The 57,671-nt window shown below is 35.1% G+C and carries 46 protein-coding genes and 1 tRNA gene (1 of these 47 only partly in view); 22 read left to right on the top strand and 25 right to left on the bottom strand.

Annotated elements, in window-relative coordinates:
• Positions 1 to 33: 33 nt before the first annotated feature.
• From RM520_RS06230 to RM520_RS06195, 8 genes are all read left to right on the top strand, one after another.
• Positions 34 to 897: a sigma-70 family RNA polymerase sigma factor gene (locus RM520_RS06230; RefSeq protein WP_311384842.1), complete on the top strand. Its 864-nt coding sequence runs from the start codon at positions 34 to 36 to the stop codon at positions 895 to 897.
• Positions 898 to 1,111: 214 nt separating this feature from the next.
• Positions 1,112 to 1,327 (top strand): VF530 family protein, encoded by a 216-nt coding sequence (locus tag RM520_RS06225; protein ID WP_311384841.1) that lies wholly within the window; start codon positions 1,112 to 1,114, stop codon positions 1,325 to 1,327.
• Between the two features lies 1 nt (position 1,328).
• Entirely contained in the window at positions 1,329 to 1,784 is a 456-nt protein-coding gene (locus tag RM520_RS06220) for a tRNA (cytidine(34)-2'-O)-methyltransferase (RefSeq protein ID WP_311387354.1), read from the top strand.
• Positions 1,785 to 1,839: 55 nt separating this feature from the next.
• Complete coding sequence (locus RM520_RS06215; RefSeq protein ID WP_311387353.1) at positions 1,840 to 4,029, top strand: DUF7133 domain-containing protein; 2,190 nt, start codon at positions 1,840 to 1,842, stop codon at positions 4,027 to 4,029.
• On the top strand, positions 3,998 to 4,717 hold the full coding sequence (locus RM520_RS06210) for a 3-keto-disaccharide hydrolase (protein WP_311387352.1): 720 nt from the start codon (positions 3,998 to 4,000) through the stop codon (positions 4,715 to 4,717). The genes RM520_RS06215 and RM520_RS06210 overlap by 32 nt, the downstream gene beginning before the upstream one ends.
• An 81-nt stretch (positions 4,718 to 4,798) precedes the next feature.
• The gene (gene rpe, locus RM520_RS06205; protein WP_311387351.1) at positions 4,799 to 5,458 is read left to right on the top strand and encodes a ribulose-phosphate 3-epimerase; all 660 of its coding nucleotides are present in this window, start codon (positions 4,799 to 4,801) and stop codon (positions 5,456 to 5,458) included.
• The gene (locus RM520_RS06200) at positions 5,458 to 6,429 is read left to right on the top strand and encodes a YpdA family putative bacillithiol disulfide reductase (protein ID WP_311387350.1); all 972 of its coding nucleotides are present in this window, start codon (positions 5,458 to 5,460) and stop codon (positions 6,427 to 6,429) included. Before rpe ends, RM520_RS06200 begins: the two co-directional genes overlap by 1 nt.
• A gap of 57 nt (positions 6,430 to 6,486) precedes the next feature.
• Positions 6,487 to 7,245 (top strand): hypothetical protein, encoded by a 759-nt coding sequence (locus RM520_RS06195; protein WP_311387349.1) that lies wholly within the window; start codon positions 6,487 to 6,489, stop codon positions 7,243 to 7,245.
• Here RM520_RS06195 and RM520_RS06190 read toward each other — a convergent pair.
• The 4 genes from RM520_RS06190 to RM520_RS06175 all read right to left on the bottom strand — a co-directional run bounded on the left by RM520_RS06190 (position 7,238) and on the right by RM520_RS06175 (position 10,425).
• A complete protein-coding gene (locus RM520_RS06190) occupies positions 7,238 to 8,851 on the bottom strand; it encodes a glutamate synthase-related protein (protein WP_311387348.1) in 1,614 nt (537 codons plus the stop codon). The genes RM520_RS06195 and RM520_RS06190 overlap by 8 nt on opposite strands.
• Positions 8,852 to 8,991: 140 nt before the next feature.
• Complete coding sequence (locus tag RM520_RS06185; protein WP_311384833.1) at positions 8,992 to 9,465, bottom strand: hypothetical protein; 474 nt, start codon at positions 9,463 to 9,465, stop codon at positions 8,992 to 8,994.
• Positions 9,466 to 9,471: 6 nt separating this feature from the next.
• Positions 9,472 to 9,789, bottom strand: coding sequence for a hypothetical protein (locus tag RM520_RS06180; RefSeq protein ID WP_311384832.1), 318 nt, complete (start codon positions 9,787 to 9,789; stop codon positions 9,472 to 9,474).
• A gap of 54 nt (positions 9,790 to 9,843) precedes the next feature.
• Positions 9,844 to 10,425, bottom strand: a complete 582-nt coding sequence (locus tag RM520_RS06175; protein WP_311387347.1) for an RNA polymerase sigma factor — start codon at positions 10,423 to 10,425, stop codon at positions 9,844 to 9,846.
• A 166-nt stretch (positions 10,426 to 10,591) separates the two neighbouring features.
• Here RM520_RS06175 and RM520_RS06170 point away from each other — a divergent pair, with 166 nt between their 5' ends.
• From RM520_RS06170 to RM520_RS06160, 3 genes are read left to right on the top strand one after another with little or no spacing between them, the layout of a single operon-like run.
• Entirely contained in the window at positions 10,592 to 11,350 is a 759-nt protein-coding gene (locus RM520_RS06170) for a YHYH protein (protein WP_311384830.1), read from the top strand.
• Positions 11,351 to 11,962 (top strand): toxin-antitoxin system YwqK family antitoxin, encoded by a 612-nt coding sequence (locus RM520_RS06165; protein WP_311387346.1) that lies wholly within the window; start codon positions 11,351 to 11,353, stop codon positions 11,960 to 11,962.
• The gene (locus tag RM520_RS06160; protein ID WP_311387345.1) at positions 11,934 to 12,638 is read left to right on the top strand and encodes an SCO family protein; all 705 of its coding nucleotides are present in this window, start codon (positions 11,934 to 11,936) and stop codon (positions 12,636 to 12,638) included. The genes RM520_RS06165 and RM520_RS06160 overlap by 29 nt, the downstream gene beginning before the upstream one ends.
• On the opposite strand, the gene RM520_RS06155 is transcribed toward RM520_RS06160, so the two are convergent.
• The 5 genes from RM520_RS06155 to RM520_RS06135 form a co-directional block, all read right to left on the bottom strand.
• Positions 12,635 to 13,777 carry a glycerate kinase gene (locus RM520_RS06155; RefSeq protein WP_311387344.1) on the bottom strand — a complete coding sequence of 381 codons (1,143 nt, stop codon included), beginning with the start codon at positions 13,775 to 13,777 and terminating at the stop codon, positions 12,635 to 12,637. The genes RM520_RS06160 and RM520_RS06155 overlap by 4 nt on opposite strands.
• Positions 13,778 to 13,788: 11 nt before the next feature.
• A complete protein-coding gene (locus RM520_RS06150; protein ID WP_311387343.1) occupies positions 13,789 to 15,393 on the bottom strand; it encodes a sodium:solute symporter family protein in 1,605 nt (534 codons plus the stop codon).
• The gene (locus RM520_RS06145; RefSeq protein WP_311384825.1) at positions 15,390 to 15,983 is read right to left on the bottom strand and encodes a GNAT family N-acetyltransferase; all 594 of its coding nucleotides are present in this window, start codon (positions 15,981 to 15,983) and stop codon (positions 15,390 to 15,392) included. The genes RM520_RS06150 and RM520_RS06145 overlap by 4 nt, the downstream gene beginning before the upstream one ends.
• Before the next feature lie 10 nt (positions 15,984 to 15,993).
• Positions 15,994 to 17,310: an MGH1-like glycoside hydrolase domain-containing protein gene (locus RM520_RS06140; RefSeq protein ID WP_311387342.1), complete on the bottom strand. Its 1,317-nt coding sequence runs from the start codon at positions 17,308 to 17,310 to the stop codon at positions 15,994 to 15,996.
• A 93-nt stretch (positions 17,311 to 17,403) separates the two neighbouring features.
• Positions 17,404 to 20,076 carry a TonB-dependent receptor gene (locus RM520_RS06135; protein WP_311387341.1) on the bottom strand — a complete coding sequence of 891 codons (2,673 nt, stop codon included), beginning with the start codon at positions 20,074 to 20,076 and terminating at the stop codon, positions 17,404 to 17,406.
• Positions 20,077 to 20,261: 185 nt separating this feature from the next.
• On the opposite strand from RM520_RS06135, the gene RM520_RS06130 reads away from it, so the two are divergent.
• The 8 genes from RM520_RS06130 to RM520_RS06095 all read left to right on the top strand — a co-directional run bounded on the left by RM520_RS06130 (position 20,262) and on the right by RM520_RS06095 (position 38,811).
• Positions 20,262 to 21,287: a LacI family DNA-binding transcriptional regulator gene (locus RM520_RS06130; RefSeq protein WP_311384822.1), complete on the top strand. Its 1,026-nt coding sequence runs from the start codon at positions 20,262 to 20,264 to the stop codon at positions 21,285 to 21,287.
• Between the two features lie 170 nt (positions 21,288 to 21,457).
• Entirely contained in the window at positions 21,458 to 21,823 is a 366-nt protein-coding gene (locus tag RM520_RS06125) for a fructose 1,6-bisphosphatase (protein ID WP_311387340.1), read from the top strand.
• A gap of 12 nt (positions 21,824 to 21,835) precedes the next feature.
• On the top strand, positions 21,836 to 22,624 hold the full coding sequence (locus RM520_RS06120) for a cell envelope biogenesis protein OmpA (RefSeq protein WP_311387339.1): 789 nt from the start codon (positions 21,836 to 21,838) through the stop codon (positions 22,622 to 22,624).
• Positions 22,611 to 23,111: a Rab family GTPase gene (locus RM520_RS06115; RefSeq protein ID WP_311387338.1), complete on the top strand. Its 501-nt coding sequence runs from the start codon at positions 22,611 to 22,613 to the stop codon at positions 23,109 to 23,111. Before RM520_RS06120 ends, RM520_RS06115 begins: the two co-directional genes overlap by 14 nt.
• A 5-nt stretch (positions 23,112 to 23,116) precedes the next feature.
• Positions 23,117 to 24,613 (top strand): hybrid sensor histidine kinase/response regulator, encoded by a 1,497-nt coding sequence (locus RM520_RS06110; protein WP_311387337.1) that lies wholly within the window; start codon positions 23,117 to 23,119, stop codon positions 24,611 to 24,613.
• 440 nt (positions 24,614 to 25,053) lie between these two features.
• On the top strand, positions 25,054 to 35,910 hold the full coding sequence (locus RM520_RS06105; protein ID WP_311387336.1) for a PKD domain-containing protein: 10,857 nt from the start codon (positions 25,054 to 25,056) through the stop codon (positions 35,908 to 35,910).
• A 33-nt stretch (positions 35,911 to 35,943) separates the two neighbouring features.
• Positions 35,944 to 36,867 carry a PorP/SprF family type IX secretion system membrane protein gene (locus RM520_RS06100; protein WP_311384816.1) on the top strand — a complete coding sequence of 308 codons (924 nt, stop codon included), beginning with the start codon at positions 35,944 to 35,946 and terminating at the stop codon, positions 36,865 to 36,867.
• A gap of 9 nt (positions 36,868 to 36,876) precedes the next feature.
• Entirely contained in the window at positions 36,877 to 38,811 is a 1,935-nt protein-coding gene (locus tag RM520_RS06095; protein WP_311387335.1) for an OmpA family protein, read from the top strand.
• 65 nt (positions 38,812 to 38,876) lie between these two features.
• Here the strand turns inward: RM520_RS06095 and RM520_RS06090 are convergent, their stop codons facing one another.
• Complete coding sequence (locus tag RM520_RS06090; RefSeq protein ID WP_311384814.1) at positions 38,877 to 39,014, bottom strand: hypothetical protein; 138 nt, start codon at positions 39,012 to 39,014, stop codon at positions 38,877 to 38,879.
• A gap of 85 nt (positions 39,015 to 39,099) precedes the next feature.
• On the opposite strand from RM520_RS06090, the gene RM520_RS06085 reads away from it, so the two are divergent.
• Complete coding sequence (locus tag RM520_RS06085; RefSeq protein ID WP_311387334.1) at positions 39,100 to 39,804, top strand: RluA family pseudouridine synthase; 705 nt, start codon at positions 39,100 to 39,102, stop codon at positions 39,802 to 39,804.
• 110 nt (positions 39,805 to 39,914) lie between these two features.
• Here RM520_RS06085 and RM520_RS06080 read toward each other — a convergent pair.
• The 15 genes from RM520_RS06080 to RM520_RS06010 all read right to left on the bottom strand — a co-directional run bounded on the left by RM520_RS06080 (position 39,915) and on the right by RM520_RS06010 (position 56,018).
• A tRNA-Arg gene (locus RM520_RS06080) sits at positions 39,915 to 39,988 on the bottom strand.
• A 6-nt stretch (positions 39,989 to 39,994) separates the two neighbouring features.
• A complete protein-coding gene (locus RM520_RS06075) occupies positions 39,995 to 40,447 on the bottom strand; it encodes a GatB/YqeY domain-containing protein (protein ID WP_311387333.1) in 453 nt (150 codons plus the stop codon).
• Between the two features lie 101 nt (positions 40,448 to 40,548).
• Positions 40,549 to 42,516, bottom strand: a complete 1,968-nt coding sequence (gene ftsZ / locus RM520_RS06070; protein WP_311387332.1) for a cell division protein FtsZ — start codon at positions 42,514 to 42,516, stop codon at positions 40,549 to 40,551.
• 26 nt (positions 42,517 to 42,542) lie between these two features.
• Positions 42,543 to 43,883: a cell division protein FtsA gene (ftsA, locus tag RM520_RS06065; protein WP_311384810.1), complete on the bottom strand. Its 1,341-nt coding sequence runs from the start codon at positions 43,881 to 43,883 to the stop codon at positions 42,543 to 42,545.
• Between the two features lie 3 nt (positions 43,884 to 43,886).
• Complete coding sequence (locus RM520_RS06060; RefSeq protein WP_311387331.1) at positions 43,887 to 44,618, bottom strand: cell division protein FtsQ/DivIB; 732 nt, start codon at positions 44,616 to 44,618, stop codon at positions 43,887 to 43,889.
• On the bottom strand, positions 44,596 to 45,948 hold the full coding sequence (gene murC, locus RM520_RS06055; RefSeq protein ID WP_311387330.1) for a UDP-N-acetylmuramate--L-alanine ligase: 1,353 nt from the start codon (positions 45,946 to 45,948) through the stop codon (positions 44,596 to 44,598). The genes RM520_RS06060 and murC overlap by 23 nt, the downstream gene beginning before the upstream one ends.
• A gap of 8 nt (positions 45,949 to 45,956) precedes the next feature.
• Positions 45,957 to 47,075, bottom strand: a complete 1,119-nt coding sequence (gene murG / locus RM520_RS06050; protein ID WP_311387329.1) for an undecaprenyldiphospho-muramoylpentapeptide beta-N-acetylglucosaminyltransferase — start codon at positions 47,073 to 47,075, stop codon at positions 45,957 to 45,959.
• Positions 47,062 to 48,264, bottom strand: coding sequence for an FtsW/RodA/SpoVE family cell cycle protein (locus tag RM520_RS06045; protein WP_311384806.1), 1,203 nt, complete (start codon positions 48,262 to 48,264; stop codon positions 47,062 to 47,064). The genes murG and RM520_RS06045 overlap by 14 nt, the downstream gene beginning before the upstream one ends.
• A gap of 4 nt (positions 48,265 to 48,268) precedes the next feature.
• Entirely contained in the window at positions 48,269 to 49,606 is a 1,338-nt protein-coding gene (gene murD, locus RM520_RS06040; protein ID WP_311387328.1) for a UDP-N-acetylmuramoyl-L-alanine--D-glutamate ligase, read from the bottom strand.
• Between the two features lies 1 nt (position 49,607).
• Positions 49,608 to 50,828: a phospho-N-acetylmuramoyl-pentapeptide-transferase gene (gene mraY / locus RM520_RS06035; RefSeq protein WP_311384804.1), complete on the bottom strand. Its 1,221-nt coding sequence runs from the start codon at positions 50,826 to 50,828 to the stop codon at positions 49,608 to 49,610.
• A 3-nt stretch (positions 50,829 to 50,831) separates the two neighbouring features.
• Positions 50,832 to 52,295, bottom strand: coding sequence for a UDP-N-acetylmuramoyl-L-alanyl-D-glutamate--2,6-diaminopimelate ligase (locus tag RM520_RS06030; protein WP_311387327.1), 1,464 nt, complete (start codon positions 52,293 to 52,295; stop codon positions 50,832 to 50,834).
• Complete coding sequence (locus RM520_RS06025; RefSeq protein WP_311387326.1) at positions 52,292 to 54,301, bottom strand: penicillin-binding protein; 2,010 nt, start codon at positions 54,299 to 54,301, stop codon at positions 52,292 to 52,294. The genes RM520_RS06030 and RM520_RS06025 overlap by 4 nt, the downstream gene beginning before the upstream one ends.
• Positions 54,301 to 54,618 (bottom strand): FtsL-like putative cell division protein, encoded by a 318-nt coding sequence (locus RM520_RS06020; protein ID WP_311384801.1) that lies wholly within the window; start codon positions 54,616 to 54,618, stop codon positions 54,301 to 54,303. Before RM520_RS06020 ends, RM520_RS06025 begins: the two co-directional genes overlap by 1 nt.
• Positions 54,619 to 54,658: 40 nt before the next feature.
• On the bottom strand, positions 54,659 to 55,561 hold the full coding sequence (rsmH, locus tag RM520_RS06015; protein WP_311387325.1) for a 16S rRNA (cytosine(1402)-N(4))-methyltransferase RsmH: 903 nt from the start codon (positions 55,559 to 55,561) through the stop codon (positions 54,659 to 54,661).
• Positions 55,554 to 56,018 (bottom strand): division/cell wall cluster transcriptional repressor MraZ, encoded by a 465-nt coding sequence (locus tag RM520_RS06010; protein WP_311387324.1) that lies wholly within the window; start codon positions 56,016 to 56,018, stop codon positions 55,554 to 55,556. The genes rsmH and RM520_RS06010 overlap by 8 nt, the downstream gene beginning before the upstream one ends.
• 273 nt (positions 56,019 to 56,291) lie before the next feature.
• On the opposite strand from RM520_RS06010, the gene RM520_RS06005 reads away from it, so the two are divergent.
• Together RM520_RS06005 and yihA are read left to right on the top strand one after the other, a co-directional pair.
• Positions 56,292 to 57,056 (top strand): alpha/beta fold hydrolase, encoded by a 765-nt coding sequence (locus RM520_RS06005; protein WP_311384798.1) that lies wholly within the window; start codon positions 56,292 to 56,294, stop codon positions 57,054 to 57,056.
• Between the two features lie 10 nt (positions 57,057 to 57,066).
• Positions 57,067 to 57,671 carry the 5' portion of a ribosome biogenesis GTP-binding protein YihA/YsxC gene (gene yihA / locus RM520_RS06000; RefSeq protein ID WP_311387323.1) on the top strand. Its footprint extends 7 nt past the window's final position, so only the first 605 of its 612 coding nucleotides appear in the window; it begins with the start codon at positions 57,067 to 57,069; its stop codon lies beyond the right edge, outside the window.

Genomic DNA, 57,671 nt, shown 5'->3' with positions numbered 1-57,671 from the left:
GCAGTCTATGCGAATTAAACTTAAATTCTTTTAATGAGACAGCTTAAGATTACAAAACAGGTCACTAATAGAGAGACCGCATCTTTGGACAAGTACTTACAAGAAATTGGAAAAGTTGACTTGATTACCGCTGATGAAGAAGTAGAATTGGCACAACGCATCAAGGCAGGCGACCAGATCGCTCTTGAAAAACTTACAAAGGCCAATCTTCGATTCGTGGTATCTGTAGCCAAACAGTACCAAAACCAAGGACTTACCTTACCGGATTTAATTAACGAGGGCAACCTTGGTTTGATTAAAGCTGCACAACGTTTTGACGAAACAAGAGGATTCAAATTTATATCATACGCAGTATGGTGGATTCGTCAGTCTATTTTACAGGCCTTGGCCGAACAATCAAGAATCGTTCGTTTGCCATTGAATAAAATTGGATCTATAAATAAAATCAATAAGACTTTTGCGTTTTTAGAGCAAGCACACGAACGTATGCCTTCCCCTGAAGAAATTGCGAAAGAATTAGATATGACGGTAGAAGATGTCAAACAATCTTTGAAAAATTCTGGTCGTCACGTATCCATGGATGCACCGCTTATTGACGGGGAAGATTCAAATCTTTACGATGTACTTCGAAGTGGAGAATCTCCAAATCCTGATAAAGAATTACTTCATGATTCCTTACGCACAGAAATTGAGAGAGCTTTAGAGACTTTAACGCCTCGTGAAGCTGATGTAATAAGATTATATTTTGGCCTTGCTGGTCAACATTCTATGACTTTAGAAGAAATTGGTGAAACTTTTGATTTAACCCGCGAACGTGTGCGTCAAATTAAAGAAAAAGCCATTAGAAGATTAAAACATACTTCTAGAAGTAAGATTTTAAAAACATACTTAGGGTAAAACCCTCACAAATTACAGTTAAATAAACCTTAAATTGTTTTTTTGGCAAGAATATTGTAATTTAGTTAACTACAACAGTTTATCATGACTGTTCGTTTTTTGATTGATGAATAAACTCCGGCTGATTACCGGAGTTTTTCATTTTATAAACTTTGTATTTTTCTTTGTTAAACTCTTGAAATACAAACTATTTGTTCAATATAATTTAGAAAAGATGGAACAAGCTAATAATCCTCTTCACGGTGTTAAACTTGCAGATATAATGGAAGAATTGACAAAAGAACATTCCTGGGATTACCTTGCAAATCAAATTAATATTAATTGCTTTAAAAGCAACCCTTCAATAAAATCAAGTTTAAAATTTCTGCGCAGAACGCCATGGGCAAGAGAAAAAGTGGAACAATTATATTTGAGAACTATTAAAAAATAAGATGCCATTAAACATAGTTTTAGTTGAACCTGAAATCCCTAATAATACTGGTAATATCGGCAGACTAAGCCTTGCCACTGGATCTACTTTACACTTAATTAAACCTTTTGGTTTCGAATTAAATGACACTCGACTAAAACGAGCAGGTTTAGATTATTGGCAACATCTTTCAGTCATTATTTATGAAGATGTCAATCAACTTATGAATAAACATCGTGACAAAAAGTTCGCTTACCTTTCAAGTCATGGTGCTAAAAATCACTGGAATATTCCTTTTGAGGATGATATGTTTTTGGTTTTTGGTAAAGAATCAGTTGGCTTGCCAAATTCAATTATTTCAAACCATCAAGAAGAACTTTTTAAAATCCCAATGTATAGCAAACATATTCGGAGCTTAAACTTAGCTAATGCTGTCAGTATTGTTGTATACGAAGGATTAAGGCAAATGAGTATTTAAATTCAAAAGCTATAATAATCATCAGAGTTTCTTAAATTGATAAAGATAAAATCGTATGATGAAATTTTTATTAAGGTTAATACCTGCAATCCTTTTCTGTTCTTGTGCAGATAACTATCATGAAACCATAGTTGACCTTTCTAGTTATCAAATTGAAAAAGGCTTTTATTTAGACGCCCTAGCTGCTGAACCACTAATTGACGCTCCTATTGCTCTTAGTTTTGATGATTCAGGCAGCATGTGGGTTTTAGAAATGACAGGTTATATGCAGTCATTAGAAGGTATTAACGAAGAAGCCCCAATTGGTCGAATTGTCATTTTAGAAGATAAGGATAATGATGGTGCAATAGACCATTCTAAGGTATTCTTAGATAACCTAAAATTGGCACGCGCCTTAGCTCATATTAATGGTGGATTATTATATGCCGAGCCGCCCTTTTTATATTTTACCCAGATTAATAAAGACATGACCCCTGGAAAGACAACTATAGTAGACTCCACATATGCAGTTGGCGGCAATGTGGAACATCAACCTAATGGTCTTTTAGTCAATATTGATAATTGGATTTATAGTGCAAAAGCCTCAAAGAGATATCGCCTTAAAGATGATAATTGGATTATTGAAAATACCTCTTTTCGAGGTCAATGGGGTATTTCTAGTGATGACATAGGACGTTTACTTTATAATGATAACTCAAATCAAATAAGAGGAGATTGGGTAACACCAAACCTACTAAATCAAAATCCTGCTTTTCAACCTAAGCTTGCTATTGGAAATAATTTGGTTAGCAATCAAAATGTTTACCCCCTAACCGCCACTGCCGTCAATAGAGGTTACCTGCCAAATATGCTACATGAAGATGGTAAATTAAAACGATTCACAAGTGCTTGTGGACCAGTGTATTTAGAAGGAACATCATTCCCCGACGACTATCAAAGTAACGTAATGGTCTGTGCACCAGAAGCAAATCTTATTAAACGTAATATTTTAGATTTCAATAAATTAAAGATTACTGGAAGACAAGCCTGGACGGGTAAAGAGTTTATTAGTTCAAGTGATGAAGCATTCAGACCTGTAAATCTTTATAATGGGCCAGATGGGGCCATGTATATTGTTGATATGCACAAGGGCATTATTCAACATAAAACATATATGACCAGTTACCTTAGAGAAAACTACATCAAAAAAGGTCTTGATACCATTGTTGGCATGGGAAGAATATTAAAGGTTTCTAACAAAAAGCAGTTACATAAAAATATAGACCTTTCGGTTTTAAAACCCTTAAATCTGATAGATTCCCTTTCATCAAAAAATATTTGGATAAGAAATAGAGCACAACAGTTACTTATTTCAAGAAAAGATATTTCAATCGCCAATCAACTCTTTCAGGTTATAGAAAATGGAGATAGTGAAGTTAGTAAATTACATGCTCTTTATGTCTTGGAGGGGCTTCAAAAATTATCGTTGTCTAATATCAAATTAACAAAGTTACTTCATCAACCAAAATTGGTTTCTCATATTATTAAGCTATGTGTTGAAATGGATACGCAACTAAAAGATGAACAAGTAAAAGCTTTAATGGCTAAGAAAAATGAAATGATAGATTATCACCTGGCATATTATCTTTCTGCAAGGTTAAATAAAAAAAATGAAGCACATCTAGGTCAACTTATAGGACGCTATAAAAATGAAGATTGGTTTAAAGAACCTATACTTTCAGGAATTGAATTAAGTGAAAATACATTCAGTATTTCTAGCGATAAAAACCTGACAAATATTGGAGCTGAAATTGAGCTATTGAAGCAATTAGCTAAAAATCAAAAAACTGCAACAAATGAAAGTGATGGGTTAACAAAAGGAAGAATTCTTTATATGAAGCAATGTGCCACTTGCCATGGTCCTGATGGAAAAGGAAATAAGGGCCTAGCCCCGCCTTTATTAAATTCTGAATATGTATCAGAAGAGCCTGGAAAATTAGCTTCCATTATACTTTATGGATTACAAGGACCGATTTCAGTAAACGGGGAAAAATTCAATATGTCAAATGCAATGCCAGGCATTGGTATTGATAAAAATATATCTGATGAAAATATTAAAGACATTGGAAATTACATTAGAAATGCTTTTACTACCTCACCACAATCTTTAACTAGTCAGGTTGTTGATAGTTTAAGAAATTTACCACGACCTTTAGATAAAATGTACACAGAAAATGAGCTTAAAGAAACTTATACAGAAAATTAATTTTATTGTTATTTCTTGCCTAATTCTATTGAGCTGTAATCAAAGACCTATTGAAGAATGGGTTCAGCTCATTCAGAACAATTCATTAGAAGGCTGGGAAGTTAAAAACGGGCTAGCTGCATATACTGTTGAAAACAACGAAATTACGGGAACAACAATACTAAATTCACCGAATACATTTCTTTGTTCTAAGACTATCTACGATAATTTTATTTTAGAGTTTGAAGTCATGGTTGACACTTCAATTAATTCGGGAGTGCAATTTAGAAGTAATAATTATCCTGAATTCAATAATAACCAAGTTCATGGCTACCAAGCCGAAATAGACCCTAGCACCAGAGCATGGAGCGGTGGAATCTACGAGGAAGGAAAAAGAGGGTGGTTATATGATTTAAAAAACAACGAGAAAGGTCAAAAAGCTTTTAAGAATAATGAATGGAACCACTATCGCATTGAGGCTGTTGAGGATAACCTTTCTATTTGGGTAAATGATATTAATACATCTAACCTAAAAGATAATGCAACCTCTACAGGTTTTATTGGTCTTCAAGTTCATAGTATTGGCATGGATTCTATTAATAATGGCAAAAAAATAAAGTGGAGAAATATTAGAATAATGACCTCAAACCTATCCACTTTTAAAAGGAATCCAACAGCTCGCCTTATCGATACCTCAGAAAAAAAATAATGGTTAAATCTTAAATTCCAGTAACGGTTCCGATGGTCATCCGAGTTTCAATTTTGTACTTTTGTAGTATAGCTTTATTATATGAATCAAAAGTTAATTGCTCCATCTTTATTAGCGGCAGATTTTGGTAATCTACAAAGAGATGTTGAAATGGTCAACAACAGTGAGGCCGACTGGCATCATATTGATGTTATGGATGGTGTTTTTGTACCGAATATTTCATATGGCATGCCTGTCATCAAGGCTATCACAAAACATGCTACCAAACCATTAGATGTACATTTAATGATTGTAGAGCCTGATAGATATATTGATACCTTTGCGGAACTAGGCGCCAATATTCTAACAGTACATTATGAGGCATGCACACATCTACATCGGACCTTACAAGCTATAAAAGCTGCTAAAATGAAAGCTGGTGTGGCCCTGAACCCGCATACACCCATTCATTTATTAGAAGATATTATTCAAGATATTGATTTAGTATGCCTAATGAGTGTTAACCCTGGTTTTGGCGGACAATCTTTTATTAAGAATACATATCCAAAGGTTTCTGACTTAAAAGACCTTATCATAAAAAAGAATTCCAATGCACTTATTGAGATTGATGGCGGAGTCAATTCTGACAACGCAAAAAGTTTAGTTGATTCCGGAGCAGATGTGCTTGTTGCAGGGAGTTTTGTTTTTAAAAGTGAGCATCCTAACAGAACTATTCAAGGCCTAAAACAAATCATTGCCTAATGCAAGATTATGATGTGATTATAGTCGGTGGTGGACCAATTGGTATTGCCTGTGGTTTAGAAGCTAAGAAAAAAGGACTTTCTTATCTTATTATTGAAAAAGGGCCAATTGTAAATTCATTATTCCACTATCCTATTAATATGCAATTTTTCTCTTCTTCAGAAAAGTTAGAGATTGATGATATACCCTTTATAAGCATTGAATCCAAGCCAAAACGTAATGAAGCCCTTGAGTACTATCGCAGAATAGTTGATTCAAATAAACTACATATAAAGTTGTTTGAAAAAGTTCAAGATGTACATAAAAAAACAGATTTATTTTCGGTCACAACCTCAAAATCAACATACACCTCATCTAACTTAATTCTAGCAACAGGTTTTTATGATTTACCTAATAAGCTTGAAGTACTAGGTGAAGATTTGCCCAAAGTGTCTCATTATTACAAAGATCCTCATTTTTATGCTAGTCAAAAATTAACAGTAATTGGAGCAAGTAATTCTGCTATTGATGCAGCTTTAGAATGTTATCGCAAAGGAGCTGAAGTTACCCTAGTAATTCGCGGTTCTGAAGTTGGAAAACGAGTTAAATATTGGGTAAGACCTGATATCATTAATCGTATTGATGAGGGCAGTATTAAAGTTTATTACAATGCTACGGTCAATGAAATTCGAGAATCAGAAATTGATATTAAAACCAATAAAGGAATTATTACTTTAGAAAATGATTTTGTTTTAGCCTTAACGGGCTATAAGCCAAATTTTGAATTTCTTAAAAAATTAGGTGTCCAACTTTCTGATGACGAAAAGCTTTTACCGAATTATAACCCTGATTCGATGGAATCAAATATTAAGGGCCTCTATTTAGCTGGTGTCATTTGCGGTGGAATGGAGACGCATAAATGGTTCATTGAAAACTCAAGAATTCATGCTCCTTTAATTTTTGATTCAATTTTAGAAAACATAAGCAAATAATTTCCACCCATTTTTGCATTTTATTTATCTCGTCATTTAAATTGCATAAATTAGTGTATGGACGTGTTAGCAGAATTTCATTTGGCTTCGCAATATCTTGCCATGGCAGGCGAAAGTTTTTTAGAAGCGAAGGATGACGACAGTCATACAAATTTAGGCTTCTTTAAAGAGGACAATACCATAAGAACATGGTCGTTGGACAATTCAGGCACATATTTAGCATTTAGTTTTGACTCATTCGCTTTGCATTGGGGCACTGATGAGGCTAAAGTTTCATTTGCACTTAAAGGAAAATCTCACGCAGATATTATAAGTTGGATTTCTAAAATGGCCGTTGCTTCAAAAATCTACAAGCCCTACAATTACGATCTACACTATGACCTGCCTTTTAATCAAAATGACAACTATGTTTTTGAATTATCCGATAAAGAGATTTTGAATAATTTATTACAGCTACGCATCTTAGCTCAAAATGTTTTAAAAATCTTTTTAAATAAGCAAAAATTAGAATCAGATATTCGAATTTGGCCACATCATTTAGATACAGGAGCTTTTGTTGTATTAAAGGACGACTCAGGAAAATCTATAGGAATGGGTATGGCCATTCCTGATTCTTTAATTGACGACCATTACTTTTACATAAGTGGATACAAAGGTCATAATAGCTTGAACCTCGATAATTTCTCAAAATTAACACACGGCGAGTGGAAAAATAATGGTTTTAAAGGTGCCATATTACCAAGCTCTAACACTACTCAAAAACAAGCATTACAATTTCTTGATGAAGCCTTCCATCAATATCTTGGAATCAACTAAGTCCAGCAAAAGGTATTCCCGCTAATTCATGCATTTCTTTTTTGAAAGTAGAAAGGTCACTATGATTAAACTTAGTAATATCATCATAACCACAAGCACGAGCAATAACCTTAATTAAGTCATTTGTTGCTCCAAAAAAGTTAGCCAACTGTTTAGCAGAAGAATCAATAATTAATCTAGACCTTAATGATTCCTTTTGTGTGGCAATACCCACTGGGCAGTTATTAGATCCGCAAGCTCGCATACCTAAACAACCTATTGCCTGAATTGCTGAATTTGAAACCGCAATGGCATCAGCACCCATCATCATAGCTTTTGCAAAATCCTCAGCTATTCTAAGTCCGCCAGTAATGACCAAGGTAACATCGGTTGCCCCAACTTTATCTAAATATTTTCTTGCTCGGGCTAATGCAGGAATTGTAGGAACATTAATATTATCTCTTAAAATTGTTGGAGCAGAACCGGTACCTCCTCCTCTACCATCTAAAATGATATAATCCACTCCGACATCTAGGGCGAATTGAATATCTTTTTCTATATGACTTGCCGCAATTTTAAAGCCGATAGGTATCCCTCCTGTTCGTTCTCTGACTTTCGCCGCAAAATCTTTAAAATCATCAACCCCATGAAAATCAGGAAAAGTAGCCGGACTAATAGCCGTTTCTCCTTCATTCAATCCACGTACCTCAGCTATTTCTTTACTAACCTTACTACCAGGTAGATGACCACCAGTGCCCGTTTTTGCTCCTTGTCCACCTTTAAAATGAAAGGCTTGTACATTATCTAATTTATCCCAACTAAACCCAAATTGGGCTGAGGCTAATTCATAAAAGTATTTTGAATTATTTTTTTGTTCTTCTGGTAGCATTCCTCCTTCACCAGAACAAATTCCTGTACCTGACATTTCTGCTCCCTTAGACAAAGCTATTTTGGCTTCTCTGGAAAGCGCCCCAAAGCTCATATCACTAACGAACAAAGGAATATCTAATACCAAAGGTTTCTTAGCCTTTGACCCAATGGTTACCTTGGTGGCGACGTCTTCATTGTCCAATAGGGGTCGTGAGGCTAACTGAGCAGGAAGAAATTGAATGTCTTTCCATTGTGGTAAAGTAGTTCTATCAACACCCATGGAAGCACTAAATCCATGATGTCCCAAGTTTTTCAATCCATTTACAGCTAGTTCTTTTATATACCCAGTATAAGGTTCTGTTTCTTCCGGATGTGTATCTTGATAAGAACCGAGATAAGCTTCTCTATCAAAAGGTTGTGGGTGTTGGGTTTCAAAATCAGCTATCTCATTCTCATCAATTTGAAGTGAATCGCCGATAATATGTTCTTTAAATTTATGAAGCTGTTCATCATTATTGTATTCACTAATACCAGTATCATAACGATAATCCCAGCCATGAACGCCACAAATAAGGTTATGACCATCAATGTGGCCATCTGATAATAATGCTCCTCTATGATGGCATCTTCCATATAACACAGATATTCCAGTCTCATGTTTTATAATTACTAAATCAGTATTCTTAACAAGTGCGTATGCTGGTTGTTTCTCTTGAAGTTCTGAAATCTTTGCAATTTCAACTAGTTTATTGCCCATCGTATTGGTCTTTTAGTCGTTTTACTTGTTTGTCGAAAATAAAGCAAGAGCTTTACTACCGTAATTTAAAGTAAAAAACTTCGACATTACGACGAAATACTAAATATTGAAAAATATATAAAAAGTTTGTTTTGGACAAACTATCTTGGAGGTGGAGGACCGCCTTGATTTGGTCCGTGACCAGCACCCAATCCAGGTCTTAGAGCACCTGAAACAATTTTTTGCAACTTGTTTTTTTGTTTGGCATTACAGATACTTTCTAGTTCTTTAAAATAGGAGAACACTTCCTTTTCCTTGTTATGGGCTAAATCACCTATTAAAATTGTAATAGAATCTAATTTTTTCTCTGTGAAAGCGGGATTATCAAGATTTGAAAAAAGTAAACCTTTTAATTCTCTGGAATCCATTTCCATTTCCCGCATTTTTTGATGATGTTCCTTATCAATCACTCTAAACTTTAGCAATTGGTTATCATCAAGATTAAGTTGTTCTGCAATAAACTTTCTAGGAGGTCTATTATTACCTTCTGGTTTCACAATAAACAAATACAATAAAACACCATTCATAACCATCAAAAAAACCAGAAATATTGTTAGAAGTAGATTTTTCTTCATTCTAGTTTAATTTAAAATTGAGTCTTGAATAGTATTTGAAAGACCATAAGCCTGGGCATAATTTTGAAGTTCAACTTCCTTGTTAGAGGCACTATAATTATAAAGCGCTATCAAATTAAGCATAACAAATAAAACCATTGCAGCAATTTGATATTTTGGCGTAAACCAAAACAACCAATCTGTTGCAGATTTCTCAGTTGAACTTTGAGATAGTTTATTCAATACCTTATCCTTAAAAAAAGCTGGAGTATTAACTTTATCTAGCACCAAAGGCGTATCGAGAAGTTCATCTATAAATTTCGAAGTATTTTTTTTATCATTCATGGTCTTTAATGATGGTCTTGTTTTAATTAGATGTCAAAATGTTCTAAAACTTGCTTACCTTCCTTCTTTTTTATAAAAAACAGTTAAAATTTCTTTTAATTTTCTTTTAGCCCTAAATAATAGTGATTCAATTGATGATACACTTTTCTTAGTAATTTCACTGATTTCTTTATAGCTAAGCCCGTCAATTTTATTTAATGTAAACACTATTCTTTGAGCCTCTGGAAGTTCGTTAATTGCTCTAAAAAGAATTTCCTTTTGCTCTTTATTTTCTAATTGAATTCCTGGGTGATTGAATTCCGTAAAATATAAAGTCCTATCGACAGGTATGGCATTACCAGAAATTGATTGCATAAAACCAAATCGTTTTTTGGTATTCTTTTTTCTAATAAACTCCAGGCATTTATTTACAGAAATACGATAAATCCAAGTTGATAACTTGGAATTACCTTTAAAATTTCCAACAGAATTATAGACTTCAACAAAAACTTCCTGAGCTATATCTTCTGCATCTTCTAAATTCGGCACAAAGGATAAGCATGTATTAAAAACTTTTTTTTGGTAATCATCCAACAGTTTTCCATAAGCTGCTTGGCTTTGGTTTTTTAGTTCTAACAAGAATTGCCTTTCGTCCAAAAGCTTATTTAGTTTTTCAAATACAAAGTAACCTAATTATTTTTTGAAAAAGAGCGCAAGTTTTTTCTCGATACCTCATCTTAAGATATAGCTCACCCATTAAAAATGAAATATGAGCTTTGATTTTATCTGATTATTAATTCAATTTTAACTAAAAAAAAGAAATATGAAAACATTTCCATTTTTCGCTTTAATGGCAATATTCACTACTTTATTTATTGCTTGCAGCTCCGATGGTGACGATATTACTGACGATGAAAATGCCACCGATGATGAAGTAGCCGTAACCGAGTTACATGCAGCTTTTGAAGAATTCAATAGTGAGGCCACGGAAATTTACTTATCAAATAACGGAACAACAGTTACGATTGAGACCACTGGTTTACCCAATCACGAAACCGTATACTGGGGAGAAGGTAATGATTTGTATAGAGAAGAACCCGACGTAAGACTTACTCCTTCAATTATGAGCAGTAACAACAATGCGTCTACCATAATAGTTGACGCCGTTCCAAATTTGGTTGGTAGCACAAGTCAAACTCAGCTTGGAACAATCGGTATAGCAGTTAGTGGCTCAGCTATTTTTAATGACCAAGAAGGTGGCGGCACCCTTGATCAAGCTGCCGGAAGCTTAGATTGGACTGGAGCACATATTGGTCCAGGTGTATACCATTATCATCTGGAACCTGTGGCATTTACTAATGATGATGATAATTTGGTTGGAGTATTGTTAGATGGCGTTTTCCTTTATGGAAGACGAGATTATCCGTCAAATGAATACCCAGCAGACTTAGACGAATCTGGTGGTCATTTTGGACCCACACCTCACAATCCTGATGGAGAATATCACTATCATATTATCAATGAGATTTATTCAACAACCGGTTCCTATATTGCTTTTGCCGGCCCCTTTCAAGGTTATTAAATGAAAAAGAATATTCTAATTTTCATTCTTTCAATTCTGCTTTTTAGCTCATGTGAAGAGACTAAGCAAACTTCAAATGATACTAATCATCTCATCGCAGTTATTCCAAATATTGAAGTTTTAAAAGATAGCATTCAACTTAATGGAAATGAAGGAAATTGGTATTATAAAAACGAACTGTTTAACGGTTATTCAGTAAGGTATTACCCAAATAATACTTTACAACAAAAGGTTGGTTTTTTAAATGGTAAGAAAGTGGGGGTTGCTAAAATATGGCATCCGAATAGTGTACTAAAGGTTCAATCTCACTATAATAAGAATACTTTATCTGGGCTTTATCAATCTTGGTGGGACAACGGTAATTTGGCTTCTGAATCATTTTATAAAAATGGAAAAATAGATGGAGTATCAAAAGAATGGTATCCAAATGGAGTTTTATCTAAATCACGAAACTTATCAGAAGGACAAGAAGTAGGAATGCAACAAGCATGGCTCAAAAACGGAACATTGTATGTAAATTACGAAGCCAAAAATGGAAGAATTTTTGGTATGAGGCGAGCGAATTCATGTTATAAACTAGAAAATGAAGTGGTTATATCATCTAAAAATTAAAGGCTTACAATTAGTGTTTTTTGGATTCTTGATTTGCAATATATGCTGTAAATCAGAAACCAAAAAGGAAAAAAGAAAAGTAATTGAAACTGCACGTGTTGAGAGTCTACCCTATTTTGGAGATATAACTTTTACACCAAAATGGCTTACCCCTGGTAGTGAAGAAGAAAAGAATTTTCATAAAATTCCTCCATTTAATTTAACAAATCAGCTTGGAGAAGAAGTAACTCTGGATACCTTTAATGACAAACTAATGGTAGTTGATTTCTTTTTTACGAGTTGTCCAGGAATTTGTCTTAAAATGACGGCCAACATGACGTTGATACAAGATGAATTCAAAAATGACTCAGAAGTTTCCATTTTATCACATTCTGTTACACCAACAATAGATTCTGTTTCTGTATTACAAGACTACGCAAAGAAATACGATGTTATTAATAACAAATGGCACTTGGTTACCGGAAATAAACAAGAAATATATACGCTAGGTCGAGAACATTATTTTGTTGAAAATGATTTAGGTGAGCTAAAAAGTGTTGATGATTTTTTACATACCGAAAACTTTTTATTAATTGATAAAAACAAGCATATTCGGGGCATTTATAACGGTTTAAATAGGGCTTCAATTGCTCAACTTATTATAGATATTAAAGCTTTGAAAAAAGAAGTGATTTAGACTAATGTGATATCTCTTTTAAGAATTTTTGCAAAATTATAAGCCGCATATTCTAAGTTCACATAACTAGAAGCAAGGGCTTCATTAAAAGAACTAATATTTTTTAAGATTGAACATGCATAAGTAAGTCCCATATCTTCCTGCTCTTCATATGATAAGTCAATTGATCCGCATAATGCTGCTACAGGAACATTTTCTTTTTTAGCGGACCGTACCACACCAAAAATCGTTTTGCCGGAAAATGTTTGACTATCAAGTTTTCCTTCACCAGTTATTATCCAATTTGCTTGACTAATAGCCATATCAAAATCAGCAATTTCTTTAACCAATTCAATCCCAGGTTTTAAAATAGCATTTAAAAAAACAACTGAGCCACCACCAATTCCCCCTGCGGCACCAGACCCTGAGAGTTTTTGTACATCAATTCCAAACTCTTTTTTTATAATGCTAGCAAAATGCTCCAGTCCATCATCTAAAAGAGTAATATCATTTTTTGATGCTCCTTTCTGTTGAGCATAAACAAAAGCCGCACCATTGGCACCATAAAATGGATTATCAACATCACAAGCCACTTTAAACTCTACATCAGACAATCTTTTATTAACTTTTTGAGCAGAAATATGTTGAACATGAATCAAATTTTCACCTGTAGGTTTAAGAACTTGACCATTTGAATCTAAGAATTCATAACCTAAGGCAGACGCCATTCCCATTCCTCCATCATTAGTAGCGCTGCCACCAATACCTAAAATGACCTGTTCGACACCCTTATCAAGCGCATCCGAAATTAATTCTCCCGTCCCTAATGTTGTTGCTCGCTTGCAGTCTAGTTCAGCATTAGTTAATAGTTTATAACCTGATGCTTCTGACATTTCGATAAACGCAGTTTTCTTTTTATAAGAATAAAGATACTTGGCATTAATTTCTTTGAACATAGGGTTCTTGACCAATACTTCAACCTCATCAGCTTTAAGATACTCCTTCACTACTTCCAAGGTACCATCTCCGCCATCCGCTAGAGGCTTTTTAACAATTATCGAATTAGGGAAAACTTTTTTTATACCACTTTCTACCGCATCACAAAATTCAAATCCACTAAGTGAACCTTTATACTTATCAGGAGCTAGGACAAACTTCATATGCTATTTAATTAACTAAACATGGATGGCAGTGACAGACTTATTAGAATAATCATAATAAAAAAGCCTACTAATATGACAACTTCTTTTTTTCCTGAATAAAAAACAACCTCGAGGCCCTCGTTAGCTTTTTTCTTAATTAAATTACTCACAACTAAAGCTACGGCTACTGTAAGTAAACAACCTATAGCGTTCCACCAAAACCAAAAAATTTCTGGAACATATAACCATAAATACATATTAAATAGCACACCCGATACAATACCAATATTTGCTCCCAAGGCATGTGTTTTTTTGGTTAAAATAGCCAAAATAAAAGCAGCTAAAATAGGACCATAAAAAACAGAACTTACCTTATTTATGACTTCAATTACAGTGCCCTCTATATTACCTGCAAAAAACGCGAAAAACAAACAGACTAAACCCCAAAAAAGTGATAATAAACGTGAGTTCATAACATAACTCTTATCACTCATATTCGGTTTAAATCTCTTCACAAAGTCTTCCATTGAAACAGCAGAAAGAGAATTCACAGTTGAGCTTAATGAAGACATTGCCGCCGACATAATAGCCACAATCAAAATTCCAATAACTCCATTAGGTAAATAGTTAATTATAAAAACCGGAACCATTAAATCCGCCTTTTTCCCTTCTAATGATTCAATGTTTGTCTGATATGTAGCATCCATCAAGCTTTGAAAACTTAGGTCTTGTAGTAAAAGTGTTCCTAATACCAATCCCATAATACAATAAGTTAATGTTAACGGAAATCTAAACAAGCCATTTGCTAATAACAACTTTTTTATTGTTGGCATTCCTTTGGCCGACAACAATCTTTGAGACTGTGTTTGGTCTGTACCATAATAAGAAGCATAAAGAAAGAAACCTCCAATAACCATAGGCCAAAATCCAAACTCATCTTTACCATCAGCGTTATCAAAACCCCATTTACTAAAGTCTACAGCCGTCAATCTATCTTGGTCAACATTAGTAAGGAAATTTTCAAATCCGCCCAATTCACTGATACCATAAAAGAGGCAAATCAGTATTCCAAAAAATAGAATTACCATTTGTATAACATCTCCCCAAATCACTGCCTTCATTCCACCTTGAAATGAATATACTAAAGTAATTACCCCTATGATTAGGATTGATATCCAAAAATCTATCCCCACAGTTGCTTGTAAGATTAATGCCATAGTATAAACCATAACACCTGTAGCCACAGAACGGCTTATTTGAAAAACAAAACTTATCAATAAACGTGAAGAAGCATCAAAACGGTTTTCTAAATACTCATAGACACTTACTATCCCAGATTTATATAGTGTGGGTATGACCGCTATTAGTAAAAAAGCCATTGCTAAGGGTACTCCAAACTCATAGGTAAGCCATTGAAGTCCTCCGCCCTCTTTTAGACCAACAAATGCAGGAGCAGATATAAAACTAATTGCAGATAATTGAGTTGCCATTGTTGAAAGACTAAGTGGCAACCAGCCCATACTTCGACCCCCTAAAAAATAGTCTCCTGAACTCTTATTTTCTTTAAAAAAGTAACCAATCCCTAAAAATCCTATTAGATAGGCTACGATGATTATATAATCTAAGTAGTTCATAATTTATTTTTTAAAATTTCTCGTTTAACAGTTAACCACTCCTCTTTTAGAATTCCGAATAAAATAGCGTCCGACCTACCTTTCTTGTGTATAGATGGAAATAAATTTCTTAATCTCCCCTCTTCAGAACAAGTAGCACTTTTCATAGCCATAAGGCTAACATCATTTTCTTCATGAGCGCCAAGGCCCAATCGTTCAAATTGTATTTGCTTAAAAGCAAAGTCAAAAAGTAAAAACTTACAATTTTTGTTTAGTCCAGTTCCTCTAAAATCTTTGCCATACCATGTATAACCTAAACGCGCAACATTAAATTCATTCGATATTTCAAATAAACGAGTACTTCCGGCGTACCTCTGAGTTATTTTATCATAAATAGCAAAAGGGTATTCCTTTTCTTTTTCTCGAAATTCAACAGCCTCATTGACATATCCTTTAAAATTCTTTTTACCATTTGAACGACCTAAAAAGTAAGTCCAGATATATTCTTCATGAGCAATGTCTTTTAATTTATAAAAATGATTCTTTTGTAGTGGTTCTAATCTAACCCTTTTGTTTTCCAGAATATAATTAGACTTAAAATCAAATGACATACTTTTTTATTTAAACTTCCTCTTTTAAAAAGTCAATAAGCAAGGCTGCAGTCCATGAAAAATTATTCCCACCATAACCATTACTATCTGCATCTGGATTTGATTGTCTAGAATCAAAATATTCAAAAAATCCATTTTTTTCTATTAACTCAAGTGAATCAGACTTTATTCTGCTTGCTAAATCGTAAAATCCATGTCTTTTCAATCCATGATATAAAATCCAATTCATATTAATCCAGACCGGCCCTCTCCAATATTTCTTAGGATTGAACTTTTCATGTGTAGGATCAAAAGACGCACAAAGGTATCTACCCGCATCACCAAATTTTTCTAACATAGTTTTAGCAAGAGATTCAGCTATTAATCTAGTCGGAGCACTGGAATATAATGGAGCAAATGATGAAGAACAGATATATGGTATTTGTCTGTTGTTTCTTAAATCAAAATGCACATAGGCACCTAAATCTTTATGAAATAATTTTGAGTTTAAACTTTGCACACTTTTAAGTTGATTTTGTTTTAAATAATCAACTTTTTCTTCATTATTTCCAATTGACTCGTATAACCTAATTAAAGATTCATTGGACCTTATAAGGACAGAATTAAATAACGGATCTAATACTAAAAAGGGCGAAAGCTCTGCTATTTTCGCATCATCATAATTATGCTCTTTAGCAATCTCAATAATATGTAAATAATGATCATATTCTCTTTTTGAAGGTCTTTGAGATGCATCAACATGCGAAGTATCTCGGCGTTCAAAAGTATATTCGGGTGGATTCATTGTTTCCCAAATATCATCCCATAACGGAGAATTATCCGTACCAGACTCCCAATTATGGTAGATATATACCAACCCATCATTATTTAAATCTCTGTTTTCATAGAAATAAACATGATTTTCATAAACCTTATCAATTTGCTTTTTAATAAAGTTCATCATGTCTTCTTTATTCTTTGCTATTTCATAAAGACGCTCTAAGATAAATCCGAATACGGGTGGCTGGGTCATGCCTGTTGACCTGTACTTTTTTGATGCTAAAGGATGTAAATTGGACTTATGAAAATTGGGCCCAGGAAAATAGGTGTCACTATCGTTATGAAAAACAATATGTGGTATGAAACCATTTTCCCATTGAGCATCTAAAATTGTTTCGACCTCTTTTTTTGCTTTACTAATATCGTAATGAGCAAAACCTAGTGCGATGAAACCAGAATCCCATTTCCATTGAAAAGGATATAAACCTTTACTTGGAATTGTAAAACCTCCATCTTGAAAGTTGCGATCTAATACTTGGATAGCCTTATCTATCATTTGCTCTTTCATAGTAATAGTATAATTATAAATAGAATCATTGGCGGGTAAACCACCAATGATTCATTGAACTAAAAAACTAACTTAAACTATTTTTTGCGCTAATTAAAAATTAAATGTAGCTGTTAAGAAAAATCTTCTTGGCAGTATAGGTCGTCCAAAAAAGAACTCACCGTCTGCAGATTGACCGGCTATACCAGCTCTTGGATTACCTTCAGTAAGCCCAGCGCTGTCAAAAAGATTAAAAACAGAAAGACCCAATCTCAATGAATTCACATCTTGCGTTTTAAAAGTATAACCAGCTCCTAATCTAGCTATTGTAATAGCATCTAATTCTACGTTATTAGTGTCATCTGTAAACTTACTCCCTGTATGGTTAAGGGTAAAATTCGCATCAAAACTTTTATCATCATAGTTAAGACCTAGGCTACCTAAAAAATTAGGTTGTCTAGCAATCTCATTTCCCTCGTTTATAGTTGAAGTGGTATTTGCTATCAAATCTGTGGTTTGATTCTGCGTAATCTCATGACTTTGATAGGTAATTGTAGCATTGACATTAAATACATCAGAAATTAAATATTTACCTGTGGCTTCCAATCCGAAGGTTCTAGTGGTTTGCTCACTTCTTGCCTGATCCACTAATTGTCCGCCAGATATGGCTTGATCAATTCTTATACGATCACTTAGATTAACAAAATATCCGGCAACAGAACCTGAAAAGCTTGAAGTTCCAAATTTTGCTCCAAGTTCTCCTTGGATAATTGTTTCAGCTTCATAGTTAGTTTCTCTAATGCCAGGAGTCGGAGCAAAACCTCTTTGTTGAGGAAAGAAAAATCCTCTTGAAAAGTTGGCATACAAATTAGTAGATTCTGTTAGCTCATAAAGACCTGCAAGAGAAAGGGCCCAATCGGTATCCTTAATAGTTCCGGTAACAAAGCTACCGTTTGTAAACCTTACATTGGCTAACTCTGGTGTTAGTTCTGGGTTATCATAAACCTGAGTTTCTTCCAAGCCTGGGTTACCATCATTAAATGTTCCAGCTGTAGATTCAATTCTGACTCCAACATCAAACCTCCAACGGTCAAATACCATTTCATCAGTTAAATAAAAAGCTGTTCTACTTTGAGTTAGAAAACGATTAGTAGCCATACCAATTCTATTATATATACCACCATCAGAGTAAATCACGTTATTACCACCAGCTGCCGTATAACTTAAATTGACAAGTCTTGGGTTATTGTTAAACTCAGAAAGAACTCTATACTGATAATTGACATCTTCTGCCTCTGTTCTAGCCATATAAGTTCCTAAAGTATACGTGTGTGCATTATCGGCTGATTTAAAAATTAAACTAGCTTCACCAGAATAATCCATCATTGGTCTTAAACGATCTACGTGTAAATTCTCAACAACCAAATCATTACCATTTATTTGCTCACCACTGCCTCCTTGATATTGGGCATTAAAAGCTGTATTTCCTGGAGCTACTGCGGCAACATAATCATTGAGTGAAATAGGATTTCCAAAACTTCCATTACCACCAACATATAAGGCAAAACTATGCTGATAATCTGCATATTTCACTTTTGCTTTGAACCTTGTATTGTCTGATAAATTATAAATAAAATCACCCATTAAATAGCCACCTTTAGTATATACCCCATCTTCTATAGGACTTTTATACACACCACCTGGAGTCAAAAATGAAGTCTCTGCTAACTCACCACTTAATAATTGTTCAACATCTTCGCCATCATTACCAGCAATACGCTCTCTAGACCCCCCTTGTAGCGGTAAGGGTAAAAAGAATTGTGCTCGATCATTAATAAACTGACCGTGTAAAGTGACAGAACCATTTTCAAAGCGTTTTTTGATGTTCCCTCTAAACTGAACACCCCTTGTCGCTAGACCGGTTTCAATTGGTCCATCATCTTTACGTACAAAGCCAGTAAATGAATAAAAGGTATTGGAATCTTCACCACCTAATTTACCTCCAGAATAAAAATCAGTTTTTAATCTTCCTCTCGACCCATATTCCATATTAATAATATTTCCAGGGTTTGTATCTCCGGTTTTACTAGTATAGTTAATAATACCTGCAACTGAACCAGCTCCGTAAAGTACGGCTGCCCCACCCCGAACAAATTCTACGCCTTTAAATCCAATATCAGGTCTGGCGTAAACATCATGTGCTGATGAATTCAAACCAAAAGTGCTCATTAATGGCATTCCATCATATTGTAATGGATTAAAAACATACTGTCCTCCAGATGGTAAACCTCTAACGAATAAGTTTGTAGCCGTTTCACCACCCCCACCTTCTGCTGTAATACCTGGAACATCTCTCAAGATATCTGCTTGACTATTTGCAGATAACTTTGTAATTGCAGCCATTTTTTTAGAACTAATAGATAATGGGGCTTGTTTTTGAGACCTAAAAGTACTGGAAGCTGTTATTACAACTTCATCTAGTTGTTGCCCGCTTTCAGTTAAAACAACACTCAATACAATAGGAGATCCGTTTAATTCAACAGTTTGTTCAGAAGGAGTGAATCCTATAAAAGAAATACGAACAGTTTGAGTACCTGTTAAACTTGTTGAAAGTAAAAAATTTCCATCAAAATCTGATGTAGTACCTTCAGTTGTGCCGTTAATTAAAACATTGGCTCCTAAAATAGGAATACCTGATGCATCTTTTACGTTTCCGCTAATTTCTGTTTGTGCTATAATAGAACTTAAGCCAAAAAGTACTATTACCGCAAAGAGTAAATTTTTCATAATGATTTAGTTATTTGTTAATTGAGCTTTACATTATAAATGTGATATCTATAATATTTTTCTAAATTTATTTGAATATCCTAATGAAAACTTTGTTTTTTTATCAATTATCTACGCAAACGTTTGCGAGAACGTTTGCGATTTTATTTACAGTATCGTTTGAATAATATTTTACATTTGAAAGAATGAGTAAAAAACAAAACACTACATTAAAAGATCTTGCGCTGGCACTTGAGTTATCAATTTCAACAGTATCAAGAGCCTTAAATGACCATCCTGATATAAGTATTAGTACCAGAGAAAGAGTAAAGCTACTAGCAACAAAACTGCATTATACTCCAAACCTTTTCGCTAAGGGTTTCAGAACTCATCGAACTCATATATTAGGGGTAATTGTGCCTAACATTTCACATTACTTCACAACAACTATTTTGAAGGGTGTTCTTTCAGAAAGTGAAAATTTAGGATATCGAGTGATTATTTCTGAATCAAAAAATGATGAAATCAAACAAACTGAAATGTTGGAAACTATGATTCAGTTCGGAGTCGATGGTATACTCATGGCATTGGCACGTAAGACAAAATCAATTGATAGTATTCTTCAAATTCAAAACCGTATTCCTTTAGTTCTTTTTGACAAAGTATCAGATAAAATACCGTGCACCCAGGTGGTAATCAATGATGAAGAAGCAGCATATAATGCGGTTGAACATTTAATAAATACAGGAAAAACAAGAATTGCCATAATTAAAGAAACAGAACAATCATTTAATTCTAGAAAAAGATTTGAAGGCTATCTAAGGGCACTAAAAGAGCATAATTTACCCATAGACGAAAAAATCATTTTAAGTACGGAAGACATTTCTCTTAATAAAGGAAAAATGCTTACTAATAATCTTTTGAGTCTTAAAAATCGTCCAGATGCAATTTTTGCAATTACTGATAGTGCTGCAATTGGTGCTATAAAAGCATTAAATAAATTTAACGTAGAAATACCAAATGAAATTGCAGTTGTAGGTTTTAGTAATAATATTAACTCAACTATAATAAATCCCTCGCTGTCAACGGTAGATCAGCCTGGCGAAAAAATTGGAAGAACTGCAATTAGCTATTTAATTGATGAGATTGAAAATCCTAAAGAAACCCTTCTTACAAAAACAGTTGAAATTAAAACAAACTTGATTGTTCGGGACTCATCTTTTGTTCCATAATAATGGATTTTAGATTAATGGAATTTGCGTTATTTAATCATTTTTTGCGGCTCAAAAAAATTCAAAATTACTACGGAAATAATTTTTATTAACAAATATTAATAAAGGTTGTAAACTTATTACCATGGAAACATATTTTAGTTACCTTACAATTAAATTTCAGAATAAAAATGACTCAAATTAGTTCCCCAAAGGATAAGGCACAGGAAAATGGTAAGCTCACCAATTCAAAAATCGAACAATTAAAGGATATTATTTTTGGCGAGAACATTCAAGAATATGATTCCGAATTTGAAAAAATAAAAAGCGAAATACAAAGCAAAAAAGTAGAACTTGAGAATCTAATTACGGAAATTAAAAATGATTTAGATGCTACTATCGATAATTTAAGTACAGACATCAATATAAGACTAACAGATATTGAAGATAGTTTTTCTGATAAACTCAAAGATTTAGACAACAACAAGATTGATAAGAACTCTCTAGGGCAGCTCTTAATATCATTAGGAGAGAAAATAGCCAAGGGCCAAAAATAAAAGCCCTTTTATATGAATGAGAAAGATAAGCTTACATTATTCAAAGAAATTCTTTTAACGGACGAACGAGAGTTTGCAGAAAAAATTTCAATTAGAATTGAACAAATTGAAAAGACTATAAACGAACAAAAGAAGCTTTCAAAAAAAGTCGATCCCATAATTACTGAGCGTTTGAACGAATACACTCGAAGTATTCCCGAAACATTAGGCAGTACAATCACAGAAACACTCAAAAAAGAAATTAAAAACTCACGTAATGAAGTAGTAGATGCCCTATACCCCATTTTAGGTAAAATGATCAAAAAGTATATCTCACAAGAAATAAAAGTGCTATCAGCCAAAATTAATGATCGTCTTAACTGGAAAAAGAGATTTAAGAATAGCATTAGAACTAAAAATAATGCTTCACCAAAACATTTAATCCCCACTAAAATCGAACAGGTTTTACTTATTGAGCAAGAGTCCGGAATTTTGATTGGAAGTTATTCAAACAAACAAACCATTGATGAAGAAATGATTTCAGGAATGCTAACAGCAATAAAATTGTTTGTTGAAGACGCATACCTAAAAAAACAACAACACCTGGAGCTCATTGAATATGAGTTATTTAAAATACATATTCAAAGTTTTATGACTCATTATATTGCAGTTGTAATTTCAGGAAATTATCATCCCTCTTCGAAAGACAAATTACAAAACATGATTTTTGACTTTTATGAAGAGTTTACAAAAACTAGTATAATAGAAACAAAGAGCCTTAATAAAAAATTAGCAAGTTATTTCAGTAATGCAGAAATCTAAAAAGATTGTACTTCTGGGACATTTTGGAGTTGGTAAAACCTCTTTAATTAGGCAATTTGTAAATAGCTCTTTTTCAGAATCTTATAAGGTAACCATTGGTGTTCATATTTCAAAAAAAGAACTCATTATCGAAACACTAGGTCCACTTTCACTAATTATATGGGATATAGAAGGAACCAAAGATTTAACTTCTGTTAGAGATGCTTATCTATTGGGTACTGATGGTGTGCTATATGTTTTTGATATAACCCGGCCTAAGAGTTATGAAAATATCCAAGACGATTTAAAAATAATTAAACAAAAATGCCCTAAAGCAAGCATACAAATCATTGGCAACAAATTAGATTTGATTGAAAAAGAAGTCTTAAACCAACTTGATAAAAAAAATCAGCTTACTTATGATTTTCTAACCAGCGCAAAAACAGGTGAACACGTTAATACTGCATTTTTAAATCTTGCAAAAAATTGTATTCTCCCAAAATCGTAAATAGAATGGGCCCGAGAATACAACATATTATTACAGATTTAAATGGAAAAATCATTAACAGCAATCAAGCTATCTATAATTTTCAAAAAAATAGCTTGATTAGTGAAAAACACCCTTTTTTTTACAACATAGAATTTTTACCAATAAGTGACAACGGACTAATATTTACTTGTGTCAATTTGTGTATTGAAGACCAAGGAATTGTTGCTGATATTGAAATTAATAAAAGCGGGAAAATTCTTTCTATTGTTATTCAAGATTTGACAAGTTATTATGAGAATTATCAATTAGTTGCGCAAGAAAAGAACGAATTAAATATTAGCTTAGAAAAAGTTAGCGAAAAAAATTTCATTCTTGAAGAAAGAGAGCAATTCAAAGAGAATTTTATTCAGAATTTTAGTCATGAATTACGAAATCCTTTAATGCATATTATCTCTTTTACTTCCCTTCTTTCTGATACCGGTTTAACTCAAGAACAAAGAGATTACGTCAATTTTATAAAAAGCTCAAGTAATAAATTGACTTCGATGGTAGAAGATATTTTAGAGGTTGGAAAAATTAATACAGGACAATTAATTATAAAAAAAGAAGCTTTTAGCATCGTTAATCTTCTTGAGAGTCTCCGCCTAGTATATGGTTTAAAAGCAAAGCAAAAAGGTCTTGTTTTAATAATGGAAATTAATGAAAATATACCTGAGGTATTAGTCTCTGACGAAAAATGCTTGTTCCAAATATTAACCAATCTTTTAGATAATGCCATTAAGTTTACAAATAGAGGGGAAATAGTCTTAAAGGTTATACTGAATCAACGCTGGGGTAAAAATATTAATTTGAGCTTTCATGTTTCCGATTCGGGTGGAGGCATTGAAAAGACTAGTATACCACATATTTTTGAATATTTTCATCGCCTAGATAATGCCAAAGAACATAGAGGTTTAGGATTAGGTTTGCCATTAGTAAAAAAAATACTGAATGCTCTTAAAAGTGATATAAAAGTAACCTCAAACTCAAAAGGCGGTTCTGTATTTTACTTTGATTTGAGTCTAACATGTATTCGAAAATCCTACATTAATCTCCCGACTTATTTGAATAAAAGTGTTTCTAAAACAACAGGTACAGCATTAAATAAAGCAAAGAAGCGTGTCATGATAGTTGAAGATGACGAGCAAACTCAATTAATCTTATTCAAGTACTTATTAGAAGAAAAAAAATACTCAATTGAAGCGTTTTCGGGCAAAGAAGATTTAAATCCCATAATTACAAAAGAACCATTAGATTTAATAATTGTTGATATTCATCTACCGGAGACTAATGGCTATGAAATCGCCAGCCTAATTCGAAATCTTCCTGATAAACAGACTAACAAAACTCCGATTATAGCCATAACAGCGGACGCTTATAAAAAAAATATCGAAAAATGTTATTCCTCAGGTATTAATACTGTCCTAACCAAACCATTTACAAAATTAGATTTAATTAATGCAATTAACACCTTTATTTAACCCTCAAAAAGGTGTACTTAGCAGACCTCTATAAGGTGTAATTCAATTTTAACATAATTTTTTAAGCCTTTTTCTTGTTAAAATACATTTCATCGGTAAAAACATACTTTTAATCGGTGTTTTTCTCCCTAATTCACTCTACGAATCTTACAATTAACAAAAGCAGAGGTAGCTTTATAATTAAATGTAAAACTGGTTGTTTTCATTTTGGTGATTTGTGGACGGGTAAATCTTAAAGTACTTATTAATTCCCCCGATTACTTTTATTATTTACCCGTTTTAAGTCCAAAAAAAATGAAAAAGCAATTTCACCAAGTTTTAAAAATGACAATAAAGCATTGATTCACAACAAGTTTTGCACATACTGCAACATAAAAGGCTTTTTACTTAACAATAACTATATGTTTGAATTTTCTTACAAATTTTTAAATATTTTCTTAATGTATCAACTAAAAAAGAGAAGCATACTAATAAGTATAACACTAATTACGCTGATCACTGGTTTCAATTCTATTCATGCACAAAACTGTTCAGTGAACGCTGGTATTAACGAAACCATTTGTGTTAATGATGGCGGTTTTACTTTATCTGGTTCCTCATCAGGTTTGATACAAAATGGCCCCATTTGGTCGCAAGTAGCAGGACCTTCAGTAATCATCGATGATCCAAATAATCCAAATTCATCAATTACTGGATTGATTGGAGGAAATATTTATACTTTTCGACTTTCTGCTGATTGTACTGATGGCACTACGCAATTTCAAGACGTTGACATTACAGTTGAACCAATTACAATTGCAGATGCTGGAAGTGACTTAGCTTCTTGCCCTGACAATACTGGTGCAATAAGCATTACAGGTAATAGTCCTATCAACGCGGGGGAAAATGGGGTTTGGAGTGTTGATGGGGCTAATAATGCTGGGGTTACAATCAATTCTCCAACTACTGCTACAACAACTTTAGATTTAGCGGATACCAGCGCCGGCACAACCACTTTAGTATGGACCATTACTGGTCCTGAATATTCCCCAGGACAATCTTGTGAATCTTCAGACACAATTACTATAACTAATTATGGTGGTGAGTTACCCGTAGACGCTGGAGGAGATCAAAGTCTTGATAATTGTTACACTGTAACGCAATCCACAAATTTGAACGCAAGTTTTGGTGGTAATAATATTAATGGGCAACAAGGAACGTGGTCATTTGTAAGTGGACCCAGCACTCCGAGTTTCTCTAATGCAAACAGCAATAATTCTAATGTTTCTAATTTAATAGAAGGAACATACGTATTACGATGGACAGTTACCGGTCCTTGTGCATGGGGTCAAGATACTATGACGATTACGGTCGACGAAGCGACACAAGATATTAGTTCAGCCAATGTACAAGAAAATAATATTCGTTTTTGCGATTCTGGTATTACCACTACAACCTTAATAGGTTCACAACCTCAGTTTTCTGGCGAAACTGTAGAATGGACACAAACTAGTGGCCCAGCAGCATCAATTTTAGATGATACCAACAGTACAACTCAAATTTCTGGTCTTAGTTCTCCGAACACCTATACATTTGTTTACACTATTACAAATGCTACAACAGGTTGTGATGATTCAGAAACAGTAACCATACAATACTCTGTAGACCCCATTACCATTTCGGCAAATGGTGGCGCAGATATCAATGCAACTTGCGGACAAACACAGGTTGATATTCCTTTTTCAACAAGTGGCGACGGTACCAATACCTATGCGATCATAAGCGGACCTTCATCCTCATCTCTAGTGGACCCAAATGATTTTAATAACACTGGTAGTTCTCCATTAACAATTGACTTTGATGTAGAGGGTTCTTATACTGTTTTATTAAGAAAAGCAGTTAGTGGATCAGTTCAAACAGGTTGTGATGTGGCTACTGATGCTATTAATGTTAATATTTCATTAACCCCGACAGGAGCAAATGCAGGAACAGGACAAACGCTAGCATGTAACGTAACATCTACATCAATTGCTGGTAATGGGGTATCTATAGGCAATTCTTTGTGGTCACAATTAAGCGGCCCTAATGCGGCAACCATAGGAAGTCCTTATGCTCAAACTACTGCAGTTACTGGACTAATCTCCGGTGAATATATTTTTCAATATGCCATTAATGGGGGTAATGCTTGCTCTCCATCAGCCGAATCTACGGTAAGTGTAGTAGTATCTTCAGATGCACCAATTACAACTGATGCTGGACCTGACCAACCATTATTGTGTTTTGGCGCACCAGTAGCATTGGCAGCACAAGAACCACCTGCTCCTAATCTAGTAGGTACATGGTCTGTAGATACAGCACCAGGGGGGGCAACTATTGTTTTTGAAGATGAAAATGATCCAAATACCACGGTTTCCGGATTAGATGTGGCTAATGAAACTTATATTTTCCGATGGACTGTTGCCAACCCTAATGATAATACTTGTCCTCCTCCGGGTACTGATACAGTGACAATAACAACTGATTCGACCCAAGGCCCTTCAACAGCCAATGCTGGTTCGGACCAATGTCTTTCGGCTGGTACTGGCTCGGTAACGCTTGCTGGAAATGCTCCTGGAGCTGGAGAAACAGGAGAATGGACATCAATTCCAAACACAGGTATCAGTTTTGCTGACAATACACTATTTAACACAACAGCTAACATCACAATTGATCAAAGCTATATATTGACTTGGACTATTACTAAAGTTGGATGTCAATCAACTTCTGATGATGTTGAAATAACAGTAGATGCTGCTGCAACTGCCGATGCCGGTATAGATCAAGCAGTCTGTTCTACAACAGTTAATATGGCTGCAACTAGTTCTACCGGAAATGGATTTTGGACACAGATTTCAGGACCTGGCGGCTTTACAATAGATGACGAAACAAGCCCTACCGCACAATTTACATTTACCTTTTCTGGACAATATATATTTGAATGGACTGTAGAAAGCGGAACTTGCTCAACAGATTCTGACCAAATTACTTTAAATGTGGGCATACCTGCAACAGTAGCTACAGTAGGTGCAAATCAAACTATTTGTAATGCCACAAATGCGGTACTCTCAGGCAATGCTTTCGACAATAATACAGAAAATGGTTTTTGGACATTATTGTCAGGTGCTCCGAACACCCCTACAATTACAGATGTTAATGATCCAAATTCCACAGTGACGGACTTAGTATCGGGATCTTATACGTTCAGATGGACCATAGCAGGTGACGCCAATTGTCCAACTACCTTTGCTGATGTTACTTTTGATGTCTTTGTTCCAGCAAATGCTGGAAGTGATCTCCAACTTTGTGAAGTGAGCAACTTTTTATTAGAAGCCACATTTGGTTCGACAGGTACATGGTCTCAAATAAGTACAACTGGACCGAACGCAGTAATCACGCAAAACCCTATTAATGGCAGTGTTGCTGAAGTTAGTATAACACCAGGAAATACTTATGTTTTTGAATTTACAACGGATTATTCAACGTGTCCAATAACTTCAGACCAAATTACAGTAGTTTCGAGTGCTGCACCTTCAATTGACCCTTTAGCTGGACCTGATCAAATTCTGTGTACCGCCGATATCGGAGCACCATTTCAAACAACATTGGCAGGTAATAGCGCACCAGTGGATGTTTCTAATGCAGAATGGCGTTTTGCAAATGAACCCTCTGGTAGTGTGGCTACTATTGACTCACCAAATAGTCCTACCTCAACAGTCTCTAATCTTTCGGTGCCTGGTATATATATTTTAGAATGGAACTTTGAATCAGGAAATTGTTCAGATACCGCCGATGTTCTAAGAATTGAAGTGTTCGAGGCACCTTCCACGGCGGATGCAGGAACAGATCAGACCGATGCCTGTCAGTTAGACGTTCAGATGAATGCTGTACCACCAACAGCAGGTATTGGAACTTGGACATTCTCTAATGACCCATCAGCAGGTACAGCCATTATCGATAGCCCTAACTCACCTACAACCACTTTATCAAATATAACAACCTTAGGTACTTATGAACTTACTTGGACAGTTACGAACGGTACTACATTTACAAATCCTTCACTTTGTGCTCCATCAGTAGATATAGTAGAAATAACATTTACGGATGTTTCCCCTTCGGATGCAGATGCAGGACCAGATCAAGAATTTTGTAATGCGACGGAAACTAACTTAGATGCTATTGCGCTATCTGTTGGAACCGGAACTTGGAGTCAAACTGCAGGCCCAGGAATTACAGATTTTGGAGACTCCGCTACAATTGCTGACGATAATAATCCTAACACTTTAGTTTCAAATTTAGAGGCAGGGACTTACGAATTTACTTGGACCGCTACTAATGGTGGATGCGATTTTACTGACACCATGGAAGTCCAAATTATTGAACAACCATTGGTTGCTGATGCCGGACCGGATCAAATTATACAGCAATTCTCGCCAATAACGCTGGCAGCAACACCATCTTCAATAGGAAGTGGAATATGGACCCAAATTTCAGGGCCAACAACGGCAAGTTTTGTTGATGAAAATGCATTTAATACGGGTGTTTTTGGAACAGACATTGGTGTTTATGAATTTGAATGGACAATCTCCAATGGAATATGTTCTGATGTTTCGGATACTATGACAATCACAATAATAGGTATGTCTGATCTTGAACTTACCAAAACGGTTAGTCCAACAGTTGTAAATGAAGGAGATACGGTAACTTTTACTATATCAATTTTTAATAATAACGTCTCTACTTTCGGAAACTCTGATGCTACTGGAGTTTCTGTGGAAGATATTATACCAGATGGTTATAGTTTAATACCTGGTACTGTAAGTAATAGTGGTGTTTATAATCCAGGTAATCTAACCATTATCTGGTCTGACCTAAGCATCACTTTTGGATCAACACTTGAACTTACTTTTGATGCCACTGTGACTGCGAGCGGTAACTATGATAATACTGCTGAAATAATCGCAAGTGATCAACCAGATCCTGATTCAACTGTAAACAATGCAATTGATTCCGAAGATGATCAAAGTACGACATCAGTCACTCTTCAATCCGCAGATTTAAGTCTTTTAAAATCAGTTAGTCCTATAACGGCTAGTGTTGGTGAAACAGTAACTTTTACCCTTGCAATTTCTAATGGAGGTACAGATAATGCCACGGGGGTTTCAATAGCTGACATCGTTCCAATAGGATATACAATCGGAACAATTAATGACGGTGGAACTACAATTGGGAATGAAATTACATGGACTGGTCTTACTGTAACTAGTGGGGGTTCAACGTCCGTTTCTTTTGAGGCTACTGTAAATGCACCAACAGGATCGGTCGGAGAATATAATAATATTGCCGAAGTAACGGCAAGTGATCAAGCAGATTCTGATAGTTCTCCTGATAATGACGATGGAGATCAAAGTGAAGATGATGAAAGTAACGCCGGTATTACCATAGAGTCAGCGGATTTAGAATTGACTAAATCAGCATCTTCTTCTACTGGTAATTTAGGTGACACAGTTACTTTTACTATCGCCCTTTCAAACAATGGAACCGGAGATGCTACCGGTGTTTCAATTGTGGATGTACTGCCAAACGGGTTTAATATTGTTGGCGGCACCATAAGCGATGGAGGATTCTACAATGCAGGGAGTTTGACAATAACATGGGATAATCTAGCGGTTACTAATGGAAATACACAAAATTTAACATATGACGTTACCGTAAATGGGAGCGGAAATTATACCAACATTGCAGAAATTACAGCTTCTGATACTCCAGATCCAGACAGTACACCAGATAATGATGATGGTGATCAAAGTGAAGATGATGAAGCAAATGCTACATTTACCATACAAACCGCGGATTTAAGTTTAGCTAAATCAGTGAGTCCTACAACGGCTAGCGTTGGTGAAACCGTAACATTTACCCTAACTGTTTCCAATGCAGGAACAGCGGATGCCACAGGAGTTGAAGTGACCGATTTAGTACCCGATGGTTACACCATCGGAACTATTAACAATGGTGGATCAGCTTCTGGCAAGGAAATTGTTTGGACAGGTCTCAACGTAACCAACGCTGGATCTACCTCAGTATCTTTTGAAGCCAATGTAAATACTCCTTCCGGAAATACAGGTGAGTATGACAATACCGCTGAAATTTCGGCAAGTGATGTGGCCGACCCAGATAGTACACCAAATAATGACGATGGAGACCAAAGTGAGGATGATGAAAGCGCTTCTGGCATTACTCTCGAACAAGTAGACCTTGAACTAGATATCTCAAGCGTACCTACTTCGGGCAATGCGGGCGATACCGTTACATACAACGTAGTATTGACCAATGACGACACCATTGAAACTGGTGATGCCACTGGAGTGGAAATTGTGGTTGTAGTTCCTTCCGGGTTTACAATTGTTCCAGGTAGCATTAGTGGTGGCGGTGTGTACAACCCTGGTAGCGGGACCATAACTTGGAGCGATATTGATGTGTCAAACGGAGATACTTCCAACTTCACATACGAAGTAACCGTAAATGAGTCTGGAAATTATAATACAACCGGAGAAATTACGGCTTCCGATTTACCGGATGTGGACAGTACGCCAAACAATGACGATGGAGACCAAAGTGAAGATGATGAAGCAATTTCCCCTTTCTCTTTGCAATCCGCCGACCTTAGTTTAGTGAAAGATATTAGTGCTGGATCCAGTGCGACCCCTAACATAGGTGATACCGTGGTTTTTGAACTTACAATAACAAATGCAGGTCCAAACACTGCAACTAATTTAGTTATTGAAGATGAGGTGCCAAGAGGCTACACTTTAGGAACCGTCAACAATGGTGGTACTTCCATTGCAGGTACTTTCTTAAGTTGGAATATTGCCTCACTGCCAGTTGGCAACACTACCCTATCTTATGAAGTTACTGTAAATCAACCTTCTGGTGATATTGATGAATATTTAAATATTGCGGAGGTAGCGGCAAGCGACCAATTAGACCCAGATAGTGCGCCCTTCAATGATGATGGTGATCAAGACGAGGATGATGAAGACTTTTTTGAAATCACACCACAACTTATAGATTTAAGCCTTGAAAAAACAGTTAGTACAAGCAATCCAAATGTTGGTGACGTTGTTACCTTCACAATAGCAGTCAGCAACTTAGGTAATGTACCTGCAACAGGGGTTACTGTTGAAGATATTCTTCCTTCTGGTTATAGCAATGTAACCAGTATTAGTAATGGTGGTTCGTTTGGAGCTGGAGTTGTTTCTTGGTCTGGGTTAAACATTCCATTAGGTTCTAATAGCATATCCTTGACATTTAATGCGCAAGTTTTAGCTCCAAGCGGTACAGTTGATGAGTATAAAAACCGGGTTGAAGTTACGGCTGCTGACCAATTTGATACAGATAGCACTCCAAACAACGATGATGGTGATCAAAGTGAAGATGATGAAGATAATATTGCCATCACACCACAACAGGCAGATTTAAGCCTCACTAAAACTGCAAGTACCTCAAGTCCAAACGTTGGAGAGACTGTAATATTTACATTGACGATTAACAACCTAGGGCCTAATATTGCAACCAATGTTGCTTTAGAAGATATTTTACCTTCAGGCTTTACTTTAACTACAGTAAATAATGGTGGTTCATCAGCAGGTAATACTGCAAGCTGGACGGGTCTAACGGTACTCGCTAATGGCGGTTCAACCTCAGTAACCTATGAAGCAACTGTAAATGCACCTACAGGAGCAGTCGATGAATACCTAAATGTAGCCAGTATTACCGCATCTGACCAATTTGACCCAGATAGTGACCCTACTACTGGCAACACGGTCGATGAAGATGGTAATGGTCAAGGTGACGATGATGATGAAGATGCCTTAAATATTACCCCTAACGTCGCTGATTTATCATTAACCAAAATAGTTGTTGATGGAGATACTAGTCCCCAAGTAGGAACAGAAATCAGTTTTGAAATTACCGTTTTCAATGACGGTCCTCAAGATGCTAATGATGTCGTAGTACGAGATTTACTTCCTTCAGGTTTCGATTTTATACTTTATAGTTCCACTGCTGGGGTATATACCGAAAGCACCGGTATTTGGTTAGTAGGTGATATTTCAGCCGGAGGTTCTGAAACACTAGTTATTGATGTATTAGTAAATCCTACAGGAAGTTATACTAATGTAGCAGAAGTTATTGCTTCAGACGTCTTTGATATTGATTCTACACCAGATAATGATATTTTGGTGGAAGATGATCAAGATGAGGTAACAGTAACACCAATAAACACCATAGATGTTTCTTTAGACAAAGCGGTGAGTAATGATACACCTGATGTAAATACAGACGTTACTTTTACAATAACTATTACCAATGAAGGGCCCAGTGAGGCTACTAATCTTCAAGTATTAGATCAGTTACCTTCTGGCTATACTTATGTATCAGATGACTCAGCAGGGGCTTATGATGATACCACAGGAAATTGGAATATTGGAAATCTTGGTATAGGAAGTACAGTTATATTAAATATTATTGCCAACGTCAATACCACGGGGGTCTTTACCAATGTAGCCGAGATTATCTCACATACAGAATTGGATATTGATTCAACACCAAATAATGATATTCTTAGTGAAGACGACCAAGATGATGTTGTAGTTTCTCCAAGACAATTGGTCGATATTTCAGTAACAAAAATTGCAGATAATATGACCCCAAACATTGGTGGTCAAATTGAATTTACTATTACTGTAACCAATGATGGGCCAAGTGATGCCACTAATATCGTTGTGACAGATTTATTAGAATCTGGCTATGAATTTGTAAATGCTACGCCTTCAAATGGGATTTACGAAGAGTTGAATGGTTCATGGACTATTGGAGATTTGGATAACGGAATTACCGAAACTATTACAATTACTGCAAATGTTTTAGCCAATGGCACATATACCAATACTGCCGAGCTAACCGATTTGAACGAGTTTGATATTGATTCAGAACCATCTAATAATGATGATACTGAAGACGATCAAGAAACTATAGAGCCATCACCCGTTTTGGTTTCTGATTTGGAACTAACCAAGGAAGTAAATGTGGCAACACCATTTGTTGGTGATGAAGTCATATTTACCTTGAGTTTAATCAATAACGGTCCAAGTGACGCTAGTGGCGTTGAAGTGGTTGATTTACTTCCTGATGGTTATACTTATGTTTCTAACAATAGTACAGCTGGGGTCTATAATGAAGCTTCAGGCTTATGGTCTTTGAATGGTGTAATTCCAAATGGAACAACTGAAACCTTGAACATTGTAGTTCTGGTTAATCCTACTGGTAATTATAGTAATAGTGCTGAAATTACAAATTCTGATAACAATGATATTGATTCTACACCTGCAAATAATATTGCTTCGGAGGATGATCAAGATAATGCCGACACCACACCTATACCATTAGCTAATCTCTCGTTGGTTAAAACCGTGGATAACGAATTTCCGGATGTTTCGGACAATGTAACCTTTACATTGACCTTGAATAATGCAGGTCCAAGCGCAGCAACAGGGGTTCAAATCAATGAAACATTACCTTCAGGCTATACTTATATTTCTGATGACAGCGGGGGTCTGTATGATCCCGGTACGGGAATTTGGAATGTTACGGGCCTTGCTGCCGATGCCGTAATAGAACTAAATATTATAGTTAGTATAAATACTACTGGAAGTTATGCAAATATTGCAGAAGTTATTGCAGTTAACGAATTAGATCCAAATTCAACCCCTAACAACAACGACATCAATGAGGATGATCAAGATGAACAAGTTACTATTCCAAGAGTAATTACTGATATATCGGTATTAAAAACCGTTGATAATCTAAATCCATCAGTTGGTTCTCAAATAACATTTACAATTACTGTAACCAATGATGGGCCAAGTGATGCCACTGGTCTTGTTGTTGAAGATATTCTAGCTTCTGGCTATGATTTTGTCAATGCATTTCCGTCGGCAGGCACTTACGATGAAGTAATCGGTTCTTGGGATATTGCAAGCTTATTAAATGGGGATTCTGAAACCTTAGAAATTGTTGCCACGGTGCTAACAAATGGTGATTATTCCAATACTGCGGAATTAATAGCACTTGATACTTTTGACCCAGATTCATCACCAGATAACAATTTAAACTCTGAAGATGATCAAGATACTGTAATCCCTGTACCTACAGGCCTAGCTGATTTGAGCCTAACAAAAGAGGTAGATGAATTAAACCCTAATGTTGGTGATATTGTTGAATTCACTATTAACCTTACCAACAGTGGTGATAGTGATGCAACCGGAGTCGTTGTTACAGATATTGTACCAATTGGCTATACCTATCAATCACACCTAAGTACAGCGGGGGTATATAACTCCGACACCGGTGTTTGGAATACCAATGGAGTTATACCAAATGGTACTACTGAAACCCTTATTGTGTTGTTACAAGTCAATGCACCGACAGGAGTAATTGATGAGTATACTAATATCGCTGAAATAACTGCTAGCGACCAAGCTGACCCTGATAGTAATGTCAATGAAGATGATACTATTGATGATTTGGACGATGGGATTACTGATGATGATGAGGCCAGTGTTACTGTGGTACCGCAATCAGTTGATATTGCTGTAAACAAAATGGTAAGTAATGAACGTCCTAAAATTGGAGATGAAATTCAATTTACAATTACCGTAAGTAATTCAGGTATGTCAAATGCCACTAATATAGGTATTGAAGAAGTTCTGCCAAACGGATATGCTTATCAAAGTTCTGAGGCCTCTATCGGAACATATGATGAAGTTGATGGATTCTGGGAAATTGCAATCTTAGCAAATTCTGAAACAGCCACTTTAGTCATTACCGTGGAAGTTTTAGAAGAGGATGACTATATCAACATCGCAAGTCTCGCATTTGTGGACCAAATTGATTTAAATGAAAGCAATGATTCAAGCCAAGCCTCTATTGACCCAACTTGTTTGACCATTTACAATGAGTTTTCACCAAATGATGATGGTGTGAATGACTTTTTTCAAATAGATTGTATTTCTCGCTATCCAAATAATATACTTCGAGTCTATAATAGATGGGGAAACATTGTTTTTGAGCAACAGAACTATGATAATACTTGGGATGGGCTCTCTAACGGACGAGCTACAATAAGTGATCAAGAACTTCTACCAGTCGGCACTTATTATTACATACTTGATTTAGGAGACAGCTCAGAACCAGTTTCAGACTGGCTATATATTAACAGATAAACCGATAACATAATTTTAATAAAAGCTTCAATAATGAAAAGTTATTTAAAATATATTTTACTAATGATATGTACCGGTTTTGGTTCTTCCATGTTTGGACAACAAGACCCTCAGTTTACACAATACATGTATAATACCCTAAGTGTTAATCCGGCTTATGCAGGATCAAGAGGTCATTTATCCATATTAGGAATGTATAGAACGCAATGGGTTGGATTAAATGGTGCACCAACAAGTCAAGTTTTAGCAATTGACGGACCGGTAGGTAACAACGTTGGGCTTGGCGTAATTCTAACTAATGATGAATTAGGCCCTGCTAACGAAACATTTTTTGACGCCAATTTTGCCTATACTATTAGGTTAAATGGTGATGACAAGAGACTATCTTTTGGTTTAAAAGGTGGCGGCCGATTATTTAACGTAGACTTTTCAAAAGGGTTGTTTGAAGACCAAACCGATGTCGCCTTTCAAAATAATATTGAAAATAAATTCTTCCCAACCATTGGAGCAGGAATTTACTATCATACTGATAAAGGATATTTTGGAATAGCTATACCAAACTTTTTTTCAGAGGAACATTATGATGGCTCTGTTCAAAAAATAGCAACAGAGAGACTACATTATTTTATTACCGGAGGGCGTGTTTTTGAGCTTAATCAAGATGTTTTATTTAAACCAGCTGTCTTTGTAAAATGGGTGCCTGGTGCACCAATAATTGCTGATTTGTCTGCTAATTTTTTAATAAAAGAAACCTTAACTCTTGGGGCAGCCTACAGATGGGATGATTCGTTTTCAGGATTATTAGGTATTGATATTTCTCCAAAATTTCATGTAGGCTATGCTTATGACTTTACGACGACTGAATTACAAAATTACAATAACGGTACCCACGAAATCTTTGTAAGATTTGAACTTAAATCACTAGATAAAAGATTAAAATCTCCAAGATTCTATTAAAATATTAGCATGAAAAAAATATTCTTTTACAGTATTGTTCTTATAGCAAATTTCTTGTTCGCTCAAAACACCAATACCTCAGCCGAAAAAAGCTTTAATTCTCTTTGGTATGTTAAAGCAGCCAAGCAGTTTCAAGCTCAGGTGGAAAGAGGCGATGATTCTCAAGAGGCACTTCAAAAAGTTGGAGATGCCTACTACTTTAATACCGATATGAAAAATGCGGTTAAATGGTACGGGCAACTATTCAGCAACTATGAGCAAGTTTTAGCACCTACCTATATTTTCAGATATATACATGCTTTAAAAGGGGTTGGCAATTATGGCATGGCAAAATTATTAACGAAAAGATATGAAGAGGTTTTAAAAGAAGCCGAATACGATATTAGTACTATAGAAAGTAATAAAGACCAATTAGAAAAGCTATTAAAAATGCAACCACAGTTCTATGTATCTAACTTATCTATAAATACGAAACTGGCAGACTTTGGTGCAGCCTATTACCAGAATCAAATTGTTTTTGCGTCCAGTAGAGATACGATGAACCTTCATACTCGAATTTATAAATGGAACGAACAACCCTATTTAAATTTATTTACTGCGGATACCATAAGTAGTGGATTAGATTTAAAAAATGTAACAGCATTCTCAAAAACCATAAATAGCAAATATCATGAGGCGATTGTCGCCTTTAGTCCGGACGGTAAAACCATGTATTTTACACGTAACAATTACACAAACAAAGACCTTAAAAGAGATGATGACGGTACCAATCATTTAAAATTATATAAATCAAAATTGGTTGATAACGCATGGAGCACTCCAATAGAGTTGCCATTTAATGATTTGAATTACTCTGTGGGTCAACCCGCCTTGAGCCCAGATGGAAAGAAACTATATTTCGTATCTGATATGCCAGGTTCAATCGGTTCAACAGATATTTTTGTAGTAGACATATTGGCTGACGACACCTATGGCAATCCAAAAAATTTGGGTCCTACAATAAATACTAGTGGAAGAGAAATGTTTCCATATGTAACAGAAGGGAAATTCTACTTTTCTTCAGATGGACATATCGGCTTGGGAGGTTTGGACGTTTTTGAAAGCTTGCAAAATGAATCGTTCTCTAAACCAATTAACTTAGGTAAGCCTCTAAATAGCAATCTTGACGATTTTGCCTATGTGGTGAATGAGCAAACACAACAGGGATACTTTTCCTCAAATCGAAAAGGTGGAAAAGGAGATGATGATATTTATTCATTTCAAAGAATAGAAGTACCGTGCACTCAATCAGTCTTTGGTCAAGTAACAAGTCAAGAAAACAATCGTCCTCTCTCGTATTCCATGGTTACTATAGAGGATAAGTCAGGTAAAGTTTTGGCTGAGACTACCAGTGATAATTTAGGTGAATATTATTTTGACTTAAACCTGCCTTGTGAGCAAATATTTTTAATTAAGGCAAGTAAAGAAGGTTTTGAGAACTCAGAAAGTCAATTTAAAACTTCTATAGAACCAAATTTCATAAATGAGGTTCCTGTAGGGCTTAAAAAGTTAAATCCACTTATTGTTCGAGAAGGCGGCCTATTAAAAATTAAAATCGGAATGATTTATTTTGATTTTGATAAACACAACATAAGATACGACGCATCAATTGAATTAAACAAAATTGTTTTCTTAATGAAAGAATATCCAAATATGATTATAAAAATTGAATCACATACAGATTCGAGAGGTAATGATGCATATAACGAGAGACTATCAGATAGAAGAGCAAAGGCTACAAGAGACTACATTATTTCAAATGGCATAGCAGCTAACCGAATAGAAAGCGCTATTGGTTATGGCGAAAAACAACTGGTCAATGAGTGTAATAATTCTTCAGAATGTAGTAACGAAAAACATAATGTAAACAGAAGATCGGAATTTATAATCTTACGATTAGAATAAACTCTGAATTTAATATAGAAAACCAGGAGGCTTGCGATTGCAAGCCTCTTGTGTTTTTTTAAATATTATTCGTCTTGATATTCTAAATCAAATACTATAAATTGAGTATCAGAAATCAAAAACATTCCTGAATCAGAAATACATATTACTCCAGTAATTTCGAATCCTATACGTTTACAAGAATATGGGGTAGGAATCTTCAATGCTATTCAAACTAAATCCGCCTTAAAGAAAGTATTAAAAAAACAACTAATTACTGTTAATGGATTCGTTGCCACTACGGCAACAATGATTAAGGGAGGAGAAACTATTGAGTTATTCATTCCTAAAAAAATTAGTTCTTCTCGAAGACTGATATTACCTCTTCGCATTTTATTTGAAGATGATTTCTTCGCAGTTATCTATAAACCAGCAGGTATTCTGGTTAGTGGTAATGGTTTTAAAACTATCGCTAACGCCTTAGAACAGAATTTAAAACCAAGTAATGCTGTTGATACTACTAAACCACAACCAATACATCGTTTAGATTATGCTACATCCGGTGTTTTATTAATTGGTAAAACAAGTAGTAGCATTCGTTTATTAAATGAGCAGTTTGAAAACAAAAAAGTAATGAAAACATATTACGCGGTCACTATTGGTGAAATGAGCATGAATGGCTTAATTTCACATGATATTGATGGTAAGAAATCAGAGACCACTTTTAAAGTGTGTCACTCGGTTTTGTCAAAAAGATTTGGTAAGCTCAATCTAGTTAAACTAAAGCCCAAATCGGGTAGAAAACATCAAATACGTAAACATTTATCAGGTATTGGTAATCCTATTTTAGGAGACGCAACTTATGGGGATGAAGGTAAAATATTAAAGGGTAAAGGAATGTATTTATTTGCCTACTCTTTGGAATTTCTCCATCCAATGACCAAAGAAAAGCTAAGATTCACCGCTGAGCTGCCTAAAAAATTTGAAAAAATATTCAATATCAACACTTTATGAAATATTTTCAAAGAATTTAAAATCCCTTTCTAATTATCTACTATTTGAAAGTATTAGTAACAAAAAAACGCTCAAGTAAACTTGGCGTTTTTATGAAAATATTTATTCTGTGACCACGGAGGGATTCAAACCCCCGACCGCTGGAGCCGAAATCCAGTGCTCTATTCAGCTGAGCTACGTGGCCTTATTTTTATGAACTAAGTTTAGCCTTTACTATTGAAGAAATGGTTTTACCGTCAGCTTGACCTGCTAATTCTTTAGATACTATACCCATAACCTTTCCCATATCTTTCATGCCGGTTGCACCTGTAGTATCAATAGTTTGTACAACTACTTTTTCTATTTCTTCTGCTGTTAACTGCTCCGGTAAAAATTGCTCTATCACTGCAACCTGTGCTAACTCAGGTTCTGCCAAATCAACTCTACCTTGTTCTGTAAATATGGTGGCACTATCCTTTCTTTGTTTTACCAATTTTTGGACTAATTTCACTTCATCTTCTTCTGAAAGTTGTCCACCAGCACCTTTATCAGTCTGCGCTAATAATATTGCTGATTTAATCGCTCGCAAGGATTCTAAAGCTACAGTATTCTTAGCTTTCATAGCAGCCTTCATTTCAGTCATAACTTTTTCTTGCAAACTCATTTTCTCTTGTTTTAGGGCTGCGAAGATAAAAAATAAACCCGAAAGTTGATATCACTTTCGGGTTTAGGAATTCCATTAAAATGGAAACAATTTAAACACTACTAATCAACATTATCATGCAAAAAAGAGTTGTTTGATCGTAATTGAATTTCATCATTACTATCTTCACCTAAACTCATTCTTGATACTTTTTGCTCGGTAGGATTCTCATTTAAATCAATACCCTGTCTTTTGTAAGCTGGTTGCTTCTCTATCTCATCAATACTGTTTCTACTATTCTGAAATTTGTAATTGAAGTTTTTTAATTTTTTGCGTCTTTCGTCAGCTCTATCTTTTAGCATATCATCTATAGAACTATTCATCGGGTCAGCGCTGCCTGTAGAGTTTTCTCCACCAGTTGCTGCTTCTACTTTAATTGTCTTTTTCTCAAAAACCAGCTCATCTTCTACTAGTTTAGGTTCATGAGTCTCGGCTACTGACCTAGCTCCTGTCAATTGAGTTTCTAACTCCATATACTCTTCAAGGTTATAGCGCGTCTCACCTTCCTTATTGAAGTCTAAAACAGGGCTTACCTCAACATACTCATTAACATCAACTTCTCGAGCTTCATCTGTTAAATCAAATACAATAGTATTTTCTTTTACTTCATCATCAGTTTTATCTTTATTTAAAGGCATATCAAAAGAAAACGCAATTTGGTCTTCTTCTTGAGAAGCGGCAGAAACTTCTTCTGGATCAACAACTTCAATATCGTTAAGAATATTCTTTGCTTCAATAATAATAAAGTCATCTTCAACATTTGTAGCAATAACTTCTTCAACTGTTTCTGGAATTACCTCCTCATAAAAAACATTGAAATTTTTGATATAATTTGTTGTGGTAATTAAATCAGATTCTGGTAACTGTACTTCTGGTTCATCAAGTTCTTCTTCTAATTGATGCTTGATGACTGGTTCTTCAAATATTGGCTGTGTGATAGAAGAATCTACAGTTTCTTCTCCTCCAAGGTTTTGAACTGCTTTTTGCTCATCTTCCAAAGTATGAATTATCTTCTTTGTTTCTGTATTGACTATTTCATCTTGTTGATCACTATTAAAACCAGTTGCAATAACTGTCACTGCAATAGCGTCACCCAATTCATCATCCTCACCAATACCCATTATAATATTGGCTGAATGCCCTGCTTCCATTTGAATGAAATCATTGATTTCACCGATTTCATCAATTGTAATTTCTTGACCTCCAGAAACTATAAGTAGTAGTACATTTTTAGCTCCAGTAATTTTATTATCGTTAAGTAAAGGGGAATCTAGGGCTTTTGTAATAGCTTCGTTCGCTCTTGCAGAACCAGAAGCGGTAGATGAGCCCATTATCGCAGTACCACTATCAGAGAGTACTGTTTTTGCATCTCTAAGGTCAATATTTTGTGTATAATGATGAGTTATTACTTCAGCTATGCCTTTTGCAGCTGTAGATAAGACTTCATCTGCTTTGGAAAAACCTGCCTTATAGCCTAGGTTTCCGTAAATATCTCTTAATTTATTATTGTTGATTATGATTAGAGAATCAACATTATCACGAAGTTTAGCAATACCTTGTTGCGCTTGACCACATCGATGTGCACCTTCAAATTGGAATGGAGTTGTAACGATACCAACAGTAAGAACACCCAATTCTTTTGCTGTTTTTGCTATAATTGGAGCAGCTCCTGTACCAGTACCACCTCCCATACCAGCCGTGATAAAGACCATTTTTGTGTTTTGCTCCAACAGGGTCTTAATATCCTCCATACTTTCCATTGCAGCTTGCTCACCAACCGATGGGTCGGCACCAGCACCTAAACCTTCAGTTAACGAAACCCCTAGTTGAATTTTATTTGGAATTGAACTGTTTTCTAAGGCTTGAGAATCAGTATTACAAATTACAAAGTCTACACCATTAATACCTGCTCGAAACATGTGGTTGATAGCATTGCTACCACCACCACCGACTCCAATTACTTTAATGACGTTACTTTTATGCTTTGGTAAATCAAAGGATATATTTTCAAATTCGTTGTTCTTACTCATGGTGCTCTTATTTATTGTGGGTGTTTTTATTCTGCGTTATCTAAAAAATCTTTTAATTTTTCAGACCATTTGTCAAATATGGATTTACGTTCTTTCTGGGTAACGCTTGAAACCGAATTAGCCTGCATTCCTTCATGACCTGCCAAAACTTCTTCATGTTCAAGTGTCTTTTCTTCAGAAGATTCTTCAAGTTCAAAATTCTTTGAATTTGTTTCTAAAGCATTCATTAATAGCCCAACAGCAGTAGCGTATAACGGACTTGCAATTTCTTCATCTGAATCACCAGCTAAATGCTCATTTGGGTATCCAATTCTGGTATCCATACCAGTAATATATTCAACCAATTGTTTTAAATGCTTTAATTGACTACCGCCACCAGTCAAAACAATACCTGCAATTAGTTTCTTTTTTTGTTCTTCATGTCCATAGTTCTTTATTTCTACATAGACTTGTTCAATAATTTCAACTACACGGGCATGAATTATTTTCGAAAGGTTTTTTAGTGTTATCTCTTTAGGCTCACGACCTCTTAAACCAGGGATAGAAACAATTTCATTATCCTTATTCTCACCTGGCCAAGCGGAACCAAATTTCATCTTCAATAATTCAGCTTGTTTTTCTATTATAGAACATCCCTCTTTAATATCTTCCGTAATTACATTACCACCGAAAGGAATCACAGAAGTATGACGTATGATACCATCTTTAAAAATGGCTAAATCTGTAGTACCACCTCCAATATCAATCAATGCCACACCAGCTTCTTTTTCTTCTTGACTTAAAACAGCCTCTGCAGATGCCAAAGGCTCAAGGGTTATATTGGCTAAATCTAGCCCCGCGCTTTTAATACAACGCCCAATATTCTTAATAGAAGTTACCTGGCCCACGACAACATGAAAATTTGCCTCTAAACGTCCACCGTACATACCAATAGGTTGCTTAATTTCCGATTGACCATCAACTTTATATTCTTGAGGTAATACATGTATAATTTCTTCACCTGGCAGCATAACCAACTTATAAACTTGGTTGCATAGTTTATCTAAGTCTTCATCATCTATTACTTCTTCAGCATTTGGCCTTGTGATGTAATCGCTGTGCTGTAAACTTCTAATATGCTGACCAGCAATGCCTACTACTACAGAACCAATTTGTAAACCAGCATTAACCTCGGCTTGTTCAACAGCTTGTTGAATTGATGATATGGTTTGCGTGATATTATTTACTACTCCACGGTGAACACCAAGACTTTTTGAGCGACCGGTACCTAATATTTCTATTTTCCCGTATTCATTTTCTTTACCAATTATTGCCACTATTTTGGTAGTACCAATATCTAAACCAACTGAATAATTACCCTGTTCCATATGTTATATTTTTGTGCAAACAACCTGATTGTCAAATTCTAAACTTACTACTGCGTAGTTCTCTAAAGTTCTATCTTTCGCTGCCTTTATATAGAAGGCCATAAAATTTTTAAATTTTTCATCAAGGTTTTCTACACCACCCAAATTCACTACAAAATTCTCAATCCTAAATTTCAATTGATACTTTCCTTCATCTTCAATATGAATTCCAATGACATTTTTTCGTAAAAAGTCATCTTTATTCACATAATCCAAAATGACATAAGCATCTTCTAAACTCTTACCTGTAACCTTACCTGTTATTATTGGCACTCTTGCCGAATGATAACGAGATAATGGCATGCGACGACCAGTATCATCCAAATAAAATTTGGAGATTCCTTCTACCCTACCAATTGGTTTTCTTTGAACAATTTTAGAAATAAGTTCTCCCTCAATTGAGAGATAGACTTGGGCACTTTTCACCATTTCATTAGACGCAATAATCGTCTCTATGGTATTCAAAACTACTTGTTCTTTTGCCGTATTTTTGACGCCCCCATAATTTTGTATTAACAATTTATTAACTGCATCTTCTGTCAGATATAAATCGTTGTCTCCTAAAAACTTAATAGAAATAGTCTCAATATTTTTAGACCTACTTCTGTAATCTGCAAATCCGTATAGAGCTATTACAGTCAATAACAACCCTGTAAATTTTAAAAAGTTCCAATTAATTTGCATATGCCAATTCATTTTTAATATTATTCACTTCAAGCCCGATATCCCCTGCACCCATTGTAATCAATACTTCGGGCCTACATTTATTAATCTCATTAATCAATTCTGATTTTTTGATTAATTTTTTATTAGGATTATCTATTTGTTCCAACAACCAAGAGGAGTTAACCCCTTTTATTGGCTCTTCTCTTGCTGGATAAATATCTAGTAATAGCACGGTATCAAATTTTGCAAGGCTTGTTGCAAAACCATCAATAAAATCTTTTGTTCTAGAAAATAAATGTGGTTGAAAAATTGCAACTACCTTTTTATCAGGATGCATCTCGGTAACTGCTTGATAAACTGCATTAATCTCAGTTGGATGATGTGCGTAATCATCAATAAAAACAAAATCTTTTTCCTTTATTTGATATGAAAATCTACGTTTAACACCTTTAAATGTAGATAAAGCTTCAGCTAGGCGGTATGGTTGGGAAACGACCTGTACCGCCATTGCAAAAGCAGCTAATCCATTAAGCAAATTGTGCTTACCCGGTTTATTGAAACGCACATTGCTGATCGTTTCTTCCGGAGTCTTCAAATCAAATATGTAGGTACCTTGTTCAATCTTAATATTATTGATTACATAATCGGAGTCATCTTCAATTCCGTATGTAGTTCCGTCAAGTGGAAGGCCATTCCGTACTAATAATTTTCCACTTGGTTTTATTTTATTTATAAAGTCTTTAAATGATTCTTGAAGAGCTTTATCCGTACCATAAATATCTAAGTGATCAGCATCCATGGATGTAACACATGCCACATTTGGGGAAAGCTGTAAAAAAGAACGGTCATATTCATCAGCTTCAACAACAGAAAATTCTGTTCCTTCAAGAACAAAATTACTATTAAAGTCCTCGGAGATTCCGCCTAAGAAAGCGGTTAGTGGTGTGTTCGTTTCTTTAAGTAAATGGGCAAGTATACTCGATGTAGTTGTTTTACCATGCGTACCCGCCACAGCAAAACAAAAAGTATCCTCTGTAATGATTCCCAAAACTTCTGAACGTTTTTTGACTTCATAATTATTCTCTTTGAAATATTGTAATTCTGAATGTTCTTCTGGTACAGCAGGTGTATAAACAATTAAGGAATTGTAGGTTGTTTTAAAAGATTCTGTAATAAGGCTTATATCATCCTCAAAATGTATTGAAATACCAAGTTCAATTAATTCATTTGTAAGTGGAGTTTGAGTTTTATCATAACCAGCAACATTTTTATTGAGGAACCTAAAATACCGGGCAAGTGCAGACATACCGATACCACCTATACCAATAAAGTAGACGTTATGTATATCTTTTAAATTCATGTCCAACATTAAACCATCTCAGAAATGACGGTGTTTTTATTTTTAATAATTTTTTCTATTTCATCAACAATACGCTCCGTTGCTTTTGGTAGCGCGAGTTTTTTAATATTAATTGATATCGAATTTTGTTTTTCTTTTGAATTCACTAAGTCCGCAAAGACCTTTTGAAATTCCCTATCTAGGTTTTTTTCCTTAAGCATTAAAGCTGCTTGCTTATTAACCAATGCTTTAGCGTTCTTTGTTTGATGATCTTCAGCGACATTGGGTGATGGAATAAATACTGTAGGCTTACCAACCAAACATAACTCAGATACTGAACCAGCTCCAGCTCTTGATATAACAAAATCTGATGCTGAATAGGCAAAATCCATTTTATTTAGAAAAGCTTTTACTTTTACATTTTCAGTATCATACTTTTTATAATCATCATAGTACAATTTGCCACATTGCCACAATAATTGTAATCCCATTTCTTTAAAGAATGGAAGTTCTTTCTCTATAAGTTGATTTATTCGCCTGGCACCAAGACTACCACCTAAAACTAAAACCGTTGGGTTGTTGTTACTTAAACCAAAGAAATCTAATGCCTCATTCTGGTCAGTCTTCATATGAACTAAATCAGTCCTAACAGGATTACCAGTTTTGATGGTTCTTTCTTTAGGGAAAAATTGTTCCATTCCATCATAGGCCACACAAATTTTTTCTGCTTTACCAGCCAATAACTTATTAGTAACTCCGGCAAAAGAGTTTTGTTCTTGCAGTACATAAGGCACTTTGCTAATAGCCACCATTTTTAATAATGGTCCACTAGCAAATCCACCTGTGCCAATTGCAATATCAGGTTGAAACTTTTTCACTATGTTTCGTGCTCTTAACAAACTTTTTATCAATTTTATAGGAAACATTAAATTCTTAAAGGTTAGTTTCCGTTGTAATCCACTTATCCAGAGGCCCTCGATTTTATATCCTGCCTGTGGTACTTTTTCCATTTCCATTTTATCCTTAGCGCCAACAAATAAAAACTCAGCATCCTTAAATCTTCTTTTCAATTCATTTGCTATGGCTATGGCCGGATAAATATGCCCACCTGTGCCTCCTCCAGAAATTATGAACTTATAATTGTCCACTTAATACTTCTAAAGGATTATTTTCATCTATATTCAAAACATTTGGGTCTTCCTGCTTTTTATCGCTTGCACTTAAAACAATACCGATAGCAAGACAGGTCATCCAAATTGCAGTCCCTCCCCTGCTCACAAGTGGCAAAGGTTGCCCAGTTGTCGGAAACAAACCGACGGTAACTGCCATATGAACAAAGGCTTGTATAACTATAGGAAGACCAACTCCTATGACCAATAATTTGGCAAAAACAGTCTTGGTTCCATTCGCTACGACAACAACTCTAAAGAGCAATAGCATATAAAAAAATAAAAGCGCCAAACCTCCGGCAAGTCCATATTCTTCTATTACAATTGCATAAATAAAATCAGAATCGCTCTCAGGTAATATATTTTTCATCACACTTTTACCAGCTCCCTTACCTAAAATACCCCCTTCAGCAATTGCCATTTTAGACTTATCGAGCTGAGAAAGCACTCTATCGTTAGCTTCTTTACCATTCCAAAAACGCTCAATTCGATTTTTCCAAGTTACCGCCCTCGACGACGGAATAACTTCAGGATTGGTCATTAAAACAGTGACAAACAGACCTATTAAAACTATACCTGTACCTGCAATGGCCGTTAAATACTTCAAAGGATATCCCCCCATAAAACAGAGCAAGAAAGCAATAGAGCCAATTATAGCAGCAGTAGAAAAATTTTCAGGTAAAACAAGACCAACAACAAGAATAATAGGCAACCAAAGGGGTAAAATGCTTTCTTTAAAAGTAATTTTTTTGTCTCTTATTTTGCTTAAGTACCTTGCCACCCATATCATAAGTACTACGGAAGCTAAAGTTGATGTTTGAAAGTTTACACCAACAAAAGGTATTTTTATCCATCTATTAGCCGTTGCACCACCAATCTCTGTTTCAACCGTAAGTGTATAGCCTAATAAAACCAAAACAACTGGCATGGCTATAAGCGACAAACCTTTAAAATAATGAGTAGGTATTTTATGGACCGAGTAAATAATTGCAAAACCAAGTACCCATAAAGCAGCTTGTTTTGTCATTAGATACATGAACGATTTACCTCCAGAAAAAACATGGTTCGCGGCTGCACTATATACTGGCAAAAAAGAAAACAAGGCTAATAGGGCAACAATAGCCCAAATTGCTTTATCTCCTTTTAAGTTTTTAAACAGTGCTAACATTTATTTATAATTTTTTTATCGCGGCTTTAAATTGATTACCTCTATCCTCATAATTTTCAAACAAATCAAAACTTGCACATGCCGGTGACAGTAAAACCGTATCACCCCGTTCAGCAATCTTATAAGCAACCTTTATAGCTTCTTCCATTGAAAAGGTTTCGACAAGTGGTTCAACTACATTACCGAAAGTTTCAATAAGTTTAGTATTGTCCATACCAAGACAAATAATTCCTTTCACCTTTTCACGTACCATAGACATTAATTCTGAATAATCATTTCCTTTATCAACTCCACCAACTATCCACACAATAGGTTTTTTAATACCATCTAATGCATAATAAGTTGCATTTACATTTGTTGCTTTGGAATCATTTACATATTCCACGTGATTAATCTTTAATACCTTCTCTAGTCTGTGAGGTGCGCCTTGAAAAGACTCTACACTTTTAAGAATGCTTTCTTTTCGCACATTCACCAAAAGAGCTGCCAATGAAGCTGCCATGGTGTTCTTAACATTATGCTGGCCATCTAAGGCTAAAAAATCTGTGCTCATTTCTATGGTATTATTAGGTTGTATATTTATTATTATGGTTTCATTCTTAAGCCACGCTCCAAATTCTTGCTCTCTATTTAGAGAAAACGGAACTAATTTGGATTGAACTGGGTGCTCATTTAACCAATTGGCAATAACTTCATCATCAGCATCATAAATCAAAAAGTCGTTTTCATCTTGATTCATAGTAATACGAAACTTGGATGCTATATACTTTTCAAATTCATACTCATACCTATCTAAATGATCAGGTGTAATATTTGTTAGGATAGCAATCTTTGGCTTAAAGTCAATAATACCATCTAATTGAAAACTGCTGATTTCTAAAACATAATTTTCAAAAGGTTTTTCAGAAACCATTTTGGCATAACTGTCACCAATATTGCCTGCCATACCGACACTCAAACCACCTTCTTTTAGCAGGTGATTGGTTAGCATGGTTGTTGTTGTTTTTCCATTGCTTCCTGTAATTCCCAAAATAGTTGCATCTGTATATTTCGAAGCAAATTCTATTTCTGAAATAACTGACACCCCTTTCTGAACAATTTCTTTTACTAGAGGTACTTTATCTGGAATTCCTGGACTTTTCATAACCAAATCGGCATCTAGAATTTTAGAATTGCTATGCTGGCTTTCCTCCCATTCAATCTCAAAATGTTTAAGAACGTCTTTATACTTTTTTTTAATTTTTCCTTTATCAGAAAGAAAAACATTAAATCCTTTTTGCTTTCCCAAAATGGCTGTGCCTACTCCACTTTCTCCTCCGCCAAGTATAACTAAGCGTTTCATACTACCTTATTTTTAAGGTCACAATACTCACTACTGCCAATAGAATTCCTATAATCCAAAAGCGAGTAACAATTTTACTTTCGTGATATAATTTTTTCTGATAATGATGATGTAGTGGTGCCATTAGAAAAATGCGCTTACCTTCACCAAACTTCTTTTTAGTATGCTTGAAATAACCTACTTGTAACATTACTGATATGGATTCAGCAAAGAAGATTCCACATAGAATTGGAATCAATAATTCTTTGCGAACTATAATGGCAATAACAGCGATTACTCCACCTATTGTCAAACTACCCGTATCACCCATAAATACTTGAGCAGGGAACGCATTATACCATAAAAAACCTACCAAACCACCTGCAAAAGCCGCTATAAACACCACTAATTCACCCACCCGTGGTATGTAAAAAATATCTAGATAATTCGAGAATTGAATATTACCTGAAACCCAGGCAAAAATACCAAGTGTTAATACTATTATAGCCGATGATCCAGCCGCTAAACCATCAATCCCGTCCGTCAAATTTGCGCCGTTAGAAACGGCCGTAACGATAAGAATGACAACCGGAATAAAAATCAGCCATGCGTATTTCTCCATTCCATCGCCTGCCCATGCAATAAAATCTGCATAGTCCAATTCATTATTCTTAAAGAAAGGAACATTAGTTCTAACAGATTTTTTCTCTTTACCAATGACACGTTCAACAGTGAATTGTTCTGTTATTATCGAACTATCCTTCTCTTTCATTGTTACTAATGGGTGAAAATAAAGCACAATACCAACGATAAGTCCAAGAACAACTTGACCCATTATTTTAAATCTTCCTTTAAGTCCTTTCTTATCTTTTTTAAAGATTTTAATATAGTCATCTATAAATCCGATAACCCCCATCCAAAGCATGGTAATTATCAATAAAATGACATAAATATTCTTTAAATCAGCGAACAATAATACAGGAACCAAGGTCGACATAATGATAATCAAACCGCCCATTGTTGGTGTGCCTGCTTTCTGTTTTTGCCCGTCTAACCCTAAATCTCTAATACTTTCTCCTATTTGCTTTTTTTGCAAGAACAAAATCACTCGTTTACCATACACTACAGCAATAAGCAATGATATTAATACCGCTAAAGCCGCCCGAAATGTCAAAAACTGAAAAAGTGACGCTCCAGGTAGTTGGTATTGTTGCTCTAAGTATTCAAACAGATAATAAAGCATTGTCTATTTATTTAAACTTATCAGTGCTGCTTTGATTTCTTTAAAATCATCAAAATCAACACGAGTTCCATTGGTTTCTTGGTAGGTCTCGTGACCTTTTCCAGCTACGAGAATAATATCATTTGCAGCCGCTAATTTGCAAGCAGTTTTAATGGCTTGTTTTCTATTCTCTATAGATAGAATCTTTTTTACATTTTGCGGTTCAACTCCGCCTTCCATTTCTTCTATTATAGTTTCAGGTGACTCTGTTCTTGGATTATCAGAAGTAAAAATGGCTTGATTACTCATTTCAGAAGCGATATGACCCATAACCGGACGCTTAGACTTGTCACGATCACCACCACACCCCACTACGGTGATGACGTTTTCATTTCCAGTCCTCAACGCATTGATTGTAATCAACACATTTTTTAATGCATCCGGTGTATGGGCATAATCAACTATTGCTGTAATTTTTTCTTTTGATATAAAGTATTGAAACCTTCCATCTACATTTTCTAATTCACTAATGAGTCTTAAAATCTCTAACTTTTCTAAGCCTAATAATTCAGCTGTGGCGTATATAGCTAAAAGGTTATAGGCATTAAAATCACCGATTAATTTGGACCATAGTTCATTTTCGTCAATCTTTAATAATTGACCATTGATTTGGTTTTCTAAAATTTGACCACGATAATCTGCAAATGATTTTAAGGCATAAGTATATTTTTTTGCTTTAGTATTTTGTAGCATTACTATGCCATTTTTATCATCCAGATTGGTAAGTACGAATGATGTTTTAGGCAAACCATCAAATAATTTCTTTTTAGTATCACGATACTCAGCAAACGTTTTATGATAATCAAGATGATCATGAGAAAGGTTGGTAAAAATTGCTCCCTCAAATTTCAGCCCTTCAGCTCTTTTTTGATGAATTCCATGTGAACTAACTTCCATAAAGCAAAATTCAACCCCTGCTTCATTCATTAAGCATAAATGATAATTAATCGTCAATGCATCTGGTGTTGTATGTGTAGTCTTATATTCAACTTCGTCTACCATTATTTTGATAGTAGATATTAGCCCTACTTTGTATCCTGCCTTCTTGAAAAGACTATATAATAATGAGGTAACAGTAGTTTTTCCATTCGTACCTGTTACCCCAACTAATTTTAAATTCTTAGAAGGGTTTTCATAAAAATTAGAAGCCATTATGGCTAAAGCCCTATTCCCATTATCAACTTGTAAATAGGTTACACCGTTTACAAGAATACTTGGCATAACCTCGCACACTACTGCCTTGGCACCAGCATCTATAGCCGTTTTAATGTATTTATGACCATCAGTCACCAGACCTTTGATAGCCACAAAAACATCATCCATTTCAACTTTACGAGAATCAAAATGCATACTATTAACTATAACATTGGTATCTCCTGAAACAGCAGAAAGACCAACCCCATATAATATGTCCTTTAATAACTTCATGATAGTTGTAAGACTATTTTTTCAACTTCTTTAATATTGGTTCCTTTAGCAACGGATTGTTGTTTTACTTTTCCATTACCTTGAACTTCGACTTGAACCCCAAGATTTTCTAAAATCGCAACCGCATCCATACCTGACATTCCTTTTAAATCAGGTATTACCTGATATTGTTTTTGAACATGTGTATAAAAAGATTTGTAGGATTGATCACTACGGTCTGATTTATGGTTTTGCGGAACTACCTCGTCTGCTACTGGCGAAGTGATATAAATTTTCTCAGCTAAAGACTTAAATACCGGACCTGAAACGTCGGCCCCATAATATCCAACACTCTTATCCGGCTCATGAATAACAACAATGCACGAATATTGAGGGTTGTCTGCAGGAAAATATCCTACAAATGATGATATATAAGCCAGTTTATCTGGGTCTTTGGCTACATAATTCTTTTGACATGTACCGGTTTTACCTGCCATGGAAAAGTTTTTAGAATACAAACCATTTCCTGTACCATAATCCTTTTCAACAACATCTTTCAATAATTGTTGCACTTTTTTAATGGTCTCTTTTGAACAAATAGAAGGGTTGATAACTTCTTTTTTAAATTCCTTCAATACTTTATTACCAACTCTTGCCTGTTTAATAAATCGTGGTCTGACCATTTCACCATCATTGGCGATGGCATTATAAAAGGCCAATGTTTGCAAGGGGGTCATCGCCACTTCATACCCGTGCGACATCCAAGCTAAGGAAATACCGGACCAACCATTATCGCCGGGATAACGCAATACAGGTTGCCCTTCACCCATAATAGGTAGTTCTAAATTTTTGTGAAGCCCCATGTTCATCAAGCGATTAACATAATCTTCTGGATTCGCCTTATAATTCTCATGAATCATTTTGGCAAAAGCGGTATTAGAGGAGATCGCGAATGCTTTAGCCATTGATATTTTTCCATAACCTCCCCATTTTGAATCTTTTACGGTACGATCATAAATTCGCCATCTTCCTTTTTCGGTATCTACAATGGAACTGGTATCTATTACCTTATCTTCTAATGCAGCCACCATGGACATTAATTTAAAAGTAGATCCTGGCTCGTGCGACTCTCCAACAGCATAATTTAATTTTTCGTAGTATTTACCTTCATCCGTTCTACCTAAATTGGATATTGCCTTAATCTCTCCAGTTTTAGTCTCCATCACCACAACAGTACCATGATCGGCTTTGTAATCTTCTAACTGTTTTAGTAAAGCTTGATGCGCTATATCTTGAATATTTGTATTAATTGTGGTAACTATATCACGCCCATCTTGAGGCTCAATAATGTTATCAAAACCTACTGGCTTCCATTCGCCACCAGCACTTTTTTGTTTTAAACGTTTACCTTCATTTCCTCTTAAATAAGTTGAACCAAAAGCACCATCGAGGCCTACCCTTGTAATATGACCTTCTTCATCAACTCTTTCATACCCAATGCTACGAGCAGCCATTTTACCCAAAGGATATTCTCTAACTACACGGTGAGTTTCCATGAATCCACCTCTGTTAGGGCCATATCTAAATAATGGAAATTTGCGCATACGCGCATATTCTAGGTATTCAACATTACGAGCAATTAATTTGTATCCATTTTTATTCGCTCTAGCTTTTCTGAATAATTGGCTATAGTAAGCAGAAGGTTTATTAAAAAGCACTCCTAAAGAATCACAAAGCGGATCAATATTATTATCCCAATCTTCCTTCTTAACCGTATTTGCATCAAAGCGAATCTCATATTTGGCAACTGATGCTGCCAAAAGACTACCATCATCTGCATAAATATTACCACGATTAGGTTGAATAGTAAACATAAACTCGGTCTTTTCCATGGCGAGTTCTTTATATTCAACCCCCTTAACCATTTGTATATCAATCAACTTCACCACCACGGTAATTGCGAACACCAAAAGACCTCCTGCAATCAGGTACAATCTATTCATGATATTTTTTTCGCTTATAGCCACTATCGAGTTTCTTTAACTATTATCTTTTGTGGAGGGCTAACTGAAGGTTTCAAACCTTTAGAGGCAATCGTATGCTTTAAGGATGATTCTAATTTGAGTTGTTGTAAATCGCGACGCGTCTCTACAAACTCGCTTCGTAGGGCTCTCACTTCTTCATTTAGTGCAGCTATTTCGTGCACTTTTTTATCAGCTTGGTGACTACTTGAAATCATCATGGCAGCTAAAAAGGAAGCGAATAGTAAAAAAAGCCAGTTTTTAGGTGCGTCACCGCTAACCAAAAACTTGCCTTTTAAAATATCCAATAAGCCTTTTTTCATTTTCATTTTACTTCTGATATTTCTAATTAAAAAACAGAAACTACATACGCTCCGCTATACGGAGCTTAGCAGAACGTGCTCTATTGTTCTGCGCTATTTCATTTGATGATGGAATTATTAAACCACCTACTTTTTTAAAAGGCACATTTATGTTCCCATAAAAATCTTTTTCTGCCTCACCTTCAAATTTGCCATCTCTAATAAATCGCTTAACAAAACGATCCTCTAAAGAATGGTAGCTAATCATACTTAACCGTCCACCTTGTTTTAATACTTCAGGCGTTTGTTCTAAAAACGACTTTAGCACTTCAAGCTCTTGGTTAACTTCAATACGAATAGCCTGATAGATTTGGGCCAAAATTTTGTTCTCTTTCATTTTTGGCAAAAATTGTTTCAAGACAGTTTTTAACTGCTCTGTAGTCTTGATTGGGTTTTCTAATCTAGACTCGACTATTTTTTTTGAGATAGCGTTTGCATTTCTTAACTCTCCGTAGTCAAAAAACACCTTAGCTAGATTTTCTATTGAATACTTATTCACCACTTTAAAAGCAGAAAGCTCATTTTTTCTACTCATTCTCATGTCTAAATCAGCATTAAAACGAATCGAAAAACCACGCTGTGCTTGATCAAACTGATGAGATGAAACTCCAAAATCAGCTAATATTCCATCAACTTTAAGAATGCCATAGAACTTTAAAAACTGCTTGAGAAACCTAAAATTTTCATTAATCAAAGTAAACCGCTGATCGTCTACGGTATTCACCAATGCGTCTTCATCTTGATCAAAGGCAAATAATTTACCTTCAGGCCCCAATCGTTTCAATATTTCTTTAGAGTGTCCGCCGCCGCCAAAAGTGACATCAACATAAACTCCATTTTCATGAACTTTCAAACCATCAACCGATTCTTGCAACAGTACCGGATTGTGGTACTCCTCATTCATTTATTCCCTCTTTTTTATCTACAACAAAAATATTTTCAGCTACATCACCGTATGCATTATCACTCTCTTGCAATACAGCTTCATACTTTTCTTTATCCCAAATCTCTATACGGTCATCGGCGCAGTGTAAAGACACTTCTTTAGTAATGCCAGCAAACTCGATTAAGTTTTTAGGTATTTGAAAACGTCCTGTTTCTGAATCTACTTTCAAATCTGGCTTAATACCAGCGGTAAACTTTCTGAAGAACAAATCATAATCTCTGCTAATATTCTTTTTAGCTCTAACCTGTTGCATTAAAACATCAAATTCACTTTTAGGAAAGAGCTCAATACATTCTTGAAAAACTGCTCTTTTAATTACAAAATCTTGATTGATCACTGGCATAAGTTGACCTTTAAGAGAATTTGGTAGTGTTACCCTTCCCTTAGCATCGGCTTTGCAGTCAAATTGACCCATCAAATTCATTTGCAAGAATTGTTTAAAAGAATTAAATCCAAATATATAGATTTTATCTCCACATATCTCCACTTAAAGACACGATTGTTAATAAAATCTATATTTTTAACGTCAAATCTCCACCAAAAATTGCAATCATTACACATTTCACCACAATTTCCACCCTCATCAGTTGTTTATCTGAACTAAAAGTTCCACATTTTACCACATTGATTTCGCGAATTTGAATGAATTGAAATGCCTATATTTGGCACGCTAGACCCAACTAACTAGATGGAAGAAGAAATTATTAAGGAAGGAGAGTTCAGATATATAGAGATTGGTGAAGGACAGCCGATCATTATATTACATGGATTAATGGGCGGTTTGAGCAATTTTCATGGGGTGACTAACTTTTTCCCACCTAAAGGATATCAAGTTTTGGTACCAGAACTACCAATTTACGATATGCCTATGCTCAAGACTACAGTAAAAAACTTCGCCAAATTTTTAGCGGATTTTATCGCTTTTAAAAAATTAAAAGATGTTATCCTTTTAGGAAACTCTTTGGGTGGACATATTGGATTATTGCATACCAAAATGTATCCTGAATTGGTCAAAGCCTTGGTCATAACAGGCAGTTCAGGCCTTTATGAAAGTGCAATGGGTGATGGTTATCCGAAACGTGGTGATTATGAGTTCATTAAAAAAAAGGCACAAGATGTTTTTTACGACCCAGAAGTAGCTACTAAAGAAATTGTTGATGAAGTTTTTGAGACGGTTAATGACCGCATGAAATTGGTAAAAACACTAGCTATTGCTAAAAGTGCTATTCGCCACAATATGTCAAAAGACTTGCCGGCTATGAATACCCCGACCTGTATTATTTGGGGTGAAAATGACTCCGTTACACCACCTAATGTTGCAAAAGAATTTCATGAGTTACTACCAGATTCTGACCTTTTTTGGATAGAAAAATGTGGGCATGCACCTATGATGGAACATCCTGATGAGTTTAATACTATACTTCACACTTGGCTAACAAAGCGTAACTTCTAGTACCCGTATTATGAAAATTACTTCGGCAGAATTCGTAATGAGCAATTCTGATGTGGCTAAATGCCCAAAAGATAGAATACCTGAATATGCTTTCATAGGTCGTTCTAATGTTGGTAAGTCTTCCTTAATTAATATGTTGGTTGACCGTAAAAGTTTGGCAAAAACTTCGGGCAGACCAGGTAAAACACAGCTAATAAATCATTTTAAAATCAATAATAATTGGTTTTTAGTTGATTTACCAGGTTATGGTTACGCAAGAGTTTCAAAAAAAGATAAAAAAGTTTTTCAGAAGTATATTACCGAGTATTTTGAAAAACGAGAACAGTTAGTTTGCGCTTTCGTTTTAGTTGATATCCGACACGAGCCTCAACCTGTTGATATGGAATTTATGGAATGGTTGGGTACCAATGGCGTTCCTTTTGCTATAATTTTCACAAAGGCCGATAAACTAAAACCTCGAGCTATTGAAAATTATGTAAACACTTATTTACAACGATTGCTCGAGACTGTATGGGAAGAAGCACCAAAACATTTTGTAACCTCATCAGCGAACCGAACAGGAAAAGAAGAGCTATTGAATTTTATTGCTAATATCAATTTAGATTTTAAAGCAAA

It is taken from the genome of Croceitalea vernalis (genome assembly GCF_031846405.1).
GTDB lineage: Bacteria > Bacteroidota > Bacteroidia > Flavobacteriales > Flavobacteriaceae > Croceitalea > Croceitalea vernalis.
Note: the sequence above shows the minus strand (reverse complement) of the source record. Positions and strands in the feature narration are given on the sequence as shown.

What these genes read in the sequence shown, in the direction of transcription:
- RM520_RS06230 (WP_311384842.1), top strand. Translation starts at nt 34, where the DNA reads ATGAGACAGCTTAAGATTACAAAACAGGTCACTAATAGAGAGACCGCA.
- RM520_RS06225 (WP_311384841.1), top strand. Translation starts at nt 1,112, where the DNA reads ATGGAACAAGCTAATAATCCTCTTCACGGTGTTAAACTTGCAGATATA.
- RM520_RS06220 (WP_311387354.1), top strand. Translation starts at nt 1,329, where the DNA reads ATGCCATTAAACATAGTTTTAGTTGAACCTGAAATCCCTAATAATACT.
- RM520_RS06215 (WP_311387353.1), top strand. Translation starts at nt 1,840, where the DNA reads ATGATGAAATTTTTATTAAGGTTAATACCTGCAATCCTTTTCTGTTCT.
- RM520_RS06210 (WP_311387352.1), top strand. Translation starts at nt 3,998, where the DNA reads ATGAGCTTAAAGAAACTTATACAGAAAATTAATTTTATTGTTATTTCT.
- rpe (WP_311387351.1), top strand. Translation starts at nt 4,799, where the DNA reads ATGAATCAAAAGTTAATTGCTCCATCTTTATTAGCGGCAGATTTTGGT.
- RM520_RS06200 (WP_311387350.1), top strand. Translation starts at nt 5,458, where the DNA reads ATGCAAGATTATGATGTGATTATAGTCGGTGGTGGACCAATTGGTATT.
- RM520_RS06195 (WP_311387349.1), top strand. Translation starts at nt 6,487, where the DNA reads ATGGACGTGTTAGCAGAATTTCATTTGGCTTCGCAATATCTTGCCATG.
- RM520_RS06190 (WP_311387348.1), bottom strand. Translation starts at nt 8,851, where the DNA reads ATGGGCAATAAACTAGTTGAAATTGCAAAGATTTCAGAACTTCAAGAG.
- RM520_RS06185 (WP_311384833.1), bottom strand. Translation starts at nt 9,465, where the DNA reads ATGAAGAAAAATCTACTTCTAACAATATTTCTGGTTTTTTTGATGGTT.
- RM520_RS06180 (WP_311384832.1), bottom strand. Translation starts at nt 9,789, where the DNA reads ATGAATGATAAAAAAAATACTTCGAAATTTATAGATGAACTTCTCGAT.
- RM520_RS06170 (WP_311384830.1), top strand. Translation starts at nt 10,592, where the DNA reads ATGAAAACATTTCCATTTTTCGCTTTAATGGCAATATTCACTACTTTA.
- RM520_RS06165 (WP_311387346.1), top strand. Translation starts at nt 11,351, where the DNA reads ATGAAAAAGAATATTCTAATTTTCATTCTTTCAATTCTGCTTTTTAGC.
- RM520_RS06160 (WP_311387345.1), top strand. Translation starts at nt 11,934, where the DNA reads ATGAAGTGGTTATATCATCTAAAAATTAAAGGCTTACAATTAGTGTTT.
- RM520_RS06155 (WP_311387344.1), bottom strand. Translation starts at nt 13,777, where the DNA reads ATGAAGTTTGTCCTAGCTCCTGATAAGTATAAAGGTTCACTTAGTGGA.
- RM520_RS06150 (WP_311387343.1), bottom strand. Translation starts at nt 15,393, where the DNA reads ATGAACTACTTAGATTATATAATCATCGTAGCCTATCTAATAGGATTT.
- RM520_RS06145 (WP_311384825.1), bottom strand. Translation starts at nt 15,983, where the DNA reads ATGTCATTTGATTTTAAGTCTAATTATATTCTGGAAAACAAAAGGGTT.
- RM520_RS06140 (WP_311387342.1), bottom strand. Translation starts at nt 17,310, where the DNA reads ATGAAAGAGCAAATGATAGATAAGGCTATCCAAGTATTAGATCGCAAC.
- RM520_RS06135 (WP_311387341.1), bottom strand. Translation starts at nt 20,076, where the DNA reads ATGAAAAATTTACTCTTTGCGGTAATAGTACTTTTTGGCTTAAGTTCT.
- RM520_RS06130 (WP_311384822.1), top strand. Translation starts at nt 20,262, where the DNA reads ATGAGTAAAAAACAAAACACTACATTAAAAGATCTTGCGCTGGCACTT.
- RM520_RS06125 (WP_311387340.1), top strand. Translation starts at nt 21,458, where the DNA reads ATGACTCAAATTAGTTCCCCAAAGGATAAGGCACAGGAAAATGGTAAG.
- RM520_RS06120 (WP_311387339.1), top strand. Translation starts at nt 21,836, where the DNA reads ATGAATGAGAAAGATAAGCTTACATTATTCAAAGAAATTCTTTTAACG.
- RM520_RS06115 (WP_311387338.1), top strand. Translation starts at nt 22,611, where the DNA reads ATGCAGAAATCTAAAAAGATTGTACTTCTGGGACATTTTGGAGTTGGT.
- RM520_RS06110 (WP_311387337.1), top strand. Translation starts at nt 23,117, where the DNA reads ATGGGCCCGAGAATACAACATATTATTACAGATTTAAATGGAAAAATC.
- RM520_RS06105 (WP_311387336.1), top strand. Translation starts at nt 25,054, where the DNA reads ATGTATCAACTAAAAAAGAGAAGCATACTAATAAGTATAACACTAATT.
- RM520_RS06100 (WP_311384816.1), top strand. Translation starts at nt 35,944, where the DNA reads ATGAAAAGTTATTTAAAATATATTTTACTAATGATATGTACCGGTTTT.
- RM520_RS06095 (WP_311387335.1), top strand. Translation starts at nt 36,877, where the DNA reads ATGAAAAAAATATTCTTTTACAGTATTGTTCTTATAGCAAATTTCTTG.
- RM520_RS06085 (WP_311387334.1), top strand. Translation starts at nt 39,100, where the DNA reads ATGATTAAGGGAGGAGAAACTATTGAGTTATTCATTCCTAAAAAAATT.
- RM520_RS06075 (WP_311387333.1), bottom strand. Translation starts at nt 40,447, where the DNA reads ATGAGTTTGCAAGAAAAAGTTATGACTGAAATGAAGGCTGCTATGAAA.
- ftsZ (WP_311387332.1), bottom strand. Translation starts at nt 42,516, where the DNA reads ATGAGTAAGAACAACGAATTTGAAAATATATCCTTTGATTTACCAAAG.
- ftsA (WP_311384810.1), bottom strand. Translation starts at nt 43,883, where the DNA reads ATGGAACAGGGTAATTATTCAGTTGGTTTAGATATTGGTACTACCAAA.
- RM520_RS06060 (WP_311387331.1), bottom strand. Translation starts at nt 44,618, where the DNA reads ATGAATTGGCATATGCAAATTAATTGGAACTTTTTAAAATTTACAGGG.
- murC (WP_311387330.1), bottom strand. Translation starts at nt 45,948, where the DNA reads ATGAATTTAAAAGATATACATAACGTCTACTTTATTGGTATAGGTGGT.
- RM520_RS06045 (WP_311384806.1), bottom strand. Translation starts at nt 48,264, where the DNA reads ATGTTAGCACTGTTTAAAAACTTAAAAGGAGATAAAGCAATTTGGGCT.
- murD (WP_311387328.1), bottom strand. Translation starts at nt 49,606, where the DNA reads ATGAAACGCTTAGTTATACTTGGCGGAGGAGAAAGTGGAGTAGGCACA.
- mraY (WP_311384804.1), bottom strand. Translation starts at nt 50,828, where the DNA reads ATGCTTTATTATCTGTTTGAATACTTAGAGCAACAATACCAACTACCT.
- RM520_RS06030 (WP_311387327.1), bottom strand. Translation starts at nt 52,295, where the DNA reads ATGAAGTTATTAAAGGACATATTATATGGGGTTGGTCTTTCTGCTGTT.
- RM520_RS06020 (WP_311384801.1), bottom strand. Translation starts at nt 54,618, where the DNA reads ATGAAAAAAGGCTTATTGGATATTTTAAAAGGCAAGTTTTTGGTTAGC.
- rsmH (WP_311387325.1), bottom strand. Translation starts at nt 55,561, where the DNA reads ATGAATGAGGAGTACCACAATCCGGTACTGTTGCAAGAATCGGTTGAT.
- RM520_RS06010 (WP_311387324.1), bottom strand. Translation starts at nt 56,018, where the DNA reads ATGGGTCAATTTGACTGCAAAGCCGATGCTAAGGGAAGGGTAACACTA.
- RM520_RS06005 (WP_311384798.1), top strand. Translation starts at nt 56,292, where the DNA reads ATGGAAGAAGAAATTATTAAGGAAGGAGAGTTCAGATATATAGAGATT.